The organism is Alteromonas sp. CH_MED4-4 (assembly GCF_037029575.1).
Lineage (GTDB): Bacteria > Pseudomonadota > Gammaproteobacteria > Enterobacterales > Alteromonadaceae > Alteromonas > Alteromonas macleodii.
The window spans coordinates 55,767-113,437 of the sequence record NZ_JAYMEU010000011.1; the positions used below are offsets into that span (position 1 = coordinate 55,767).

The 57,671-nt window shown below is 45.2% G+C and carries 46 protein-coding genes (1 of these 46 only partly in view); 15 read left to right on the forward strand and 31 right to left on the reverse strand.

Translation table 11 applies throughout. The features are described from left to right. The 13 genes from WA381_RS09665 to nudF form a co-directional block, all read right to left on the reverse strand. The coding region (locus WA381_RS09665; RefSeq protein ID WP_336138579.1) for a peptidoglycan-binding domain-containing protein at positions 1-1,268 on the reverse strand (1,268 nt) is incomplete at its 3' end. A gap of 48 nt (positions 1,269-1,316) precedes the next feature. Next, positions 1,317-2,963, reverse strand: coding sequence for a hypothetical protein (locus WA381_RS09670; protein ID WP_061439478.1), 1,647 nt, complete (start codon positions 2,961-2,963; stop codon positions 1,317-1,319). Positions 2,964-2,975: 12 nt separating this feature from the next. After that, positions 2,976-4,421, reverse strand: coding sequence for an ATP-binding protein (locus tag WA381_RS09675; protein ID WP_231506401.1), 1,446 nt, complete (start codon positions 4,419-4,421; stop codon positions 2,976-2,978). A gap of 5 nt (positions 4,422-4,426) precedes the next feature. Beyond that, complete coding sequence (locus WA381_RS09680; RefSeq protein ID WP_061439474.1) at positions 4,427-6,922, reverse strand: Hsp70 family protein; 2,496 nt, start codon at positions 6,920-6,922, stop codon at positions 4,427-4,429. Further along, complete coding sequence (locus tag WA381_RS09685; RefSeq protein ID WP_061439473.1) at positions 6,919-7,302, reverse strand: hypothetical protein; 384 nt, start codon at positions 7,300-7,302, stop codon at positions 6,919-6,921. Before WA381_RS09685 ends, WA381_RS09680 begins: the two co-directional genes overlap by 4 nt. Before the next feature lie 141 nt (positions 7,303-7,443). Further along, positions 7,444-8,463 (reverse strand): hypothetical protein, encoded by a 1,020-nt coding sequence (locus tag WA381_RS09690; RefSeq protein ID WP_061439472.1) that lies wholly within the window; start codon positions 8,461-8,463, stop codon positions 7,444-7,446. 21 nt (positions 8,464-8,484) lie between these two features. Next, positions 8,485-8,613 (reverse strand): DUF3387 domain-containing protein, encoded by a 129-nt coding sequence (locus WA381_RS09695; protein WP_264386956.1) that lies wholly within the window; start codon positions 8,611-8,613, stop codon positions 8,485-8,487. A gap of 13 nt (positions 8,614-8,626) precedes the next feature. After that, positions 8,627-8,812 carry a type I restriction enzyme endonuclease domain-containing protein gene (locus WA381_RS09700; RefSeq protein ID WP_061439467.1) on the reverse strand — a complete coding sequence of 62 codons (186 nt, stop codon included), beginning with the start codon at positions 8,810-8,812 and terminating at the stop codon, positions 8,627-8,629. 131 nt (positions 8,813-8,943) lie between these two features. Then, positions 8,944-10,839 carry a DNA topoisomerase IV subunit B gene (gene parE, locus WA381_RS09705; protein ID WP_061439465.1) on the reverse strand — a complete coding sequence of 632 codons (1,896 nt, stop codon included), beginning with the start codon at positions 10,837-10,839 and terminating at the stop codon, positions 8,944-8,946. 126 nt (positions 10,840-10,965) lie between these two features. After that, a complete protein-coding gene (locus WA381_RS09710) occupies positions 10,966-11,547 on the reverse strand; it encodes a YqiA/YcfP family alpha/beta fold hydrolase (protein WP_061439462.1) in 582 nt (193 codons plus the stop codon). Positions 11,548-11,666: 119 nt separating this feature from the next. Continuing rightward, positions 11,667-12,500: a metallophosphoesterase gene (locus tag WA381_RS09715; RefSeq protein ID WP_061439460.1), complete on the reverse strand. Its 834-nt coding sequence runs from the start codon at positions 12,498-12,500 to the stop codon at positions 11,667-11,669. Further along, positions 12,497-12,937 carry a DUF1249 domain-containing protein gene (locus tag WA381_RS09720; RefSeq protein WP_014975631.1) on the reverse strand — a complete coding sequence of 147 codons (441 nt, stop codon included), beginning with the start codon at positions 12,935-12,937 and terminating at the stop codon, positions 12,497-12,499. The genes WA381_RS09715 and WA381_RS09720 overlap by 4 nt, the downstream gene beginning before the upstream one ends. Further along, a complete protein-coding gene (gene nudF, locus WA381_RS09725) occupies positions 12,934-13,560 on the reverse strand; it encodes an ADP-ribose diphosphatase (protein ID WP_049587314.1) in 627 nt (208 codons plus the stop codon). The genes WA381_RS09720 and nudF overlap by 4 nt, the downstream gene beginning before the upstream one ends. Before the next feature lie 295 nt (positions 13,561-13,855). On the opposite strand from nudF, the gene tolC reads away from it, so the two are divergent. After that, on the forward strand, positions 13,856-15,229 hold the full coding sequence (gene tolC / locus WA381_RS09730; RefSeq protein ID WP_049587315.1) for an outer membrane channel protein TolC: 1,374 nt from the start codon (positions 13,856-13,858) through the stop codon (positions 15,227-15,229). Between the two features lie 139 nt (positions 15,230-15,368). On the opposite strand, the gene WA381_RS09735 is transcribed toward tolC, so the two are convergent. Beyond that, positions 15,369-15,527 (reverse strand): hypothetical protein, encoded by a 159-nt coding sequence (locus WA381_RS09735; RefSeq protein WP_014997260.1) that lies wholly within the window; start codon positions 15,525-15,527, stop codon positions 15,369-15,371. A gap of 209 nt (positions 15,528-15,736) precedes the next feature. On the opposite strand from WA381_RS09735, the gene WA381_RS09740 reads away from it, so the two are divergent. Further along, complete coding sequence (locus WA381_RS09740) at positions 15,737-16,591, forward strand: ion transporter (protein ID WP_061439458.1); 855 nt, start codon at positions 15,737-15,739, stop codon at positions 16,589-16,591. A gap of 114 nt (positions 16,592-16,705) precedes the next feature. Here the strand turns inward: WA381_RS09740 and prsT are convergent, their stop codons facing one another. Beyond that, positions 16,706-19,480: an XrtA/PEP-CTERM system TPR-repeat protein PrsT gene (gene prsT / locus WA381_RS09745; protein ID WP_061439441.1), complete on the reverse strand. Its 2,775-nt coding sequence runs from the start codon at positions 19,478-19,480 to the stop codon at positions 16,706-16,708. Between the two features lie 305 nt (positions 19,481-19,785). Between prsT and WA381_RS09750 the strand changes: the two genes are divergently transcribed. The 4 genes from WA381_RS09750 to WA381_RS09765 all read left to right on the forward strand — a co-directional run bounded on the left by WA381_RS09750 (position 19,786) and on the right by WA381_RS09765 (position 26,113). Further along, the gene (locus tag WA381_RS09750; protein WP_061439439.1) at positions 19,786-21,576 is read left to right on the forward strand and encodes a DEAD/DEAH box helicase; all 1,791 of its coding nucleotides are present in this window, start codon (positions 19,786-19,788) and stop codon (positions 21,574-21,576) included. Between the two features lie 129 nt (positions 21,577-21,705). Beyond that, positions 21,706-23,088 (forward strand): siroheme synthase CysG, encoded by a 1,383-nt coding sequence (gene cysG, locus WA381_RS09755; RefSeq protein WP_061439437.1) that lies wholly within the window; start codon positions 21,706-21,708, stop codon positions 23,086-23,088. 317 nt (positions 23,089-23,405) lie between these two features. Next, the gene (locus tag WA381_RS09760; RefSeq protein WP_061439430.1) at positions 23,406-24,974 is read left to right on the forward strand and encodes a tryptophan halogenase family protein; all 1,569 of its coding nucleotides are present in this window, start codon (positions 23,406-23,408) and stop codon (positions 24,972-24,974) included. 134 nt (positions 24,975-25,108) lie between these two features. Continuing rightward, positions 25,109-26,113, forward strand: a complete 1,005-nt coding sequence (locus WA381_RS09765) for a hypothetical protein (RefSeq protein WP_231506399.1) — start codon at positions 25,109-25,111, stop codon at positions 26,111-26,113. A 7-nt stretch (positions 26,114-26,120) separates the two neighbouring features. Here the strand turns inward: WA381_RS09765 and ccoG are convergent, their stop codons facing one another. The 3 genes from ccoG to WA381_RS09780 form a co-directional block, all read right to left on the reverse strand. Further along, positions 26,121-27,494 (reverse strand): cytochrome c oxidase accessory protein CcoG, encoded by a 1,374-nt coding sequence (gene ccoG, locus WA381_RS09770; protein ID WP_061439425.1) that lies wholly within the window; start codon positions 27,492-27,494, stop codon positions 26,121-26,123. Positions 27,495-27,728: 234 nt separating this feature from the next. Continuing rightward, positions 27,729-29,126: an aminotransferase-like domain-containing protein gene (locus WA381_RS09775; RefSeq protein WP_061439423.1), complete on the reverse strand. Its 1,398-nt coding sequence runs from the start codon at positions 29,124-29,126 to the stop codon at positions 27,729-27,731. A 93-nt stretch (positions 29,127-29,219) separates the two neighbouring features. After that, positions 29,220-30,617: a PhoH family protein gene (locus WA381_RS09780; protein WP_061439421.1), complete on the reverse strand. Its 1,398-nt coding sequence runs from the start codon at positions 30,615-30,617 to the stop codon at positions 29,220-29,222. Positions 30,618-31,139: 522 nt separating this feature from the next. On the opposite strand from WA381_RS09780, the gene WA381_RS09785 reads away from it, so the two are divergent. Next, positions 31,140-32,537 (forward strand): hypothetical protein, encoded by a 1,398-nt coding sequence (locus WA381_RS09785; RefSeq protein ID WP_061439418.1) that lies wholly within the window; start codon positions 31,140-31,142, stop codon positions 32,535-32,537. A gap of 1 nt (position 32,538) precedes the next feature. On the opposite strand, the gene WA381_RS09790 is transcribed toward WA381_RS09785, so the two are convergent. Next, positions 32,539-33,330, reverse strand: a complete 792-nt coding sequence (locus tag WA381_RS09790; RefSeq protein ID WP_061439417.1) for a DUF4019 domain-containing protein — start codon at positions 33,328-33,330, stop codon at positions 32,539-32,541. A 330-nt stretch (positions 33,331-33,660) separates the two neighbouring features. Between WA381_RS09790 and rapA the strand changes: the two genes are divergently transcribed. From rapA to WA381_RS09820, 6 genes are all read left to right on the forward strand, one after another. Beyond that, positions 33,661-36,522 (forward strand): RNA polymerase-associated protein RapA, encoded by a 2,862-nt coding sequence (rapA, locus tag WA381_RS09795; RefSeq protein WP_156085930.1) that lies wholly within the window; start codon positions 33,661-33,663, stop codon positions 36,520-36,522. Positions 36,523-36,571: 49 nt separating this feature from the next. Continuing rightward, positions 36,572-37,288, forward strand: coding sequence for a bifunctional tRNA pseudouridine(32) synthase/23S rRNA pseudouridine(746) synthase RluA (gene rluA, locus WA381_RS09800; RefSeq protein ID WP_014975619.1), 717 nt, complete (start codon positions 36,572-36,574; stop codon positions 37,286-37,288). A 150-nt stretch (positions 37,289-37,438) separates the two neighbouring features. Next, positions 37,439-38,326: a DUF3530 family protein gene (locus WA381_RS09805; RefSeq protein ID WP_061439413.1), complete on the forward strand. Its 888-nt coding sequence runs from the start codon at positions 37,439-37,441 to the stop codon at positions 38,324-38,326. Positions 38,327-38,468: 142 nt separating this feature from the next. Next, the gene (locus WA381_RS09810; protein ID WP_014948188.1) at positions 38,469-38,792 is read left to right on the forward strand and encodes a hypothetical protein; all 324 of its coding nucleotides are present in this window, start codon (positions 38,469-38,471) and stop codon (positions 38,790-38,792) included. Between the two features lie 43 nt (positions 38,793-38,835). Beyond that, complete coding sequence (locus WA381_RS09815; protein ID WP_014975617.1) at positions 38,836-40,182, forward strand: AmpG family muropeptide MFS transporter; 1,347 nt, start codon at positions 38,836-38,838, stop codon at positions 40,180-40,182. A gap of 79 nt (positions 40,183-40,261) precedes the next feature. Beyond that, on the forward strand, positions 40,262-42,451 hold the full coding sequence (locus tag WA381_RS09820) for a response regulator (protein ID WP_269351422.1): 2,190 nt from the start codon (positions 40,262-40,264) through the stop codon (positions 42,449-42,451). Here WA381_RS09820 and WA381_RS09825 read toward each other — a convergent pair. From WA381_RS09825 to rppH, 7 genes are all read right to left on the reverse strand, one after another. Further along, a complete protein-coding gene (locus WA381_RS09825) occupies positions 42,446-43,435 on the reverse strand; it encodes a sensor domain-containing diguanylate cyclase (protein ID WP_081106057.1) in 990 nt (329 codons plus the stop codon). The genes WA381_RS09820 and WA381_RS09825 overlap by 6 nt on opposite strands. Further along, entirely contained in the window at positions 43,432-44,502 is a 1,071-nt protein-coding gene (locus tag WA381_RS09830) for a response regulator (RefSeq protein ID WP_039224447.1), read from the reverse strand. The genes WA381_RS09825 and WA381_RS09830 overlap by 4 nt, the downstream gene beginning before the upstream one ends. Positions 44,503-44,511: 9 nt before the next feature. Beyond that, a complete protein-coding gene (locus WA381_RS09835) occupies positions 44,512-45,345 on the reverse strand; it encodes a thymidylate synthase (protein WP_014948183.1) in 834 nt (277 codons plus the stop codon). Between the two features lie 8 nt (positions 45,346-45,353). Continuing rightward, positions 45,354-46,166 (reverse strand): prolipoprotein diacylglyceryl transferase, encoded by an 813-nt coding sequence (lgt, locus tag WA381_RS09840; protein ID WP_014975613.1) that lies wholly within the window; start codon positions 46,164-46,166, stop codon positions 45,354-45,356. 4 nt (positions 46,167-46,170) lie between these two features. After that, positions 46,171-46,977 (reverse strand): sulfite exporter TauE/SafE family protein, encoded by an 807-nt coding sequence (locus WA381_RS09845; RefSeq protein WP_061439411.1) that lies wholly within the window; start codon positions 46,975-46,977, stop codon positions 46,171-46,173. Positions 46,978-46,980: 3 nt separating this feature from the next. Beyond that, entirely contained in the window at positions 46,981-49,272 is a 2,292-nt protein-coding gene (ptsP, locus tag WA381_RS09850; protein ID WP_039224899.1) for a phosphoenolpyruvate--protein phosphotransferase, read from the reverse strand. Positions 49,273-49,395: 123 nt separating this feature from the next. Continuing rightward, on the reverse strand, positions 49,396-49,938 hold the full coding sequence (gene rppH / locus WA381_RS09855) for an RNA pyrophosphohydrolase (RefSeq protein ID WP_014948179.1): 543 nt from the start codon (positions 49,936-49,938) through the stop codon (positions 49,396-49,398). Positions 49,939-50,051: 113 nt separating this feature from the next. On the opposite strand from rppH, the gene mutH reads away from it, so the two are divergent. Beyond that, complete coding sequence (mutH, locus tag WA381_RS09860; RefSeq protein ID WP_039224444.1) at positions 50,052-50,729, forward strand: DNA mismatch repair endonuclease MutH; 678 nt, start codon at positions 50,052-50,054, stop codon at positions 50,727-50,729. Between the two features lie 31 nt (positions 50,730-50,760). On the opposite strand, the gene WA381_RS09865 is transcribed toward mutH, so the two are convergent. Beyond that, a complete protein-coding gene (locus tag WA381_RS09865) occupies positions 50,761-51,840 on the reverse strand; it encodes a helix-turn-helix domain-containing protein (RefSeq protein ID WP_061439409.1) in 1,080 nt (359 codons plus the stop codon). A 76-nt stretch (positions 51,841-51,916) separates the two neighbouring features. Continuing rightward, the gene (locus tag WA381_RS09870) at positions 51,917-53,422 is read right to left on the reverse strand and encodes a CYTH domain-containing protein (protein WP_039224442.1); all 1,506 of its coding nucleotides are present in this window, start codon (positions 53,420-53,422) and stop codon (positions 51,917-51,919) included. Between WA381_RS09870 and WA381_RS09875 the strand changes: the two genes are divergently transcribed. Further along, entirely contained in the window at positions 53,385-54,197 is an 813-nt protein-coding gene (locus tag WA381_RS09875; protein WP_069943706.1) for a TIGR04211 family SH3 domain-containing protein, read from the forward strand. The two genes, WA381_RS09870 and WA381_RS09875, sit on opposite strands and share 38 nt — an antisense overlap. 131 nt (positions 54,198-54,328) lie before the next feature. On the opposite strand, the gene WA381_RS09880 is transcribed toward WA381_RS09875, so the two are convergent. The 3 genes in view from WA381_RS09880 to WA381_RS09890 are tightly spaced (each overlapping or abutting the next) and all read right to left on the reverse strand, a layout consistent with a single transcriptional unit that may run on beyond the window. Then, entirely contained in the window at positions 54,329-55,678 is a 1,350-nt protein-coding gene (locus WA381_RS09880) for a sensor histidine kinase (RefSeq protein ID WP_156085929.1), read from the reverse strand. Then, on the reverse strand, positions 55,672-56,412 hold the full coding sequence (locus tag WA381_RS09885) for a response regulator transcription factor (protein ID WP_156085928.1): 741 nt from the start codon (positions 56,410-56,412) through the stop codon (positions 55,672-55,674). Before WA381_RS09885 ends, WA381_RS09880 begins: the two co-directional genes overlap by 7 nt. Next, a protein-coding gene (locus tag WA381_RS09890) for an efflux RND transporter permease subunit (protein ID WP_197044386.1) crosses the window boundary here: on the reverse strand, positions 56,384-57,671 show its end. The gene runs 1,940 nt beyond the window's last position; 1,288 of the gene's 3,228 nt are visible here — the last part of the coding sequence; its start codon lies beyond the right edge, outside the window; the stop codon is at positions 56,384-56,386. The genes WA381_RS09885 and WA381_RS09890 overlap by 29 nt, the downstream gene beginning before the upstream one ends.

Consider the following 57,671-nt stretch of genomic DNA (forward strand, 5'->3'; position numbering starts at 1 on the left):
GATACCCAAGCATTCTCCGGTACTGATAGTTTTTCACATCTATTGCTCACTTTTCTATAACCATCATTACAGAACCAACTCGAGCCAGATACCCAAGCATTCTCCGGTACTGATAGTTTTTCACATCTATTGCTCACTTTTCTATAACCATCATTACAGAACCAATTCGAGCCAGATACCCAAGCATTCTCCGGTACTGATAGTTTTTCACATCTATTGCTCACTTTTCTGTAACCATCATTACAGAACCAATTCGAGCCAGATACCCAAGCATTGGCTGGGATCTTTGACGACGGGCTTTGAACAGGTTCATCAAAACCACCTGGCCGTTTTTTAACCAACTCAGATTTGACGTATTCCAATATCTCTAGTAATTCTCTGTCCGGAATACCATCAACGGTATGTTCGGCAGCTTGTTGAAACGATTTTATTGCCGCCTGTGTTGTTTTACCAAACAAGCCATCAACTCTATCAATCTCATAACCAAACCCAGCTAGCAATGTCTGTATTTGTCTTATAAGGTCGGGGTCATACTGCTGAGTAAGCTTGGGGTTAGGTCCCGAGAGCGTATGAGTTGAATTAGTAGTAACCGCTCTGAGGTCAGGAGCATTTAACTCGTTCTCATAAGTTCTCGCTTCTCGTTTCGCTTCTTCCTGAATTTCTAATTTGTGAGGTGCAACATCCCTCTCCGCTCTTGTTTGAGACCCGGACCTATACCGGTAACTACCACAACGACTATTGTAATCATTCACCAAGGAATTAAATTTATCGATCCCCGAATTAGAAGAGAAAACATTCCGCATAGCATCAATTCTAATGCCCTCTCTGATACACCAACGGATCTCTGATACGTTTAAAATATTGTTAGTACCAACAGATGGTTTAGTATAACTGAGTTGCGTTGGGACGGATGTAGGCCTTGAATCGGGAACAGGCTGTGAAGAAGATTTGGGTAAAGGCTTAGGACTCGTCGTATTTCGATTATTACTCTGCGTAACTATCCACAATAAAAGTGCAATTACCGCAACAATGATAAAGTATTTCTTATGACCACTGCGTTCATCACTGGTACTAACTTCCACTTTTTTCGTCGGCTCAACTGTGCGAGTTTGATTAGAAGCGTGGCCCGAACCAGATGCTTTATTGACTTTTTCTTCCCCAGCGCCGCTTTTTAATTTGGATTGCTCAGCTTTAATCGTGTCGCCAACATCCGAAGCCAATCCAGATAATCCTGAAAAGCCTTTTTTGGTTTCGCCATCATTATTCATACTTACTTTAATTCCATTTGTTTCCTCGAAACACCTAGTGTTAGACGATTACTGCTCAAGTAAACTACTCAGCTTATGTCCACCTCTCTTCCAAAATGCACGAATAGCAGCTTCCAATATATGGATATTGTTCTGATCTTGGTACGAAAAGCCCTCCGTAAGCTTTTTATCTCCCTTTTTGCCGATACAAAACGAACCGCCGCCATTCCAAATGACTAATTCATTCCATGTACAAAAAATTTTCTCGTCACTACCGAAGAATTTTCGTCTTATTAACTCAACACCCTCATCACAAATAGTGGCGGAGCCAAATTTGAATTGTTTCCCATTCCCAAGGTCCTCAAGAAACTCTGTTAAAAGCCTTACCCCAACCGTTTTCCACAATCTATCGATGAAGTTCGTAAAGGTTGCTCCTTTTTTAAGCTCAAGAGAATAACCATCCGCATCTGTTCCCCAAAAAATTTTGTAGGTCGTTCCAGTGGGTATGCCATTGACAGAGTGTTTTGTTGCGCCCCATCTAACTCTGGTAATTTTTTCTAGAGGCCACTTCCTGCCCTTCCACTCAATACCATCAGGAGAAATCTTTAGTTTATCTTTGAAAATAGCCCCAACATCGGCTTCATAAGTAACTTCGCGTCTCCATTCCTCCTCTTGTTTTTTAGCCTGCTCAAGATACTGCTCTCTTTGATCCGCTATTTCTTGTAACGCCTCAGCATCTTCTGCACTTTTTTCAGCTATTCTCACTACTTCAGCAAACACTTCTTGCAGCATTTCTGTCAGCTTTCTGGATAACTCAAGCATCCCATATTCATTGAACATATAGATTGCAAGCGACCTAATATCATTCGCAATACGAGCACTCGCTTCATGCTCTCTTCCAAGGCTCATCGTCAATACTTGAATGGGCTGAGCAACGTTGTCCCAATTTCGGACAACGTTAATCAACTTATCTAACAAGCCAGACAGTTCTTGCTCAGAAACTTGACTATCCAGCTTCTCTTCAATCAAGCTAACTAATGTACTAATGTTTTGCCCTTCGGTTTCTAAGAAATCCTGAGCCTCTATTTCGTATGTATCTACAACATCTTCGACTAAAACGGGGCCATGAACCTGTCCACAATCAGTAGCTATATCAACAATGTCTGTGACTGCTTTTACAAGCTCTGGTGGTGAGAATTGATCTAACGCGGCTTTAATTGTTGTCCTGTAATAATTCCGTCTTTCTTGCAACTCGGCTTCTATCGAAGATAAATCGTTAATCTCTGGGAATCCTGATACGATCCGTTCTTCGTTCAGCATTGTTTGGAGTTGTTCGCATGAAATTTGATCAAATTGATTAGCTAACTCCAGAACCCACTTAACGATATCTTCTATGCTTTCTGGCCTATAACTCGAAAGAGCAGATGCAATAAAATTGGCTTTAGCTAAACAATGAATATTGTCAACTTCAAGAATGTTCTGCGGCGAAGTCCCTAAAATAGATATCAACTCAGATGCTCTGCTTGGACGAACACCACATATCCAAGCTAATTCAGCTTTTAGACGTTTCCGAGGATTTGTCAATTCTGCACGCGCTTCCATGCATATATCGGCATCATTGACTAAACTCATGTCATCAGCCAACTCTAATATTCTTTGGCGGTCGTCGCGAAGCGAAGCACCGAGAATTTGAAAAGGGTTGCTTAGCAAGTCCATTTTTACCTCTCCTTAATTTACAAATCCAATTGTTCGCTTATTTTTGTCTTCTTTGTTAGGTAGTAGTGAGAGAGCAGTTTGGATACAACTTTGGTCAATCACGTCTTTGTTATCTTTAACTGCAAGTCGTGACGCTTCCCTTATTACAAAGGTGCAATCGGAAAGTGCTCTTCCACAAAGTCTTTGAATAAGTTCATCCATATCAATTTCTTCAGAAATGGGAAGATCCTTCATCAACGTTTGCAACAAAGATGAGACTTCAAAAGAGCTTGGCATTCCAACTTCAATGATATGGTCGAATCTACCGCGACGCCGTATTGCTGGGTCAATGACATCAATCATATTTGTCATCGCAATGACCAAAACCCGTTTACTTATAGCTTCAGGTATTCTTCTAAGAAACTCTGCGACTTCCTCAATGTGATGTTGCCCGGCACTTCCGCCTTGCCCACGTTCAGATAGAAATGACTCCATCTCATCAATCACAACTATCGAGGGTGCGTTGTCGATTGCCCTGTCGAAAAGTTCGGAAATCTTTTTACCAGTTTCGTGAATGTAAGGGCTTCCTATGCTGCCAGAATCAATTTGAAAGCTCGGCCAACCTATATATTCCACAAGCTTTTCTACCGCAAAAGTCTTACCACACCCTGGGGGGCCATGAAGAATTACAGCAGAAGGGAACTCAATCCCCATCCTCTGATATTTCTCACTGTTTTGGATTATGTCTATGATATGTTCGTTGAAGAAATTCTCTAAATTTGCTCTGCCAGGAAGAACAAATTTATCTTCATCTACCCATTGGTCAATTGAGACATTCTCGCTAGTTGTTTTCAAACGACACTCTGGTTTATTTTCTTTAACAGGACTGTCATCCGATTTTGTTTTGGCTATTAATCCAGCATCAGGAGGCACTGGCAAGCCAATGATATTTAAAACTTCAAGCAGCTCACTTGCAGACAACCAGCCCTGAAGCTTGGTTAGCCTTCTAAAGGAGGTTGCGGAGATATTAACTCCTCCAGTCAACCATGTCCCAATGAGAACATCATCTGAATCCCCAGTTGGTTTGGAGAGTGGAAGAATTCGTGAATACTGTTCCACATATATCCCACCTTCCAAAGTACCATCAGGGTATACATCCCGAGTTGCTTTGAAAGCGTGAGCAAGGGCAAAGGCATCTTCCTTGCTCTCTGGCGAAGGAATATCTGGAAAAGGAGTTAACGAATATTTCTTTGGACTGCTCAAAACATAGAATTTTGAACCTTCATAGTCATGAGACCGGAATAAGCTACTCGATATCACTCCCGACGCAAACCACTTTTCTGCTTGCTCAACATTTGCAACCAATAAATTCATAGATTCCAACGTTGAATAAATCTGCCAGCATTTTGACGAGCAAAGTAACTTATTTACGGTTAATGATTCGGTGAGTTGAGTCCCATTTTCCAACCAAGCTTTCATTAGCATTAACCTCTAAGGATGTTTGCAACATCCAGCAGATCGCTCTCTGCCCCTCCGCCAATCTGAATCATTGAAAGTTCAGCAACGATTGCTCGCAAGTCATCGATGTTATCATTTTTAAGTAGATTTAATCCTGTCTGCGCAAGCTCTTGGAAACGAGCTTTGTCGGCAAACAGATGTGGCGAGTTAGTCATAGACTTGAATTTTTCAACTACAAACCAGTCTTGTCTCCAGAGAATGTCAAAGTTTTTACCTCTCAATTCATCGAGGTGGTGCTCGAAGTCCTGATCATTCCTTTCCAACGAGCGTTGGGCAGTTTTCGCCAAACTATCAAAAGAGGTTTGTTCTGAAGGCCTCGCTGATTCGCGGAGGTATTTATCAAAGAAGTCTATCGCGTGATTGAGATCGATCTGTCGAATCTCTTTCAAATGCTCCTTGCGCACTTGCGCTAAAATCTTTCTCGCCTCTAATACAGACTCCATGGCCTCTTGCGCATTTTCTGTATCAACTTCATCAGGATCAAGAGATGTTGCTTTCTGAGCCTTATCTTTTGCTTGTTGGAGTTTAGGATCATCTATAACTTCGAATAACTCATCTATCCGTGAAGTAGTTCTTTCACCTTCCTCAACAACCATGGCAGCGGAGGTGGTATAATCGAGCTGACCTTCTTGTCTAGAATAGAAGTTTTTACCTGAGTGAAAGACCCCACCAATACTTGGTACGGATACCTCAATGATGATGTTTCCAGAATCTAAGATTTCATAATCACATTCTAGATCAGCACCAGCAGGAATTACTCCATCGTCAAAATCTGATCCAGAAATTTTTAGAACTCCCACAGGGCGATTATCTGTAACAGGATCTTCGATATCGCCCTCCCAGATTTTTAGATTCAAGGAACCTGCGACCCCAGCTTTTAATGATTCAGCGGCCTTAAATACTTTCTTTCCTTTTTTTGGAAGTGAATCACCAGCTCGGACAAGGTAATCCAATACAGATTTTCCACCTAACTTCTCTAATACTTCAATTCCAATTGAATGTGATGCTGGAATAGCATCAACAGTCGCAGCAGTTTTAGTAATTACTATTTCGTCGTTTCCGAGAGGTACAGGTCCACCAGAACTATCTGTAACCGAAATTTTGAACGTGTTTTCGCCTTGCTTAGATAATGTGACACTTACAATGGCACCGTGCTGAAGCGCCATTTTCCCAGAAGTCCACCCCGTATCTACGCTATCAATTTGAAATTCAGCTCCAGGAAGGGCTTCCCCTTTAATCTGTAACGCAATTTTAGCTTTAGTATCCGGTGTGCGGCTGATGTAGTTGAAAGATAACTTCAAATCGCCCTGTGATGAAACTTGACCTCTGTTGCTTTTCCGGGCTCTGTTGTCCGATTTCCACTCAATTGATTCAGCAAATAGACTTGCCCCCTCTGCTACGGCGGTCATCGGGTTAACATCTGTTGTTCCGGGTATTCCTAGCTCAAATGCAACTTTGTCTCTCAACGGCTTGTAGTTTGTTGGCCCCCCAACAAACACCACTCTCTCCACATCATGAGCGGATAAACCCGCTTTACTAAGAGTTTCTCGCGCAGCAGTTACAGACTCTGTAACGCGCTCTTCAATAAGTTCATCTAGAGTCTGTCGAGTGATAGGAATATCGATGTAAATCTCTTCGCCAGATAGGTCTCTTGCTCTCGTCTCTGATTCAGACAAACTTATTACTGACTCCTCACGAGATGACAACTCAATCTTTGCTTTCTCTGTTGCCCAGTTCGCGAGGCGCATTAATGACTTAAAATCAGGGTTTACAGATAGGTCATCTGGTAAATTGAAATTTTCAAAAAGCCATGGCTTCACTACATTATCAAATAGTACGCGATCGAAGTCTCTTCCACCGCACATTGCAATGCCGCCATGAGCAAGAAGGTTAACTCTTCCTCCAATGCTCTCAGCGATCGCTATGTCTAGGGTTCCGCCGCCAAGATCGTATATAAGAAAGATGCCATCGGTATTTCTAGCTTTCATTACACTCATAACCGCAGCAACTGGCTCTTGCATAAGAGCAACGTTTCCAAGTCCAGCCATTTCAGCCGCATGCATTGTTGCGTCTTTTTGCATTTGGTTAAATGCAGCAGGAACCGTTATCACAGTCCCTGTGTTTGGGTCGTTTCTTATCTCTTCAGGTAAATACCCATACAAAACTTTCAAGACCTCTGCTGAACATTCCTCCGGCGTTTTGGTCTCGCCTATTGCCTTCAACTCGATTGGTGTACTGGTTCCCATTAGTCGCTTAAAAAGCAAAGCAGAATTATTTGGGCTATGGGGAGCAGAATCATAGGCGCGCTTGCCAACATATTTGTTCCCTCTTTTGTCAATATAGATTGCAGAGGGCGTTACATCATTTTGTTCAGGACTCTTCCAAACACGCGTACTTTCGCCATCATACGTGCAAATTGCGCTGTTTGTGGTTCCTAAATCAATACCAACAAAATTCTTCATGATTCAATCTTCCTTAACGTAACTGTACCTGTCTTTATAAGGCCTTGTTCACCCATAATGATTGGTTCAAGCATTTGCTCGACAACTAACACATCATCGGGCTCAAACTCTTCAATATTAAGTGGCGTTACGGCCATCCCTGGGTCGAATTGCTGCCCCTCAACATTAACTAGTTTTAAGCCAGACTCAGCTAAAGATTCTTCTATTTTTTTTATGAACCAGCGCATTTGACCAAGATAGCGGCCTTGTTCGCCAGCATCGACTTTATGTAGTAGGCGGTTAAAAACTTTACTAAAGCGCCATGACTCAATTGCCATAGATAGGAGTGTAGATTCAAGTTTAACGGAGGATTGGGTATTGGTTTGTGGCTCAGATTCCATTCAATATTTTCCTTCAATTTGAAAGTGAAAATAAACTTATAAAACAATAACATTAAATATATGATACGCAAATTCAATCATAGTGATTTTGCGATAACAAAATCAGTGGACCATCCCTGAACCTTTACCACTTATTCATTGTTACTGTCCTTTCAATAAGTAAAATACATAAGCCGCAGCTAATGAGCTACTTGCGGCAATAAACCAAGAAAGAAGGCTGGGCCAAATTCGTTTAACAAAACTTGGTTTTGACTCTGTAAGGTAGATTGACGTATTAGGGATATATTTTGCATGCATGTGCATTAAAATTCCCAACAAGGTAAAGGCGCATATAACGAATATTCCTCTACTCTTCCAATCTGATATTTCGGGTAAGCTGATAAGTAAAACCGCGAATAAAACGCTATTAATATTCAGCCCATGCTTTCTGTACGTTGTAACTAAGGCGTTTTGTTTTGGTTTTAAAAATTGATATACGGATTCCGCCTTACCCAATACCCAGGATTCATTGATACCAGAGACTCTTATCTCACTAAATCCATGAACACCAAGCTCGATAACGACGACCCTGTTGATGCCATAAGCTTCAGGCTCTTGTATAACCAGCTTTATGTATTGAAGATGCTCTATATCATCCAACTGGTTAAAGAAGTCATCTGCATATTTCGTTAACTCTACACCTCGGGAATGATAGGTAACTATGACTCGACCGGCTGTGAAGTCCTTAGAGATATAATTCACAAGCTGTAGAAGGTCTGACTTAAATAGCCTAACCGAACCAATCGGAACGGTTTTATTGTGTATTTGTTCGGGATTTTTTGTCTTGTCCACTTTTTCTATGTTGTGGGGATACATCTCGAATGTTCCGCCAGTGCCAATGGAAGATTCCCATGAACCGTGCAGCCTGCCTTCTTCGTCTAAACGGCCTTGAACAGTTACCGTCCCCTGCACAACTCCCTCAATATCTTGTTCAGGCTCACATGTCATTTCTATACTGTCTGAAACGGTACCTACACAAGTGTATAAGGAAACGCCGTATACAGAATCCATAATACGAAGGCGCCCCTTTATACTCGCATCTTTCTGGCTAATCTCTAGAAAAACATTCCCTGTATTTGTACCGTAAATACGGCCAGCCCATTTATCTGCTAGTTCATCCATTACTTTATTCCCTTTAGCGCCTTAACTCCAACTGTTCGACAGCACTTCTGCTTGCTGCAATACCAACTCAACGGCTTCAATCGCCTTATCTGGTGGGTGCTTGTATCGTTGTAATGTGCGGCGAACTAGGATTCTCAATTTTGCCCGCACGCTCTCTCTGACTTCAATCAACTGTTGTCGATGCGCTTAACTCATGCGTGATTTCAATGGCGATTTTCTTCAATGTGTCGTCGCCTAGCTCTCTTACAGCGCTTTCGTTGTTGGCTAGTGCCTCGTAGAACGCGACCTCATCAGGGTTTAGCCCTAATGATTCATCACGCGCCATTTCATCCTGAAACTGTTTCGCCATGACAATCAACTCTTCGATTACCTGTGCGGTTTCAATTCCTCAGTTATTGTATTTGCGCAATGTTTCCTTCAACCGGTCGCTGTACTTTTTCTCCTGCACCACATTGTTTTGCGTCTTGGCGCTAATGCCAGTTACAGTACCACTTCAGCCATATTACCTTTGCTTTCGAGCCATATTTTACGGTCGCCAGAACGCTTCTTAGCAAGCAGCATGTCCATCAGCTCCATCATTTCTTCAGCGTCTTCAATGGTCAGCTGAACAAGTCGACGGGTATTCGGATCCATGGTTGTTTCGCGAAGCTGTAGCGGGTTCATTTCACCCAAGCCTTTAAAGCGCTGTACGTTGACTTTACCGCGTTTCTTCTCAGCTTCAATTCGGTCAAGGATGCCCTGCTTCTCGCCTTCATCTAGCGCGTAGTACACCTCTTTGCCTACATCTATTCTAAATAGCGGCGGCATAGCAACATACACATGGCCTTGCTCTATCAAGGTTCTGAAGTGACGAACAAAGAGCGCACATAATAAGGTAGCAATGTGTAGCCCATCAGAGTCAGCATCGGCAAGAATACAAATTTTACCGTAGCGTAAACCAGACAGGTCGGTTGAATCTGGGTCGATACCCAGCGCAACTGAAATATCGTGAATTTCCTGTGATGCCAGCACTTGAGAAGAGTCGACTTCCCAGCTATTCAGGATTTTACCGCGCAGCGGCATAATTGCCTGAAACTCTCGGTCTCGCGCTTGCTTGGCCGAGCCACCCGCCGAGTCCCCCTCTACTAAAAACAGTTCAGAGTACGAAATATCTTGTGATGAGCAGTCGGTCAGTTTGCCTGGTAGTGCCGGCCCTTGAGTGACCTTTTTACGCGCAACCTTTTTGGTTTGACGAAGGCGGCGCTGTGCATTGTTGATACACATTTCAGCAAGCGCTTCAGCAATTTCAGTGTGTTGGTTTAACCAAAGGCTGAATGCGTCTTTCACTACACCTGATACAAACGCACTGGCCTGACGTGAAGACAGGCGCTCTTTAGTCTGCCCGGCAAACTGTGGGTCCTGCATCTTAGTCGACAGGATATAAGCACAGCGGTCCCAAATATCATCAGGCGATAACTTAACGCCACGGGGCATTAAGTTTCTAAATTCGCAGAATTCGCGCATTGACTCCAGTAAGCCTTGGCGCAACCCATTGACGTGTGTACCGCCTTGCGCTGTAGGAATAAGGTTAACGTAGCTTTCCGTTACCAAATCTCCACCTTCAGGCAACCACATTACAGCCCAATCGGCGGCTTCTGTATTGCCGCTGAATGTACCCACAAACGGCGTGTCAGACGGTAAGGTTTCAAACTCTTCTACCGCTTGGTAGAGGTAGTCTTTAAGGCCATCTTCGTAATACCACTCTTGGCTTTCTTTGGTAATCTTGTTGTCGAAACGAATGCGCAGACCCGGGCTTAACACCGCTTTAGCGCGCAAGTTGTGCACAAGTCGGCTGGCTGAGAATTTTGCCGAGTCGAAATATTGCGGGTCAGGCCAGAAGTGAACACGGGTTCCTGTATTGCGTTTACCGCAGGTATCGATAACCTGTAAGTCTTCGACTTTGTCGCCGTTTTCAAAGGCGATTTGATATACGTTACTGTCTCGTCGAATAGTCACTTCTACGCGGGTTGAAAGCGCGTTAACTACCGAGATCCCTACCCCGTGAAGACCACCAGAAAAGGCATAGTTTTTGTTTGAAAACTTACCACCTGCGTGAAGTTTACATAGAATAAGCTCTACGCCTGATATTCCCTCTTCAGGGTGAATATCTACCGGCATACCACGACCATCGTCGATAACTTCTAACGATTGGTCTTCATGCAAAATAACTTTGATATTAGAGGCATGCCCAGCAAGCGCTTCATCCACACTGTTATCGATGACTTCCTGACCCAAATGATTCGGGCGGGTAGTGTCGGTATACATACCAGGGCGGCGTTTTACGGGGTCGAGGCCGTTTAAAACCTCGATAGCATCTGAATTGTATTGATTTGACATAGTTATGGTTGTTATTTAAGCCAGCGACAAAGAAAGAGATACGCAGCACTAAGGTTAGCTATATAGTATAGCGCCGCACAGCAATATGTTTGATGTTAGCAGGGCTAGTAAAGACTGGCAATGCGCTTATTTCAGCAAAAACTCGGCAATAGCAGGCAAGTGATTTTCGTAGCCTACAAAGCTGTGATCGCCACCCTCTTCAATAACCAGGTGACTTTGCGCGTACTTTTCTTCAGCCAAACGGTAATCCAACGTTTCATCTTCTGTCTGAAGCAACACTTTGTAACTGTTTGGTTCTTTGATTGACGCTGCCTCTAACGCTTGAATTACCCCTATATCGCTTTCAACTATTTCAAACTTTTCCTTGCTGTAAGGATTTTCATGAGTGCCGATTAAGCCTTGCAACAGCTCGTAGGGGCGAACTGCAGGGTTAATTAACACCGCTTTGCCTCCAAATTTTTCAAGCAAAAACGTAGAGAGATAGCCCCCCATTGAACTACCTATAAGCTTCAGCCCGTTTTCAAGCAGAGCTGGAGTGTTCTCAATAAGTGAAATTAGCTGGCCTTCTACTTTACTGGGGAAATTAGACAGCTCTGGAATATGTAGGGTAACGTTTGCGTGATGCTGCTCAAAATACGCTTTTGTGGCTTGCGCCTTAATGGATTTCGGCGAACTTAAAAAGCCGTGAAGATATAAAATGTGCTGCATGTTTTTCTCTATTCTGTGTTCTCTGTTTCTATATTTAATATGGACTCGATGAGAGTTCAAAACTGTTCTTAACGCCAAATACTTCCAAAACAGCCACGCTTAAGCAAAGAGCGCGAAAGCTAAACCCGAACAACCTTAACGCCCACCGAGCCACCATCCATTAAGCTCATCACCTGATACCCTGGCGCTTCATTGCTAACACCGAATTCGGGACGCATTTCCCATTGCCAACAGGTAGATGGGCTTGCGTAAGAAAGCGTTTTGTTCACTCCTATTTGCTGGCGCAATGGCGAATGCACATGGCCGTGAATGACAGCTTTCACTTGTGGATGTTCGTCTATTAACGCGGCTATCTGTTGCCCGTTAGCTAACGAGTGCTTATCCATCCAACTGTTTGAAGGCAATATGTGGTGATGAAGTGCAACGAGATGATTGGCCTGTGGTGACCTAATTAGCGCTTGTTCTAGCGCCTGTATATCGCTTTCTTTTACTTCCCCGGCTGCCGTTTGCTTATTGGTTATAGCGCGGGTATCCAGGCCGTGTATTTGCCAATTGGGAAAGCTTATCGGGTCATTGCTCTTTAAATAACGGCTGCTAAGATATTTTTCAAAGTACGGATTATTATCGTGGTTACCCGCCAGCACAAACCATTCTATATTTGCTGGCTCAATATATTGCTCCATCAATGCGATAAAATGCTCGTAGCTCTCAGGTGAATTATCGCCACTAATATCCCCAGTCACTAGCACAATTACTTGGTGCTTTGCTCTCTGTTCTGGCTCGCTGGCAGCTTTTTGAGCAACGTAATTTTTAATATCAACGCTATCAACAACATATTCCCGAACGCTACTGAGCACGCGTGCTAGCGATTTATAGGGCGCTATACCCGCATATCCCGTTTTATTTTTATCTTTCAGTAAGTGGCAATCACTGAGTTGTATAAGTGTAATCACGCTTCAGAGGTAACATTTGAGGAGTGTTGCAAACAGAAGTTTAGCCACTCAGCTAAAAAGATGTTCACCATATGCTTTTCGTTGCGCTGGCGCATCTTTAAGTTCGGATACTCGTAAGAGGGTTCGAGCGCTCCCGTATTTTGGCTATTGATAACCTCCGCCATGCGAGCGTCGTGATATAGGCGCACCGTCATACTAGGCGTTAAGTAAGACGGCATGTCTTTAGTGGTTTGCTTAATACTTAATGTACTGGTGTAGCGAGCAGACTCCACAATGCGTATTTCATAAGACAGGCCCACTCCTACCGAAAATTCATAGCTCAAATCTTCCGTATCGCAATCAGGCAAAATTCTTAGAACATGGGAGTAGTTCAGTTCGCAAAGCGCCTGCATGGAAGGAAGATGAGGTACATATTTTCGTTGGTTGCGTTGAGTCACGATGTCTGCCACTGCTCCAGAAGTTGTGTTTTGTGCATAAAGAACCATTGTAGCGCAATTACCGCTGCGGCGTTGTCAATATGGCCATTCTCCAACCATTCAAGGGCTGTGTTCTCTTTAATGCGATGCACTTTAATATCTTCAGACTCACTTTCCAGGCCGTGCACACCATGCGCTTGGCTAGCGTCGGTCTTTGCAATAAAAATATGTAATCTTTCTGTGGTCCCGCCCGGACTAGACAAATAGCTCAATGCTTTCGTTAATTTATCTAACGTGATACCCGCCTCTTCCATAGACTCTCTATGGCATACCGCTTCAGGTGTTTCACCTTCATCAATCATGCCAGCAATAATTTCTATCAACCAAGGGCTTGAAGATGTGGCTAATGCCCCAATTCTTACTTGCTCGATTAGCACAAACTCTTGAAGAACTGGATCGTAAGGCAAAACGCCTACTGCATGACCGCGTTCAAATATTTCTCGCGTGACGGTATCACTCCACTCTCCATTAAAACACTTGTGCTTAAATTGATACTGATTCATGGTAAAGAAACCACGATACACTGGCTTAATGTCAGTGATTTCGACGTCATTTGAGGTAAATGAAAGGAATTCCTTGCTCATTTGCTGACACTTATGGTTCAAATAGATTTATCATACATAGTACATTTACACACCAACCATGTATATGCGTTAAAAATGCATAACGGGGTGTGAGCGAATAACAGAAAATCATATTACAAGTCGTCTATTACTATAATAATTGCGTGGGTAGATCACATATTCTGTTACAGTTAATCAAATACTGTTACGAGTTTGGACTTTCGGTTTGTGGTTGAATTTTCATACACTTGGTTTTATTAAGTCGTCCCTTAGAGCGAATGACGACGCAACTTGAACACAACAGGAAGACGTAAGCATGAAACGAACACTTCTGTCGCTGGTTATCGGAGTTTCGATGACAACGGGTGCGCTGGCCGATGACCTTATGCAGGTATATCAACAAGCACTGGCGAACGACCCATTGGTAAACCAAGCGAAAGCGCAACGTGATGCAGCGTTTGAAGGGATTAGTATTAGCCGCGCAAACCTTCTACCACAGATATCTGGCTCGGTAGGCTATACAACTTCTACAGCTGAACGTGCACAAACGTTAGGTGCTAATGCTGATGACCTTCAAATTGTGGTATTTGAAACAGACGTAGACACTATCGATTATGGTTTGCAGGTACAAATGTCACTTTACGACCACGCAAACTGGCTAGGGCTGGATCGCGCTGAAAAAGTGGCCGAGCAAAGCGACGCCCAGCTTGCCGCTAGCATGCAAGACGTTATTGTGCGTACGGTTACTGCTTATTTTGACGTACTACGTGCACGTGACAATGTTGAATTTGTGGGCGCTGAAAAACGTGCCATTGAGCGCCAGTTAGAACAAACTCGCCAGCGTTTTGAAGTGGGTTTAACGGCTATTACTGACGTACACGAAGCTCAGGCCAATTACGACAGCACGGTGGCGCAGGAAATCCAAGCAAAGAACCAGCTTGAATTTGCTCTTGAAGCGCTTCGCGTAATTACAGGTAAATATCACGATCGTTTGTTTGGGCTAAACACAGAGAATTTTGCCGCAACTATGCCTGTGCCAGCGGCTGTCGATGAGTGGCTAGAAACTGCGCAGGATAAAAACTTAGCACTTCTGGTTGACAGACTTGCTATGGATATCGCGAAAGAAGATATTTCAATTGCGCGCTCGGGTCACTTACCTACCCTTGGTTTAACAGCTAACGCATCGCGAAGCAAAGACGATATTTCAAACCCGTTCTTACAGTTTGAAACACCTTATCTTGATAGTCAGTCAGTTGCGGTTCAATTGAATGTGCCTATCTATCAAGGCTCTCGCGTTTCATCGCAAACCGACCAAGCTAAGTTTAACTATGTTGCAGCAAGCCAAGCAGCTGAACAGACTTATCGTCAAACTGTGCAGTCTATTCGCAGCTCGTTTAACAATGTAAAAGCGTCAATCTCAACGATTCGTGCTTTAGAGCAGTCAGTGGTCTCAGCAGACAGCGCCCTTAAAGCAACAGAAGCAGGTTTTGATGTAGGTACACGTACCATTGTTGACGTGCTAGACAGCACACGTAACCTGTTCGATGCACGTCGTAACCTTGCGGGCGCACGCTATGACTTTATTCAGTCAGTGGTTACGCTTAAGCAAGCGGCAGGTACATTGACAGGTGAAGATGTGGCTATGATCAACCGTGGTCTTAAGCCAGCAGAAACCAACACCAATGATTAGCATTGGATAGTTGAGCGTTTAGTACATGCTCAATAGTGAAAGAAAGGGTAGCCAGTGCTGCCCTTTTTTATGCCTGAGATAATATGACACCTGAAGAAATGCGATGCTGAGTCGCGAAAAAGGGCTATGTTAATGATGATTAAGTTGGCGATGTAGGTGTATATTTCTTAAGTGCGCTTAGCAGTTGGCGATATTCCATACGCAAGGCTTCTGCATTTTGCTTTGTGGGCGCGAAGTTAGACAAGCGTTCCGCTACACGATGCAATTTCTCTTGCAACAACCGTAATTCATCATCCATGATTATGCCCTTTATTTTTAAGCCTGTGTATTCGGCTTGATAAACGTTTAGGTAACGTGCGACGAGACAGGTTTAAAACGCCCGTTGTGCCCCTACATTTGTATGCAATAAGTGCGCGTACGCTGCACTTCTGATTATTTAGTATACAGCCAATGGCGCTTACCACAAGCCCTTTGGCTATTCGGTTTTTCTTTGAGTGATAAATAGAAATGCAAGCCTCTGAACTTCAAAATAAATTTGAGCGCATTCGAGCCAATAAATGGTTCGAAGCCTTTGTAATAAGCGTTATTGTTATTTCAGCACTACTCGTAGGTGCCAAGACCTATGAACTGCCAGCTGGCATGTCGTCAGTAACACTATTTTTAGATTGGTTTATCAGTGCCTTCTTTCTAACAGAAATCACCATTCGTTTTTTGGCTGAAAAACGTAAACGCTACTTTTTCAAGAGCTTTTGGAACTGGTTTGACACACTGATTGTGGTTATTAGTCTCATTCCGGCAGACGATACCGAACTGGCACTTATCGCCCGTTTGGTGCGTGTGTTCCGCGTATTGCGTATGATTTCGATCATTCCCGAGCTCAGGATCTTATTAGTTTCTTTGGTTAAAGCACTGCCCCAATTAGCATATGTCATGCTGTTGATGTTTATCATTTTCTACATTTACGCAGCTATAGGCAGTACTTTATTCGAAACCATCAATCCCGTGCTGTGGGGCGATATCACTATCTCGATGCTAACGCTCTTTAGAATTATGACATTCGAAGATTGGACCGATGTAATGTACGAGACTCAGGAGGTTTACTCGCTAAGCTGGATTTTCTACCTTACCTTTATTTTCTTTACAGCGTTCGCGTTCTTGAACATGGTGATTGGGATCGTGGTGAACGTGATGGAAAGAGAAAACGAAAAAGCACGAGCAGAAAAAGAAGCCGCCTTACTTGAAGAGCAAATTGCCCAAGGGAACGTAGAGCCAACCCTTCAAGATGTAATGAAAGAACTACGAGAGCTGAAGGCACAGCTTGCCGCTAATAATCAAAATAGCACGGTAAACAAAACCAGCTAAGTGCGTTCTGTCCGAATAGCGCAATTGAAAAAGGCCACAGTGATGTGGCCTTTTTAGTTTCTCAAAAATGGTGATGCCTAGATTTAGGCTAAAGCAAGATACGCCCGGGCGAGTCTAAAGCCCGTATTGCTGCTTAAGTGACTCCGCTCTTTGCTTGGCTGCCTCTGACTTAAACTCTCGGCTTGCCAGCTTGCGCGAGGCGAGCGCCTTTTTATCGAGTTCAAGTAATACACTCACATAATTTAAATATACGTCGTCGTTCGCAATAGGACGTGCAGCGACTTCCTCGTACAGTTTAAGCGCTGCGGCTTTGTCGCCTTTAGCAATGTATATTTGCGCTAGCGTGTCCGCGGCGTCTGCGTTCTCACGCTGCAGTGATACGGCCTTTTTAGCGAGCTCTTCTGCTCGGGTAAGTTTTTTATCTTCCAGCGCCAAAAACGCCAGGTTATTTAATACGACAAAATTATCTGGCGTTTTAGCTAGCACCTGTTCATAAGTTTTAATGGCTGCTGCTCGGTCTTTGCCAATTTGACGCTCGGCTAACAGCATTGCACTTGGGATGTCGTTGCTGTGCGCCTGAACGTGTTTTTCAAGAAACGTAAATGCCTGAGCTTTTTTACCCGACATCTCAAGCGCCGCTATCAACAACAAAGCGTTATCTGAGTTAGGCGTAGCGTCATAGGCGGCTTTGGCGTGCTCTACAGCTTGCTCAGGCGCTTTATCGATAAGATGCAAGCGCGCTATTACGCCTCTAACGAAAGGCAGAGCCTTAACATCATCGGCCGTGCTATTAATGATTTCCCATGCAGGTTTAGCCTGCCCAAGTCGACTGTGAAAGTAAGCTTTCAATAAGGTTAACTGTGCATCTGGACGTTTAGCCAACACCTTATTGGTTAACGTCAGCCCCTGATCAAATTGCTTTTGAGAGTCGACAATCAACAACTTACCCAATACCGCATTTTTATCTTGCGGGTAAAACGATAGCCAACGATCAAAAAACGCTGTCGCGTCTTCTACGTTGTTGGTGGCAATAAGCGCTTGACCCTTTAAGTTCCAAAACGCTTGTGGCGACGCTTCATTACCTTCTACATCTGACAAAAGCGAAACCGTTTTATCAAGCTGACTGTTCAACGAGTACATTCTTGCAAGAAGAAGTCTTAAATTCAGATTTGTTTTATTGGTGTTGAACTGTGTTTGAGTATGCTTGATAACGTCCTCTGCGTTCCCCTTTTCCTTTGCGAGGGCAAACCATAGCGCTAGCGCCTGTACATCGGCGGGGTTCTTATCAATAAAGGCGCGAACAAAGGAAATCGCGTTATCGTTTTTACCTTCGGCTACCAGTAATTTAGCGCGAGAGTAAAACACCTCATTCTTTGCACCTTCTAGCTCACTGGCTTTATCTAGATATTGGGCGGCCTCTTGGTAGGCTCCCTCTGCCGTCGCAATATTCCCTAGGTAAATAAGCGGAGCTGCAGTTTCAGGTGACTGTTCATGCCACTCTTTCGCCGCGCTTTTTGCTTTTTCCAGCTGATTCGTCGCTATGTAGGCACGCAGTAAGGTTGCTTGTGAGGTGACGGACTCAGGTGCTTGTTCAACCGCTTGTTCGAGGTTTACTAAACCATCGATGTCATTTAATGAAAGCTGTAAAACCCCTAAACGCGATAAGTCTTCGGCTGTAGTGCTAACCCCTTCTGATTTTTCTACCATTTGCTGAGCACCAATGACGTTGCCTTCTCTTAGCAACTGATAGCTGGCTTTCGAAAACAGGGCCGCATCAACACCCTGCTCACCTTCGACTCTTGCTAACACTTCAAGCGCCTCATCGTTTTCACCTAGTTGAAGCATGCTGTCGGCTAGCATTCGAAGGCCAGGGTGATTATCAGGCAAGCTAGACGCCACCATAGTTAAGTGGCGCTGGGCCGCCTCGAAGTCTTGAATTTGATACGCACTAAAACCCGCAACCAAACGCACAACCTGATCGCTCCTACCGTTTTGAACGGCAATTTCCAAGTGTTCAAGGGCTTTCGCGTAATTTTCGTTGGCTGACTCAATAATGCCTTTAAAAGTATTTAGCAGCGGATGGTTTTCGTTCAGCACCAACAAGTCATCGACAATAGGCTGAGCGTTATCAAGATCTCTTATCTCAATAAGAAGCGCGGCATACGCAAATTTACTGGTAACGTCATCAGGAAACTGGCTAACATAAACGCCATATACTTCTGCAGCTTTTTCTGGTTCGCCATTTTGCAGATAAATTTTGGCAAGCTGTTGTAGCACGTCTTTATTGGTGGGGGCTTGTTCTCGCAGCTTCTCGGTGGCGGCTAGCGCTCCATCCATGTCGTTGTCTAAAACAAAGGCATAACTGTCAATAAGGCCTTTGTAGACTGAGCTCGTATCTAGGGTTGATAAATCAGCCAGTAGCGTTTGAGCTTCTTCGTTTTTACCTAGCTGCATTAAAGCCTGTAGCTTATAAAAACCCACCTCGGCTGATTCAACTGCTGACATCCCTTCTGCGCGATAATCTACTTCGGCCAGCGCATTTTCTGCCCCTGACTGTTGGTAAGCGACCGACAATAAAGGAATGACTTGGCTAACAGGATGCCCAAGTTCCATTGCCTTGTTGAGTTCTTTTTCAGCAGCTGAAAAATTACTTTGCTGCAAGTACAGCTTGCCAAGTTCGAAGCGCGGTGCTGCGGCATCGGGCGCTTTTTGAATGGCATTTTTATATTCAACAATGGCGGCGTCGATTTGTTGAGAAGAGGCGTAGTTCCTTGCATCTGCCAAATGGCTTTCCATTGTTTTTTCACTACATCCAGATAAAAGCGCGCTGGTCAGCATTACCGCTAACGTTGTGCGTTTAAGTAATGTATTGGGTTTCATTTTTGTCATTGTAATTCCTTGCCCTACCTCAACTTTTTATTGTCACATCGCTACACATTGAAAATAGCGCATGGTGTATTGTCTATTATTTCATCTAAACTGTGCAATTTCGTGGCAACCTTGCCATTATTCGAATATAATATGGTTTTTTGCAACACTGCTGGCAAGCATATCGCGAAATACGCTACGAATACGCTTCATAAACTCGCCCGAAAGGCCAGTTCATCGCTGTATAGCGTCTTGCGATAATAAACCGAAAAAGTACGGTTTAATCGTATGCCGCACCCTCCTTACTTAATGCACCAGGATCCTTAATGACCACAACTGTCGACATGACATTTAAAGACCTCAATTTACCAGAACCTATCTTACAAGCCCTTGAAAAAGTTGGCTACGAGAAACCGTCTCCTATTCAAGCTGAGAGTATTCCTCTTCTACTTGAAGGTCACGATCTACTCGGTCAGGCACAGACAGGGACAGGAAAGACCGCTGCGTTTGCCCTACCAATGTTGGCAAATATCGATCCTGAGCAACGTAAGCCGCAATTACTGGTATTGGCCCCAACCCGTGAACTAGCTATTCAGGTTGCAGAGGCGTTTCAGGTTTATGCGAGCTTTAGTCAAAAAATTAAAGTACTTCCAGTATACGGCGGTCAGTCGTACGACAACCAAATTCGCCAGCTTAAGCGCGGCGTTCAGGTGGTTGTTGGTACACCAGGCCGTATCATCGACCACATTAAGCGCAAAACACTAGACTTAAGCGAACTTAAGTTCTTAGTGCTAGACGAAGCTGACGAAATGCTTCGTATGGGCTTTATCGATGACGTTGAACTTATTCTTAGCCACGCACCAGAAGAGCGCCAAACCGCACTGTTCTCGGCAACTATGCCTGGCCCAATTAAGAAGATTACTCAGCGATATTTGAAAAACCCTAAGCACGTTAAAATTGCGTCTAAGGTAAGTACAGCTAGCACCATTCGCCAGCGTTATTGCCAAATTGCACCACACCACAAGCTTGAAGCGCTAACGCGTATCATGGAAGTGGAAGTGTTCGACGGTATGATCATTTTCGTACGTACGAAAACCGCTACGGTTGAACTAGCAGATAAACTCTCTGCTCGTGGTTACGATGTAGAACCACTAAACGGTGATATTCCTCAGGCAGCTCGTGAGCGCACCGTTGAAAAACTTAAACAGGGTAAAATTGATATCCTTGTCGCTACCGACGTTGTAGCCCGTGGTCTTGACGTTGAGCGTGTAAGCCACGTTATTAACTACGATATTCCTTACGATAGCGAATCTTACGTACACCGTATCGGCCGTACGGGTCGTGCTGGTCGTCAAGGTGATGCGATCCTATTTATCTCTCATCGCGAAAAGCGCTTGTTATTCTCTATCGAGAAAACCACTAAGCAGCCTATTGAAGCAATGCCAATTCCTTCAATTAGCGAAATTAACGAAACCCGTTTAAGCCGCTTCAAACAATCGGTTGCCGAAGCAACCCAAGACGATAGCATTGAATCATTAATGCCTATTGTTGAGATGATTAAAGAAGAAAACGAAGCGTCTCCTGAAGTATTGATGGCGGCACTGCTTAAAATTGCACAAGGCGACGAACCGTTAATTCTTAAAGAATCAGATCGTCCAGATATTAACAGCAAGCCTCAGCGCGATAGCCGCGAGAGAAACTCTCGTGACCGTGATGGTCGTGAGAGAAAGCCAAGAGTACCTCGTGGAAACCGCAAGCCTGAAGAAGGCATGCAGCGCTTCCGCATTGAAGTAGGTCACGTACATGGTGCGAAGCCTGGAAATATCGTTGGGGCTATTGCTAATGAAGCAAACATAAATTCGAAGCACATTGGCGCTATCGAAATTTATGACAACTTCAGCACGGTAGACCTTCCTGAAGGCATGCCTAAGGAGACGCGCGATACGCTACAGGGCACCCGTGTTGCTGGTCAGCGTTTGAATATTCGCGAATGGTCAGATACACCGCCGGCTAAAGGTCGTGGCGATCGTGGTAACCGTGGTGACAGAGCGCCTCGCGGCAATCGTGAAGACCGCCCTAATCGCGGAGATCGCGAAAACCGTAAGCGTAAGAACTAAATAGCAATACATTCAGCCTTTATATAACTAATAGCAATATAAAGGCTGTTTTCGTTGTTTTCTAATTAAAAAGAATTGGCGCAAAATAGTGTCAGTTCTTTTTTTGTATTTGAAGCTAAGAAAACCTTTATGGATTACTTTCCGTTATTCCTAGACGCCAGAAAACTCAATGTTCTAATTGTTGGGGCTGGTGAAGTAGCTGCCCGTAAGCTAGAGCTTATTATGAAGACACCTGCGACCATCACCGTGGTGGCGCCTTGGGTTTGCGATACGGTGAAGCAATTGGCGCAAAATGACAAAGTGACACTTATTGAACGCGAGTTTGAAAATAGTGATCTCACCCATAAAGATATGGTCTTCATTGCCACCGACAAAGGCGATGTTAATCAACATATTCACGACTTAGCGCGCGCTAACAAAGTGTTGGTGAACGTGGTGGACAATACGCCGCTTTGCCAATTCATCACCCCCTCTATTGTTGACCGCTCTCCTATCGTTATTGCTATGAGTAGTGGTGGTGTAGCGCCTGTTTTGCTTCGTTATTTACGTCAAAAGTTAGAGACTGTACTGCCTGCTAACTTAAGTCGACTTGGCGCATTTTCTGAAAAATTCCGCGAAAAAGTAAAACAAACGCTTAATGGCGTTACCGCTCGCCGATACTTTTGGGAAGACGTGCTCGATGGTGACATTGCTGAAATGGTAGAAAAGGGCCAAGACAGCAAAGCCGATGATGCATTCGAATTAGCACTGCAAGCCGCGGCTCAGGACAAAAAAGTAGAAGGGCAAGTGTATTTGGTGGGAGCAGGTCCTGGCGACCCCGATCTTCTTACCTTTCGCGCCTTGCGCTTAATGCAAAAGGCCGACGTGGTAGTCTATGATCGCTTAGTATCGCCGCAAATTCTTGAGCTTGTACGCCGTGACGCTGAGAAAATCTACGTGGGTAAGGCCAAAAGCAATCACACGCTTCCTCAAGGCGACATTAACCAACTAATGGTTGATGAAGCTAAAAAAGGCAATCGTGTGGTGCGTTTAAAAGGCGGCGACCCATTCATATTTGGACGTGGTGGAGAAGAAATTCAAACACTTATTCAGCACGGCATCGACTTTCAGGTAGTTCCCGGCATTACCGCCGCAAGCGGGGCGTCTAGCTATGCTGGCATTCCACTTACTCATCGCGATCACGCCCAGTCTGTGGTATTTGCCACCGGTCACCTAAAAAATGGCACTATCGACCTCAACTGGCCTGCCCTTGCACAGAAGAATCAAACCGCTGTGTTTTATATGGGTTTGACAGGCTTGCCGATTATCTGCGAAAAGCTCATTGAACACGGTCTTGATGCCAATACGCCTATCGCTTTAGTTCAATCGGCGACTACCGAAAAGCAGGCGGTACTAACAGGCACGCTAAGCAATATTGTGGCTAAGCAAGAAGAGGCGCAATTACAGCCTCCTACACTTATTATCGTCGGTTCAGTTGTTAGTTTACGTGACGAACTAAACTGGTACCAATAATCCCTTCCTACCCCTTTGTGTAAATAAAGGGGCTCTGTACCAGCTTTCCGCTTAAGAACGTCGGCTTTTACTTCCCTCCTCTTCAACATTGCTCTGCCGCAATTTCCCAACCGACTACCAACATCTGCCCCAATAATTTCCCTGTGTATTATTGGCAGTAAACAATGCTGCCTGTACTCGTAGTTAATTGCGCTATTTCCTGACTACCGACTAATTATGTAAACGTTTCCACTTACATTTAAGCCCCATTTAATATACATTTAAGAAAAACCAAATCGTTAACATTTTGTTTCCATAAAGTAGGCTTTGGGAAAAATATGCATCAAGCGAATAGCCCCCTTCGTCGTATTGTTGTTGTAGGTGGTGGTGCCGCTGGCTGGTTAACCGCTTCAATCATCGCTGTAACGCACAAGCACGATGACAATATTAGTGTCACTTTAGTTGAGTCACCAGATGTCAGTATATTGGGTGTAGGCGAAGGGACGTGGCCTACTATGCGCAGTACGCTTCTTAAAATTGGTATCAGTGAAGAAACCTTTTTAGCCCAGTGCAATGCGTCTTTTAAGCAGGGTACCAGTTTTCACAATTGGCGCTCAGACACCATTGAACATCAGTACTACCACCCTTTCAGCCTGCCATTTAGGTACTTTGAAAGCGACGTTGCGGCATGGTGGCAAAGCTACGCAGCAGAGCAAGATTTTGCACATGCCGTATGTTCCCAGGCCGCATTATGCGACCACCATCTCGCCCCCAAGCAGCGTCAAACGCCTGCGTATGCTGGCATTGCAAACTATGGTTATCACCTTGACGCAAACAAGTTTGCAGCCTTACTTCAAAAGCACGCGACAACGGTTTTAGGTGTTCAACATATTGTGGATCATGTGGATGATGTGGTTGGCTCATCTTCAGAACCTATTGCTGCAATAGTGGGTCGTGAACACGGTAATATTACTGGTGATCTATTCATAGATTGTACAGGCTTTGCGGCAAGGTTAATTGGTCAGCACTATGGTGTTCCCTTAACATCATGCTCCAACGTACTGGCCAACGATAGTGCTATCGCAATCCAAGCTCCCTACGTTGACAGCTCAGTTGATATTGCCTCTACCACACACTCAACAGCTCAAGACAGTGGCTGGGTTTGGGATATTGGTTTGCCTTCGAGAAAAGGTGTGGGATACGTGTATAGCTCGGCGCATTGCAGTGAAGATGAAGCAAGAGCAACACTGGAGACCTACTTAAAGCACGACAAGAAAACCGCTGATGTGGATGTTAGCAAAGCGAGAAAGATCACATTCTCACCGGGCTACCGTAAAACGCTTTGGGTAGAGAATTGTGTCGCCATCGGCACATCTGCTGGCTTCCTAGAACCTTTGGAAGCGTCGGCGCTTGTCATGATTGAATTATCTGCCACCCACATAGCAAAACAACTGCCTAGAACATATAAAGAATGCCAAGCGGCTGGTCGACAGTTTAATCAGGCTTTCGAAAAAAAATGGGAAAGAATAGTCGACTTCCTAAAGCTTCATTATGTGTTGAGTGAACGTGAAGCTTCTGCGTACTGGCGTGATATGCGAAACCAAGAGAGCTGTTCCACCCAGTTACAAGATTGGTTAACCCTGTGGAAAAGCCGCAGCCCTATTTCATCTGATTTTGAACTTCGTGAGGAATTGTTCCCCGCGGCCAGCTATTTGTTTGTTCTATACGGCATGGGATTCAGGTCGCAGTACAATGATGTCTATCAAGCCAATTTGCACACTCCTGAACAGCGGCATGCCTACGCAAAACATGTACAAAGTATTCAGCAACAACTCAGTGGTTTACCCACTAATCGACAGTTTTTGAATCAAGTAGCACAATCCCAAGGTCTCTCAATGCACTATTGACGACCTCTGCTAGGGTAATGGGCTGGCACGACCCAAGGCAAAGGCTTCAAAATAGCCTTTGCCTTGTTTTTTTCATTTTCACGCGCATACTCACAAAATGAGTGATCAATTATTAAGTTAACCCAACGATAACAATGAAGCTTCATACTTCCTCGAAAAAAAAGAACATTTGGCGCTTTATTAGCAAGGTAACGAGATACCTTGGTCTTGCTACGATCCTTGTGGTTTTCCATGTTCAGCATGCGCTCTCTGAACAACTCGAGTTCAAAAGAAAGAAGACTGATACCGGCATGCAGTTCTATTACGAATGGATTGACGGTGCGAAGCAGCGACATAACCTCAGGTTTGAAATTCCCTTTGAGTCAATTGAAGATTTGCCGCTCAGGCAGACAAATTACAAGCCCAAAATAGCACAGCGACACGTGACTGTTGCATTGACCAAAGCAGCAAAGGCTATCGACCCCAAGGACGCAAAAATAACAATCAAGCCCTTGAGAGAAGCCATTAATATTAAAGTGTCGGGGACTGACGAAGAGAAAATAGAAGACGTTCAAGCGCATTTACGTGACGTACAGCAAAACGCTTACGATAGCTACTTGCGTGAACATTACTTCACGCGCTTTACGACCATATTTAACCAAAGTGCCATAAAGCCAGATCACCTGCGTTACATCTCTGAGTCAGTAAAACCTTTGGTGTCCGTTTCTCAAGCGTTTTACGAGAAAGTCGCGTCTGAGTCAGATTCTAGAGCCTATTTTTCTTTAATTCTCAGTTGGCTGCAAAGCATCCCTTACGACACGTTAGAAGATAGAGTAGTGAGTAATGGCTCTGGGTATGCGCCGCCCATAAGTGTGCTTATGCAGAACCTAGGGGACTGTGACAGTAAAGCAGTGTTAGCGTCTTCAATGGTAAGAGCTTTTTTACCCACTACAAAGATGATTGTACTTTACCTGCCCAACCACGCCTTGCTTGGAATTGCATTAACCCCCATGGCAGATGACCGAACCATTGAGCACGATGGCGACGTTTACGTGCTCTATGATCCTACGGGTCCGGCACTCATTCCCTTCGGGCAAGTATCCGAAGATACAGAGCGCAACATTGTGACCGGGCGCTACCAAGTGGAAGTAGTAGAGTAAGTTTCATCTACATTTGCCTGTTATTCCCTGAATAGAACATCACTTCATTGCCAATCACACTGTTGGTAGATTTATCGATAATAACAAAGCTAACAGATTGCATGGTATTAGCCATTGGCGACAATGCTTCAACTGAAAACGGCACATTTCGCTTTTCGCCTGGTGCTACGTTTATAGTCGGTACGTTAATAAGCTGCATATCTGATGGCGTTTCTATAGCAATTTCATAGGTTTTGGCCACGCGGGATTTATTTAAAACGGTTAACGTATAAGTGTTTTCAATGTGTCCCGCGTTGTTCTCCCTGTAAAGCGCGTTGCGGTCACGGCTAATTGAAGCCTCGAAGTCCTGCCTGTCGATAGCCCACTCGCCCATTGCGAGCAGTATGGCAATGATTGCGGCGCCGTAAAGATAGTTAGTGAATTTACGCCCAGAATTCCTGCCAGCTCGCGAAAAATTGATAAGTTTGAGTGGATAGCCAAATTTGGCCATGACCTTGTCGCATGCGTCAATACACAGACCACAGTTAATGCACTCGTACTGAATTCCTTCACGAATATCTATGCCTGCTGGGCAGACTTGAACGCATAAATTACAATCCACACAATCGCCCAAGTCTTTGTGCTGTGAAAAACGCTTCCTTGGTCCGCGGCTTTCTCCTCTGGTTTCGTTGTAAGTAACCAATGACGTACTGTTATCAAACATCGCAGCTTGAAAGCGAGAATAGGGGCACATATGCGTGCACATTTTCTCTCGAAGCCAACCGGCATTGGCATAAGTGCAAACGGTAAAGAACATAGTCCAGCCTGAAATTAACGCAGGCGCAGAGAAAGTGAAAAACTCCGTATATAGACGAGATGCCGGATAGAAATAAGACATAAAAACCAGCGCAGTAATAAGGCTTAATGCCAACCATGCACTGTGTTTTGCCCCCTTTATGACTACTTTTGTTAGTGAGCTAGGCTGCTTATCTAAAGCCTTGCTTTGATTGTGCGTACCTTCAATACGGCGCTCTACCCAATTGAAAGCGAGAGTCCATACGGTTTGAGGGCAAGTAAAGCCACACCATACTCGCCCGTAATGACGGGTTACTAAAAACAAAACAAAAGCCGCAAGAATAAACAGAAAGGCAAAAATCATGAGGTCTTGTGGATACAACACCCATGTAAAAAGCGTGAGGGTTTGACGCCCCACATCAAACAAAACCGCCTGCTGTCCTTGGTATTGAATAAAGGGGAGCGCAACAAACAACGTCACTAATACTACATTCAAGTATCGACGTATTTTTTGAAAGTGCCCGGTTTCCTCACGGATATAGATTTTTTTGTTTTCTACGGGTGTACAAGCAATGATGTCTTCCTGCCGAATTTTAACTGCCGTCATTAGCTTTCTCCGAAAATTTTGCGCTAATGGTAGGGATTTAGGGCCGTTAAAATAGAAACAGATTAGGGCTTTCTTTATAGATCAGTTGCAATAGATTTTAAGGCGCAGATATTTAAGGCGTAGGCTTTGAAGTCACAGATTTTTAAGGTGTATGTTTTTCTTGTTTCAAACCTGCGCCCTATACAGAATGTGCAAAAACTACGGTTTGCGTTACGCAGATTGATAACACGTTATTTATGAAAGACTTTTTATAAATAACGAAAGCTTAAGCAGTTGATTGCGCTTCGCTTCATTCAGAGCAAACGACGCGTTTAAACGAAAACAATGGTTAAATTCATTGGTTAAGCTAAACAGTTTTCCAGGCGCAATGGTGATGTGTAAACGCAACGCTTCTTTATAAATAGCCATTGCATCAACATGCCCCCGGCATTCCACCCACAAAAAATAGCCGCCGCTATGTGTATGAATAGTCGCAACGTCTGATAGAAGGTCGGTAAGCAGCGCCGTTATCGTCTTCTTACGAGCGATGAGTTTTTTTCGCAGCTGCTTTAAATGAGACTCGTAATTTTTTGTGGATAAATAGTCTACAAGCGCAAGCTGTATCGGCGCACTGGTTGCCAATGTACTCATAAGCTGCTGTTTTTGTATTTCAAGGGCACGCTTACCTGCGGCGACCCACCCTATTCTGTAACCTGCCACTAAAGACTTGGAGAACGATGAACACAACATGCTATCTCCCTCTTTCATAAAATGCTTAATTGGCAGAGGTGGACGCTTATCAGCATAAAGCTCGGCATACACATCATCTTCAATAAGGGCAACATTATACTTATCGAGTAACGCGGCCACCTGCTGTTTTTGAACGTCACTCAATGAGTATCCAACTGGATTTTGAAAGTTGCTCATAAGCCAGCAGGCTTTCACATTATGATTTTTAAATGCGCGCTCAAGTGCAGCTACATCCAGGCCAGTGTTGGGTGATACCGTTACAGTAATCGCTTTTAGACCTAAACGTTGAAGCGCCTGAAGCGTTCCATAGAACACCGGCGACTCAACAACCACCCAGTCTCCTGGTGTGGTGCATGCCTGCAAACTCAAGTTCAGCGCCTCTAGCGCACCAGCGGTAATAATGATTTCATCAGGCGATATATTCACGCCTTTGACGGCATAGCGCTTAGCGATGATTTTTCTAAGGTCCAGGTTACCTGGAGGCAAGTTATCCATGGCGCTGGTCAAGGAAATTTGCTGGGCGGCAGCTGCAATAGACTTATTTAAATGTTGCCTTGGATAAAGGCTTGGGTCGGGGTAAGCAAATCCTAAACTGAACATGTGGGGGTCGCGAGAGGCCTGCAGCACTTCATATACAAAGTCGTTAATACTGACGGCTTCTGTGGCCTGTACACGTTCTTTTGAGGCATTGCTCGCTTTAGCTGTTACCAGAAAGCCCGAACGTTCTTGGGAGCTTACTATGCCTTGGCTTTCTAACATCTGATAGGCGTGCAGCACTGTCATTAGGCTGAAGCCTGTTTGTGCTGCCTGTTTGCGAAGCGATGGGAGCTTTTCATTTTCTACCCACACGCCGCGCTCAATCTGCTCTTTAAGTTGGTGAGCTAAAACTTCGTATTTAGCCACGTTATACTCCGATAGTTCCCACCAGCGGAGTATAACAGTGAGGACAGTATTCTGTTATAAAAACAATACTGCCAATTTACGCATTATCTTAGGTTATAGATTTTCTTCAGCAAAACTCGCAAGACGACTTCTTACCACGCCGTCTAGGTTTATAGTGGCACTGCCCGAGAAGTCTTTAAATTTCTCAACCAAGTAAGTAAGACCCGATGTCACTGCGCTCAGATAGTTACTGTCTATCTGCGCCAAGTTACCGCCCACTATCAGCTTCGTTCCTTCACCACAACGTGTGATGATGGTTTTAAGCTGTGACGCGGTTAAGTTCTGCGACTCATCCAAAATCACAATCGCATTTTGAATACTTCGGCCTCGCATAAAGTTTACCGACTTATACTGAATGTTGGCTTTTTCCATGATGTAATTCATAGACCCTTTGGTATTTTCGTCGTGCTTGTGGAGTACTTCCAAAGAATCGGTAATTGCTGCCAACCAAGGCAACATTTTTTCTTCTTCCGTTCCCGGCAAGAAGCCAATGGACTCAGCAATTTCCGGCGTGCTTCGCGTGACAATGATTTTGTCATACATGTTACGCTCTACCACCATTTCAAGGGCTGCAGCTAACGCAAGGAGCGTTTTACCACTACCGGCAGGGCCTGTGAGAATAACCATATCAATGTGTGGGTCTAGCAGCGCATGAAGCGCCATGGCCTGCCCTATATTTTTGGGTGTGATGCCCCAGGCATGACGACCCATCAAGCGTTCGTAACCTAAATCCAACACCTCTAAATGATCGTCGGTGATCTCTTCTACTAAACCTGCAAACTGTTTAGTTTCGTCGAGCAAAAACTCGTTTACATACGCTTCTAACAACATAGACTTGGGGATAGTGTGAATAGTGTCGCGCCCTTCGCTGCGGCTATCCACGCTTTTTACGCTGTCCCAAAAATTACCTTCAAAGGTATGAAACCCGCGAGATAGATATTTGATGTCAGTAATTAGCTGGTCGGTGCGGTAGTCTTCAACATGAGCGAGGCCTGCCCCTTTCGCTTTAAGGCGCATGTTTAAGTCTTTGGTAACCAACACCACTTTTTGCGGCGCGAACGTCTTTTGCAAGTGCAGCGCTACGTTAATAATGCGGTTGTCATTCTCGTTGCTGGTAAACACTTGCTGAGCCTCAACCATGTTGAGGTCGGCGAATATAGATAGACTCCCTGTAGGTGCCGTTTGACCCGCGCCCAACCCTTCCATCGATACACCCGCTAGCATATCTTCTGGCGTTGCGTCATGGAGTAAATCCTCCATTGCCCGAATGGATACCCGTGCATCACGCGCCACGTCTTTTTTGCTGTCTTTGATGTAGTCGAGCTCTTCCAATACGGTCATTGGAATAACAACGTCATGTTCTTTAAAGGAGAGAAAAGCGTGAGGTTCGTGCAGCAGAATATTGGTATCGAGGACGTAAATCTTAGTATCGGTAGAATTTTTTCTTGGCATCCTTCACTCCGGTAAATAAAGCCAGGTTAGACGTATTGTTCATTTATGAACGCACGCGCTAACAAGCTACAGTTACGGTTGTAGGAGAATGCCGCTCGAAACAGGACTTCTTCCCCTACTCGCGTCGACTGAGAAGCAGTACTACTCTTTCTGCCTCAAAGGTTCGTTTGTTAAATTAGCGAACCCTTAATTCCACCATAATCCAGTTTTTGAGATTTAGCACTGTTTTTTCTTTTTTATTTTTCGTTAGAACAAGTGAGAAGCGACGAACAGTCCTTTCACGTTATATGAGATAGCACAGCGCTCCCATTCTGCATTAAACAAGAAACTGGCATACTTGGTTCGTAACAAATGCTCACACTTTAACTACAGTTAGCGCAGTTTTAGCTGCGTTTTTGATACCCAAATAGGCTAAGGTGTATTTGTTGAAGCGGTGAATTAAACACGGGTGCTAACCCAATGCCACAACACCTCAATAAAGTGGATGCGTTTAAATTAATAACACTCAGGGAAAGATCAGCTATGAATTGGCTTAACATCACAAAAATAAAAACGGCCATAAGCATGACGTTATCGCTACTAGCGTACTTTAACGCCGAAATTGCATGGGCGAATAGCCAAGCGCACAATGATTCTTCCCCTGCTAACATTCTAATCAAGGTTGAGAAAAGCACGACTGACACGTCTGAAAAATGGGTAGCCACCTACACATTGACTACGCCAGCCAAAACGCTGGCTTTTGTTAGAAACCCAGATACATCAAGAACAACACGTTGGTTCGCGCAAGACAACGACATAGAAATCGTCTTTGATAACGTCAAACACCAAGAACTTGTACGTTCGAAGTCAGGCAGGTCCCTCTCTACCGTGTCATTTTTACTGACGCCCACCTATAAACACTTGGGTAAAGATTACGCACCATTTTCTCCTTTTTCTGATGGTGGAAATGCCTTTCACTCTGGGCGACTGTTTGCTTGTGCTAATACCTGTACTGAAGAAGATAATAAATGGCACCTGACACTCAATGTTCCCAGTGATGAACACATAGTGTTGAATGGCAAAGTAATGAAAAGCAGCGTGTCGTGGACAGATAACAATGATGGAATAGTCGTGTATGTGGGTAAGCAACAGCCAATTATTACCGATGATGTGGTTGCCCTAATTGATCCCGGGCTTCCTGAAAGCATTAAAGCTTCGCTAGAAGAAGATATACCCAACATGATGGCGTTTTTCTCCCATTCTCTTAATCCGCTTAAGGGCGAAAAGCCCATGTTATTTGCCTCTTACGCAAACGTAGACGATCACTCTACACAAGGTGGAACACTACCTAACCAGATATTTATGCATTGGAACAGACAAGACTTAAATGAGCAGGCGAATAACAGCAGCTTTGTTAACCAAACACTTTGGTTCTTTGCTCACGAAGTCGCCCATTTATATCAGCCTGGCAGTACCGAAGGTGTATCAGAGAACGAGGATCAGTCTTGGCTGCACGAGGGCAACGCCGACTACTTTGCGGCCATCGCCATGAACTTCCTCTACGAAGACGCCAATAGCTACGTTGAAAGCCGAATGACCCGCGCTTTCGAGAGCTGTACTGAAGGGCTGGCGCAGACTACGCTGGCTCGTGCTTATAAAAACGGGCACTTCAATCTTTATTATTCATGCGGGATGATAATGCACCGCGCCATCGATAGCGTGGTGCAACAAAAAACGTTAGGTGAGGAGTCGCTGTTCACTGTATGGAAGCGACTTCAAAAAGCAGTGAATAGTGGCATGCCGCCTGGCACAGCGACGTTCTTAACCTTGTTAGAGCCCTACAATGCACCTGAACTTATCAAAGCCATCAACAATGCAACGAGCGATGATGCTTTCAAAGCCATTCAAGGAATTGAAACTTTGTACCAGTTACCTGAGTAGGCTACTTAATGAAGTAGCCTATTGCTTTATATTCGCCATCAACTTCCACCATAGAAAGGGTCTCTACTTTCATTGTGGTCTGGGAATCAAAGTCAGTGGTGAACGACAAAATAAGGTAGTTTCCTTTAGGCAATCCCGGCAGTGAAGTTGGCGCTTGTGCTAACGCGATTTCCCTCGACTTGGCTGCCCCCAATGGCTCCCTGACTAGCTGCATCGCCTCGGTCCATTTAGCTATTGAAATACCGCTTCTAAAAATAGCCCCACTCTCTTTCCAGCTTTGTTCATATTCACCGCTGTCGATAAGTTCCAGCCAACTTGTTGCATCTTCAAGGACTTCGCTACTAACATTAACTGGCTTGCCAGCTTCAATTACTTGGTTGCTACCATTGTTCGCATTGACCGTTTGCGCATAATAAATAGCAGCAAACAAACTGATGGCGAGCGCCAGCGTGATCCAAAGAACATGTTGGGGATTCAACGACGTTGGCCGGTCACCCTGCAGCTTAATTGAATGATGAGCTGCGGCATTCTCGCCCGCAGTAGAAGTTTGCGAGGTTGGCTGCCCTTTAGCATGACTTGTAGTGGCGTGGGTTTCACCCATTAAAAGCGCATCGGGCGTCGTTTCGAAAACTGAAGCAAGAGCGCCTATTGAATCGTGTGAAGCAGATTGTGTTTTCTCAATTCGCTGAATAGTACGCAAACTCAATCCAGACACATCTGCCAGATGCTGCTGACTCCATGCCCTAGCATTGCGAAGTTGTATAAGCTTTTGACTGTCTACTTTCATATCCATCTCGCGCTTCCTCCTGTTAGCTGCGATTCACATACGTTAAGAACGTAACGCGGTTAACAGTAAGAAATATCCATGGTCAGTGATACGACAGTTTTACGCCAACCCTGTGACAAAGCAAGCCTGATAGGCACGTCAACGTTCTTATTCTTTTGCTACCAGCATTCTCGGTGTGAAGCAAAGAAGGCCTACTAGTGCTAATCGTCTTGTTAACGCAGAAGCATAGGTACTCAATCCCCCCACCTGCAACCCCAAATCAAATGAGCTAGTATTAATGACTTATCACAACGCAATGCGTACAATACCGCCCCCCGAAAAACAGGTTGGTGATTTATGAGTTCAGATAGTCAATTTTCAGTTGGTCAGCGTTGGTTAAGCAACACAGAAATAGAGCTGGGGTTAGGTGTCGTTATTGGTAGCGACTTCCGTTCTGTCGAAGTGTTGTATCCAGCAACAGGCGAAGCGCGAAAGTATACTAAGCAAGATGCGCCGCTTACGCGACTAATTTTTGAAATTGGCGAAACGGTCAAAAGCCAAGACGGCTGGGAAATGACCATTACTGAAAAAGAAGAAAGCCAAGGCCTTTTCATCTATCACGGGCTTCGCGAAGACACCAAAGCGCAAGCGCGATTACCTGAAACCATGCTAGACAGCCACATTCGCTTGAACCAACCTGAAAAGCGCCTGTTCAGTCAGCAATTAGACAACCCTAAATGGTTCGATTTGCGCGAGCGTGCTTTAGATCATCAATATGATTACTTACGTTCAAACACCATTGGTCTTGCAGGTGCGCGCATATCGCTTATTCCGCACCAACTCCACATTGCGTCAGAGGTAGGCGGCAGACACGCACCTCGCGTATTACTTGCCGATGAAGTAGGTCTTGGTAAAACCATTGAAGCCGCGTTGATTATTCACCAGCAGCTTAAAACAGGCCGTGCAGAGCGCGTGCTTATTTTAGTTCCAGACTCGCTCATGCACCAATGGTTAGTTGAAATGCTTCGCCGCGTTAACCTTCCTTTTGCCATTTACGATGAAAGTCGCTGCGAAGCCATAGAAAAGAGCGAAGGCTTAGAAGATGACGATCCGTCTGACGCGAGCGCTGTGAATCCATTTGAAAACGACCAGCTGGTACTTTGCAGTATCGACTTCCTAAGCAAGAGCGAAAAACGCCAGCAGCAAATTCAAGCTGCAGGATGGGATTTAATGGTTGTCGATGAAGCCCATCACCTTGCGTGGTCAAGTGAGGCTCCCTCTGCCGAATACCTTTGTGTGGAAGCGTTGGCAAACCAAACACCTGGTGTATTACTGCTTACCGCAACGCCTGATCAACTTGGTCACGAAAGCCACTTTGCCCGCTTGCGCCTGCTCGACCCGGCTCGCTTCCATAGCTACGATGCATTCTTAGATGAAGAATCGAAATACAGCCAACTGGCCGATGCAGTAGCGCCATTACTTTCAGACGCCGAGCCTAACGACAAACAACGCAGCAAACTCGCAGAATTCGCGCCTGACGTAATGGAACATGCGGGTGATTTAAGTGCGCCGGAAAATCGCCATGCGCTGCTGCACCAACTTATCGATTGTCACGGCACAGGTCGTATGCTGTTTAGAAACCGCCGCGCCAATATCGAAGGCTTTCCGATGCGTAAATTAAGCGCTTACGAACTGGCTTTGCCTGAGGTTTATTCAGATGCCGTGAGCGGCGGCGACTTAACCTATTCACTGTATCCTGAACGTATGGCAAGCGTGGTTAACAGCTGGACCAAGCAAGACCCGCGCGTTGAATGGCTGCTTGATTTCATGCAAAGCGTTAAGCCAGAAAAGATTCTGCTTATTTGCGCAAGCGCCCGCACAGCGCAAGAGTTAGGTGAGGTTATTCGCACGCAAACCGGTATTCGCCACAGTGTATTCCACGAAGGCATGAGCATTGTGGAGCGCGACAAGGCGGCCCATTATTTTGCTGATGAGGAAGACGGCGCACAAGTTCTACTGTGTAGTGAAATTGGTAGCGAAGGTCGTAACTTCCAGTTCGCTCATCATTTGGTGCTGTTCGATTTGCCTATCACGCCAGATCTGCTTGAACAACGTATTGGTCGTCTTGACCGTATTGGCCAAACCCAAACCGTACAAATTCACGTGCCGTATTTAGCGAAAACCGCGCAGCACGTATTACTAGATTGGTATCACGAAGGGCTGAATGCCTTTGAAAAGACCTGCCCCACGGGCTCTGGTGTATTCGACGACGTTAAGCCTCTGCTTATTGGTGCGTGCTTACACCCTGACGATATGAGCGCGCGTGACGAGCTAGTGAACATGAGTGTTACGCTTAATAGCCAGCTCGTGGCGCAGCTTGAAGCCGGTCGCGATCGCCTTCTTGAGCTTAATGCCTCGGGTGAAGGCCGCGTAGAACAACTGCTTGAAGACATTATTACCCTTGATAGCGAACAAGATTTGTCGCGCTTTATGGGTCGCGTTTTCGATGCTATCGGTGTTCAGCAGGATGAAAAAGGCAATGACTGCTTTATTCTTATGCCAACCGAGTCGATGGTGAGCCAGCTTCCGGGCCTTGACCCAGAAGGCATGACGGTTACTTACAAGCGCCGTGTAGCCACCACGCTAGAAAACGTACAGTTTTTAAGTTGGGATCATCCACTTGTGCATACCGCCATGGACGTAGTACTCACCGACGTACACGGAAAGAGCAGCATGGGCTTCATTGCCGAGCCGTCTTTGCCAAAAGGCGCTTATTGGGTTGAGGCGTTGTTTGTGCTGCAGGCGCAAGCGCCTAAAGCGCTTCAGTTGGGCCGCTTCTTACCTCAAACGCCCGTGCAAGTGTGTTTAGATGCGCAAGGAAACCCGTCTGAATTGAGCTTCGACGTTAAGCGTAAAATTGGACGTAAGATCTCGGCTCAGCTTCTAAAAGCCTTGCAACAGCCGCTTGAGCTTGCCATTGAAAAGGCGCGTAAGCTTGCCCATCAGCAAGCTAACCAAAAGCAACACGACGCACTTAACAGCATGCACAGCACGCTTAACGAAGAAATACAGCGCTTGCGCGATCTTCAAAAGCGTAACCCAGCAGTACGTGACAGCGAAATTGAGTTTATTGAAACGCAAATGAACGCCCTTGATAAAGTTATTCAGGATGCAGATGTTCAGCTGGACGCCATTCGTATTGTGGTAAATAACCCGTAACCTCGAAAGGTTAAACATTCAAAAGCGACTGTGAAGTAACGAGTACATAATGGCGAACCCAAGTTTTGTTTATAACCCACCGATGACACCTTATCTTGATATTTTGTATCAAGATGAGGACATGGTGGTTGCGCATAAACCTAGCGGGCTATTGAGCGTTCCGGGCAAAGCATTGGAGCACCGCGACTCGCTAATTAGCCGGGTTAACCGAGTGTATCCCACCGCCACAGTAGTGCATCGCTTAGACATGGCGACTTCGGGTATTTTGGTGCTGGCGCTTAATAAAGACAGCCATCGCCATATCTCGAAACAGTTTGAATTACGTCAAACTAAAAAGCGCTACTTCGCTCGGGTTCATGGACATGTAGAACAAGACAGCGGAGAGGTTAACCTTCCCCTTATTTGCGACTGGCCAAACAGGCCAAAGCAAATGGTAGACTTCGAGCGCGGTAAAAAAGCCGTAACGCACTTTGACGTCATTGAGCGCACACTGGATGAAAAAGAGCGACCCTATTCTCTCGTTGCCCTTTATCCCATTACCGGTCGCTCTCACCAACTGCGAGTACATATGCTTGCTTTGGGTCACCCTATTTTGGGAGATAGACTCTATGCCCATGAAGAAGCGTTATCCATGGCGCCTCGTTTACAGCTTCATGCTGAAAGCTTGAGTCTTTCGCACCCGACACTTGGGCATTGGCTGCACTTTAATGTCGCCATCCCTTTTAGTCCATTTTGCCCAAAGCCGCTTTCAGAAAGTATTGAGTAGCGTTTTAACGCTACTCAACTTTATCAATAGACTCCATTTTAGTTTTAACGCACACTGCCGATAACCTTCGTATAACGCTTGATGCACGAATTAATTTGATGCTGTCCAAGCTGAATAGATCCAGATTAAGGTAAAGGCAAACCACATTTTATGAAAAGGCCCGCTCTCCTTTTAACATTTGCTGTTATTGTTTCGCTATTGCCTATGACAGCTCACTGTGACTTTTTCACAGATGTTAGTCACGCCTATCTACCTGGAGAAGTGAAACCTTTGATGATTGGAGAAGTGGAATCCCCAATTATTGAAATTGAAGCGCAAACACCGTTACCTTTGGGTGTGGCTATCATACTCACTGAGCCTTTTCCCTCTAGCCTTACTCTCGCGCAGGGAAATAGCCTTGCCAACATGCTTGCTGAAAAAGGCTGGAATGTAGTGATAAGTCCGTTTAATTTGCCGGTCAATGTCACTTCCCAGCAGAACCTACCTGCTGAATTTACAAACACCGACATGTCAGACTCTGAAACTACGTCTATGTCAGCCCCAAATATCCACCCCAGAAGTAATCAACTTACGCAGTATCTCAATTTTGAATCAGCAACTTCAGCGCTGAGTTTACAACTCAATGCATTGAATAATTATCTACAAGACAATTCGGGCTACCGTATGGTCATTGCACAAGGCATGCTGGCCACAACTTACTTGTCCGTCGTAGAGCAACAGCCTCAACTTCATCCAGACACTTTCGTAGCCATTTCACCTTTTTGGCCAGAAGAATCAACGAATACATTAGTTATAGATAATATAGCACAGTCCAGCTTTCCAATATTGGATCTGTCACTAAGTGGATTTAACGATTGGGCGAACAGCACCACGCAAAAGCGAAAGACTAGCGCAAAAAACGCACTAAAAATGCACTATCGGCAAATAATTATCCCCAGCAATTTGTTAGCCTTTAGTATAAAGGAATTTCAGAAACCCCCTCATATTCAAATAGTTGCAAATAGTACTATTGGTTGGACTCGCCACCTAGGCTGGTAATTCCATAATTTACCGATTACGCTAAATTAGTATCCAAAACAATTACCTAAATTTAATGGTGTAAATAGCAAGCCTCTGTCCTAAGCAGTAACATTGTTATGAACTATAATACTTTTAGCAAACATAGACGGTTGAGTTACTTGTGAGTGTTCAAGATTTCGTAGATAACAAAGCAAAGCAGCTGTGTTTCTATTTGAGAGCATTTTGGCAAGGAGAGCTTCCTATCGAGGAAATCGAGCTATTCTTTTGGGATAGTATGGAAGAATGGGGGCAAATTGATTACACCTTAACGCAGCCCTATACTCAAAAAGAACGGGTTTTTTGGCATTTACTTCACCAAGTGCATTATTGGAATGAAGACAAGCTAATTAACGACCAGTTTCTTGTAGATGAACTAAATAACTGCGTGAATTTCCTTGAAGGTTTGGGTCATTGCCCACTCGACTGCGTCGGCATTCGTCCATAGAAAAACTTTCACTTCAACGCGTTATTGCTTCTCACTGTGGTTCATGGCTCAATATGCTTTTGTATTCTTGCCTAAGGCCGCAGTTTTGCTCAACGCTTTAAAAACGTTTAACGACAAACGATACCTCAGTATATTTCTTTTCGGCATTTCCAGTGGCTTCCCTTGGATCATGATTGGTTCAGTGCTATCTGCTTGGCTCAAAGATGAAGGTTTGTCTCGCTCGGCCATCGGCTTATTCGGCATTATTTTCGCGACATACTCTTTTAATTTTCTCTGGTCTCCGCTTGTCGACAAAATCAAGCCCCCACTATTAGGTCAACGACGAGGTTGGATTTTCGCTATGCAAGGCTCTGTAGTTTTGCTGTGTTTAGTGATGTCTCAACTCACTGCAGACCAAGATTTGTTTTACGTTGCATTAATCGGTTTGCTTATTGCTATTGCCTCAGCCACGCAAGATATCGCCATCGATGGTTTTCGCATTGACTGTATTGCCCAAGACGACAAAGACGGCATGTCAGCTGCGTCTTCAGTAGCCACCGCTGGCTGGTGGACAGGTTATGGCGGGCTTGGTGCTATCCCGTTCTTCTTGGCTGACATGACATCTTGGACTTGGCCAAACATTTATCTTTTACTCGGTGCTCTCATGGCTTTATTAATGTGCGCCACGTGTTTAGCGAACGAGCCACAAATTGACCGCGAAGCCTTACTTGAAAAGATAACAGCCAAAGATACAAAGCAGTCTCCCGTTTTTCACTGGATACAAACTACTCTTGTCACGCCATTCGCCGAATTTTTCAATCGAAACGGCGTTAAATTAGCGGCGTCGTTTTTACTGTTCATCTTTCTATTTAAAATCGGTGAAGCCTTTCTAGGCCGCATGAGTATCGTGTTTTATAAAGAAATTGGCTTTTCTAATAGCGATATCGCTACTTACTCAAAATTGCTCAACTGGTGGGTAACCATTGTGTTTTCACTGTTAGGTGGGTTGGTTAACATTCGCTACGGTATTTACCGCGGATTAATGATTGCGGGTGTGGCCATGGCCGCGTCTAACTTACTATTTGCACTGATCGCGCAAACAGGCCCTTCCACATCTCTTTTAGCCATAACCGTTATTGTCGATGGCTTTACAGGGGCTTGGAGCACCGTTGCTATGGTCGCGTTTATCTCACTATTGTGTAATCGGGCGTTTAGTGCAACCCAATACGCACTCATGGCCTCCCTGAGTGTTGCGGGCAGAACCTTGGTCGCTTCTAGCAGCGGCTTTGTTGTAGATAGTCTTGAAGGCAATTGGAGCCTGTTCTTTATTCTCACAGCAGTCATGGTAATTCCCAGCCTTTGCTTTTTGTATTCAATTAGGCACCACATAAAGCGCGTTGAGTCACCGTAATTTTTTTCTACTTCCTTGCAAGTTAGCGTTAGTTGCCTACATTTAAGGTAGGTATCTCTACCGCATATTACTTGCAAGGATGAACGTGAGCTCAAACCAGGCTGGCCAGTCGCAGCGCAAATCATCAATTTCGCGGACATTCACTTTTTCAAAAGTGAGTGTTACAGCACTGTTGATCGCTATGGTTGTTATTGCGGTTTTAATCGCGCTGATGAGCAAGCAACAAGCACTCATAACAGCCTTAAAGCAGCAGAGTTATTTAGAGGACAATATTCTTGCCACTGAGTCTAGTATCAATCAATTTACGTTTCGGATGGAGAACAGCGCGTTTTCTGGACCCGCGAATTACACTATTTTAAAGCGCGAGCTACAGGTCACCGTTCAAGGTATATCTGAATACCTTCGCAGTAATGCAGGCCAAGCAATCTCGCCCACAGTCTTATCCGAAAGAGATTTTGCAATAGCAAAAGAAGGATTGAATAGCGCGTCTGCACGGCAGGTCGCGCAAACCACACTAGATTTACTTCATACTCTTATTGAGTTGCCGATAGCCGACGCAACTCAACGTATTCAACAGCAATTTAGCCTGCTGCCTATGCTCAATGCCATGCAGGCGGAAGAAAACGCGTTGTTACTGCGTATTCAGGCGTTGCGCAATAAGATGCTTCTCACTACTATTTTGGGCGCAGTCGTCATTGTACTTTGGTATTTTATTGCATGGCTTTTTTACAAAAGTAACGCAAACAAGTCGCCTAAAAAGTTTGGTAAATCGAAGTTGAGACTTGCCATGGTGGATGACGATAGAGATTTGCAAAACAAAGAGTTTTTGCAGCTGATTAGCCATGAATTCAGAGCGCCAATAAGTGCAATTATCAGTGCTCTTGAACTTATTCCTAACATGGAAGAACAGCGTACCAGACTAATTCAGCAGGCTGAACAATCCAGCTATCGACTTCTTAATCTTACCAACAACCTTACTGATGTATTAACCAATAACACTGAAGACGACCTGCACTTTTCAGATGTCGACCTAATCAGCTTGCTCGACGAATGTATCTCGCCGTTTTCTGTGCGCGTAAAAGACAAAAAAATCGAATTTAATATGCACTGTAGTCACAGTGTGCCCCATTACGCTGAAACGGATCCTGTCGCCCTTTCTAAAGTGGTAGTTAACATTCTTGATAACGCCGTTAAATTTACATCTAATGGACTTATCGACGTCACCGTTACAACCTTGGTGAAAAACCAAGGGATTTTTCTCGTTATTATAATTAGTGATACTGGAATAGGAATTGATGAGGCGACGCAAAAGCGCATGTTTGAACGCTTCTATCGCGGCGAACATTCAACTGGCCAACGCTTCCCGGGTGCAGGGATTGGCTTGTCTGTAGCTAAACGCAGCGTTGATAAGCTGGGCGGTGCACTACAGGTAACCAGTACAGTTGGAGTTGGTACAGAGTTTAAAATTTTACTGCCTCTGAAACCTATTGAAGACCTTCCCGCTACCAATTCAGCGCCGTCTAATGCGACCTTCGCCGTGGTTGACGATTTAGAGATATCTAGGCTGCATTTACAATCAATTATTACCAAAGAGGGCTTTAGCGCACGCACGTTTTCATCTGGTGCGAACTTGCTCAATCTGCACGAAGAAATACTCCAGTTTTCAGGCATTATTGCAGATTTGTATATGCCGGGCATGAATGGTCTTGAACTAGTGAGGACGCTTAAGGCGATTTTTGGTGAACGGGTACCGCCCGTTATTGTGTTATCAGCAACACCAGATATTGCCAACATTATTGCAAACAGTGAACTACCCATCTATCAAAGTTTTGTTAAACCCATCGATAGAAACCGCTTTGTAGATGCGCTCCATCACCTTACAGCAAGTAACGCAAGAGTTGTTGACACAACGAAAAAGGCCAATGTGTTGCTGGTAGAAGACGAGCCCATTAATGCAGAAATGGTGGAGTATATGCTTCAATGTATGGGCCACGAAGTTACTGTGAGTTACACCGGTGACGACGCTATTATTAGAGTGAGTGAAAATGCGTTTGACTGTGTGCTGTTGGATATCAACTTACCAGATATGAATGGTTTGGAAGTCGCTAAAATAATGAAAGAAGGTCACCCTGACCTTCCAATCATCGCACTTACGGCCAATGCCCACAGAAGCGATAAAGAAGCGTCGCTGCAGGCAGGTATTCGATACCACTTAGTGAAGCCTGTCACCTTTCAAGAGCTCAAAAACACCCTACGCCTAGCACTATAACGCGCCAGGCGCTGCATAAATGCGATATTGATTTCGGCCGTTTTCTTTTGCTTCATAAAGCGCCTGATCGGCACACTCAAGCCATGCCATCGCTCCTTTAAAGTCAGGAGAGAATTGTGCAAGGCCTAAACTAACAGTGAAACTTATTGACTCACCTTCGTGTTCTACCACTAAACGCTGTGCTAATTGTCGGATACGTTCGGCCACTATCTTGGCATCTTCAACCGAAGAGTCATTCAGAATAATGGCAAATTCCTCGCCGCCGTAGCGCCCTGCAAGGTCGGTTTCCCGCACACAGCGCTTAATCAGCGCTGCTAACATCTTAATCACCTTATCCCCAGCCTGATGACCATAAGTATCGTTAATGCGTTTGAAATGATCGATATCGAGCATAAGCGCAGTACTTGGCTTTTCTCTACGCACACAAAGTTTGTGCATCTCATCAAAGCGTTCCTGCCAGTAGCGACGATTATATAGCCCAGTTAGACCGTCCACGCGGCTCGCAGTTTTCAGCTCTTCGTTAAGATGCTCCATTCCACGCTTACCGAGCGCCTGCTCAGTGACATCGTAAACAAGCATACAAAACCGCTCTACATTGCCGCGCTTATCAACAATAGGGAACATGGTCACATTTTGGTACATGAACTCTGCAGCGCTGGTTACAGGGCGATTACAACCAAACTTAAACAAGAAAGGGCGCTGCTCCCAAATAATAAACACCGGGCTCTTCAAATTGAACACAGGGTCAACTTTGGTTCTCAGCCATTTTTCTTCTATTTCCGGGAAATGAGAAAAAAGACTGTCTCCAATGATTGCTTCCGCTTTCTTTGCACCATGGTTTTCAAGAAACTTGTTCCACACTTGAACGTTGAAGTTGCGGTCTAGCACTGCAATGCCCACTTCAATGGAATCGAGAAGCTCTGCGGGTACTTGAGAAGAATTAACTAAAGCACCGGTGGAAAGTGCGTCTGTAGATGCATTCATAGACTTTCCTTGTCTTGTGTCACAGCGTCATCATCGAGCAGCCGAGAATAGATATGGTTCATGGCATCACCAGGAAATAGCAACAGCAGGTCAAAGGAAATATCTCTGGCCTTAATGGCATAACCTATTTCGATAGCCATTAGCTTGCCCCAACGCTGCACGTTATCACTTAAAAGCGTTGATAGTCCTTGGTGCTGCCCCAGTAACACCGGATGCGTGTGGCTAAAGGCGACATTTAACTGCTCTGACAAACCGTTTAAACAGGCCCCGATAAGAATATTGGAAACATCCATTAGTGCTTCTAGCGCTAGTTTGTCGGAGGAAGCCGACGGCGGATACTTTAATAGTTCAACGATGTTTTGAGAGTTTGTGTCGTTAAAAATAACCAGCGCTTCGCCGCTTATACCTTCACTAATAAAGCCTTTTGAAACTGCCGACACGCTGTCGTTACGATTAATTTCCGCAACCGCCATAGACAGTTCGTTGCTTTCAATTAAGTTGACGTTTGGGATAGGCAAATCAATAAATTCACCTAGCAGTTGAGCAAGATTCTCACCCGCACGCCCCATGGCAATATTGACCATTTCACGGCATGCGTCTAATTGATCTTCTTTACTCATCTGGCGCTTGGCTAAAACGGCATTTGAGTCGCTATCGTCTTGCGCTTTTTGTAAGCTCGCGCCTGAAGAATGCGTCTCGCCACTGTAAATCCCGTAAGAGGCTAGGATGTGGCTGAGTTTTTCGTTATCAATTGGCTTTCTTATGAAATCCAGGGCACCAAGAGCGAGCATTTTTTCTCGCGCTTGCGCTTGTACATCACCGGAAACGACAACTACCAAGCAAGGAAGATCCTGTTGGCGAATGGCTTCCATGGTTTGATAACCGTCCATTACCGGCATGTTTAAGTCGAGAAACACCACATCGCCTTTGCCTTCGCGAACAAGCGCGAGGGCTTGCTCACCATTCTCGGCAAACGAAATATCCACGTCCCACCCATCAGGTAAACTGCGCGCCATCTGGCGCCTTGCGAAACCTGAGTCGTCGCATATTAATATAGGAGTACTCATGGTAACTCCTTATATGGCAACAGGGGCTTTAATATGTGGGTGTGACTGGTAATTTTTAAGCGTAAAGTCGTCGAAGGAAAACCCGAAGATATCTTTCACCTCAGGATTAATTTCCATAGTTGGGCGCTCGAAAGGCTCACGACTTAGCTGCAACTCTACCTGTTCAAGATGGTTTGAATACAGATGCGCATCGCCTAGCGTATGAATAAAATCGCCGGGCTCTAAATCACACACTTGCGCCATCATCATGGTCAGTAAAGCATAACTTGCAATATTGAAAGGAACGCCCAAGAAAATATCGCCGCTTCGCTGGTAAAGCTGGCAGCTAAGCTTACCGTCTAATACATAAAATTGGAAAAGTGTATGGCAAGGTGGCAGTGCTTGCTTGCCCATCGCTGCATTTTCTTTAGGAGAATAATTGGTATCAGGGAGCACTGCAGGGTTCCAGCCGCTAACGATAAGTCGACGAGAATCTGGATTGTTTTTGATTTGCTCAACCACTTCGGCAATCTGGTCTACCGAAGTGCCATCACCGCGATCCCAACTGCGCCACTGGTGTCCATAAACCGGACCAAGCTCGCCTTCTTCGGTAGCCCACTCGTCCCAAATACTCACACCGTGCTCTTTCAAATAAGCGATGTTTGTCTCGCCTTTAAGAAACCAAAGTAGTTCGTGAATAATGGATTTAAGGTGACACTTCTTTGTTGTCACCAAGGGGAAACCTTCCTGTAGATTAAAACGCATCTGATAGCCGAATACACTTAACGTACCTGTACCAGTTCGATCTTCCTTTTTCACACCCGTATCACGTACATGGCGCATTAGAGCGAGATATTCTTTCATCGTTATTCTTATATTTTTTGCTGTTCAACATGGTCTTTTCCGCGCATGTAAGCACGGACTATTAATCCTATTCCTAAAGCTATCATAGGTAAACAAAGAAGTTGCCCTTGGCTTAGTCCCATTTGATATAAGCCAATATGTGCGTCGGGTTCTCTGAAGTATTCAACGATAAATCGGAAGGTGCCGTAACCAAGTAAGAACAAGCCGCTGACCGCCCCTACTGGACGCTTTTTGGCAGAAAATAGCCATAGGATAATAAAGAGTAGTACGCCTTCAAGCGCAAATTCGTACAATTGGGACGGGTGCCGAGGAACATGACCCGCGTTGGGGAAAATGACCGCCCAAGGCACATCGGTGCTACGCCCCCAAAGTTCAGCGTTTAAGAAGTTTCCTATGCGTCCTGCACCTAAGCCAATGGGTACTAACGGGGCAACAAAGTCCCCTAGTCGAAGGAAGGTCGTGTTCATACACTTGGCGCGCCAGAATAAGGCTGTTAGCACCCCTAAAAGCCCGCCGTGGAAGGACATTCCACCAGCCCAAATTTTGAATAAGTACAAGGGATCGTCGAGAAACATACCAAACTGGTAGAAAAGCACATAGCCTATTCGACCGCCTAATATTACGCCAACGAAGCTCCAGAAAAGCAGGTCGCTTAACTGCTCACGGCTCCAGTTGGTTTGTGAAAGACGCTTTTGTGCCAATAGGTAAGCGGCGATAAAGCCCACCAAATACATAAGGCCGTACCAGCGGACACTTAACGGACCGACACTGAAGATAACGGGGTCGATACTGGGAAATACCAGATAACTGCTCTGTTCCATTACTTTATTCAATTCCTAAAATCATTCTAATGCTCACCAACACGAGTAAGCACGCCAACATCGCTTTTAATACACGAACATTTACTCGCTGCCCAAGCTTTGCACCTATGTTTGCTGTAAACATAGAGGTGGCAACAATACCAGCTGTTGCAGGTAAATACACATAACCTAAACTATGTTCTGGTACATCTATCGCATTGTAACCGGCCACGATAAAACTCGTGGTACCAAAAACGGCAATAATGAGTCCGCAAAAGGCTGCACAGCCAATTGCCGCCCGTACATTAACACGAAACCATACCAGCGCAGGTACCAATAATGCACCGCCACCAATCCCCATAAGTGCACTTAGTAAGCCAGCTCCACCACCAACAGTCGCAAGCGTACCTTTTGATGCGTCATTTTCTGAGGCTTTTTGCTTACCAAATATCATCTGCATCGCAATCAAAATAACCAGCACCGCAAACACATCTTTAAGCAGTTCACCCGAAATATGGCTTGCTATCTGTGCTCCGGCAAATGCGCCAAAAGCAATACCTAAGCCTGTGTAAAGCACAACATGCCTTTGAATATTACCCAGCTTGTAATGCGCGAAGGCCGACGACATTCCTGTGAAGATGATGGTAGATAATGAGGTAGCGATAGCGACTGGCATTACGGTTTCAGTGGTCATTCCCATGAAATGTATAAGCAAATACGACAACACAGGAACGATGATAAGCCCACCGCCAATGCCCAGCATACCCGCCAAAACACCTACCACAGAACCTAAAATAAGGCAGCTGAGAACTATTACAACTAATGGATCCATTCCTTAAGCACCTGCTCGGATAAGGCCTCCCAGGCCCTTGGTTTCAAGATATTGATTCAAGTGCACAAAGACTTCTTCTTGGCTAACAGAGGTGAGCGCCAATGACAGTAATTGCTTACATTCATCCAGCGTGACTTTTCTAATAAGCCAGTTTATTTTTCTTAAGTTAAAGCCGTTCATACTTAGGCGGCGATAACCCATTCCCATTAGCAGTAATGCTCCAGCTGGCTCACCTGCAATTTCACCACAGATAGTCACGGGCACTTGATTTTGATTGGCTTTTTGAACCACGTCGTAAAGCGCCCCTAATACCGCAGGATGATAGCTATTGTAGAGCCCTGCCACCCGCGTATTGTTTCTATCCACCGCGAGCAGATATTGGGTCAGGTCGTTACTGCCTACCGAAAAGAAATCCACGTGCTTTGCTAATTGAGGTAGCTGATAAAGTACCGACGGTACCTCTAGCATAATACCTAACTTAGGCTTGGTTAACGTTTGTCCTGACTCTGCAATCTCATCACAAATTTCATAATATGCCTGATTAATTAGTCGCTTAGACTCCTGCACTTCAGATACGGTGGAGATCATAGGCAGCATAATTTGCAAATTGCTTAGGCCTACACTTGCACGCAGCATGGCGCGAACCTGAACCAAGAAAATTTCTGGATGGTCAAGGGTTAGGCGGATGCCTCGCCACCCCAAAAATGGGTTTTCTTCATTAATTGGGAAGTACGGTAGTGGCTTATCGCCTCCTACGTCGAGAGTACGCATAGTGATAGGCAATGAAGGCGCGGCCTCTAGCACTTGGCGGTACAGCTTTACTTGCTCTTGTTCTGAAGGAAAACGCTCGCGTAACATAAAGGGGATCTCGGTGCGATAAAGCCCTACACCCGCGCCAATTTGTTCAGCGTTTAGTTCGACTTCAGCTGAAAGGCCAGCGTTGATATAAAGAGACATTCTACAGCCATCAACACTTTCGCAAGGTTTATCAGCCTCGGCGTCAATTTTCTCTGCGATGGCCGACTCTTCTTCAATGAGCTGTATAAATTCAGACTTGATGTTACGTTCAGGCGATACAATGACCTCGCCTGAATACCCATCAAGCAAAATCTCTTTGTCTTCGAGTAGTGCTGGCGTGACGTTTTGACAGCCCATCACTGCAGGCACGCCCATGGCTCTAGCCAATATTGCCGCGTGAGAGTTATTTGAACCGCGAATAGAAATAATGCCTTTTAGCTTACCTCTTGGAAATTCGGCAAGCATAGGCGCTGAGACTTCATCAGCTACGAGAATACTGGCTTCGGTTATCGTTTTTTCAGTAACCTTTTTGCCATTCGCTTCATACAAAATGTTGGCAAGAATACGGTCGGATAAATCGACAATATCAATGGCACGCTCTTGCATGTAAGGGTCGTCCATTGCCTGAAAGCGCGCGGCATAGCTTTCTACAACCATTTTCAATGAAGACGCCGCATCCCAACCTTGGCGAATTTTTTCTTCTACTTCCCGCCCAAGGCTGTTGGCATCTAGCAGATGATGATACAGCTGAAAAATGGATTTAACATCGTCGGGAATGCCGTCATCTAACCGCTTCGATAACGCATCGACATGACCTCGCGTAACTTCAACCCCTTTGCGATAGAGTTGAATTTGATCTTGAGGAGATTGCGTGCGCTTTACGACCCAGTTTTTAAGGTTAATAGATTTGTCTGGAGACACTCCCTTGCCAATAGCAAGGCCTGGAGAACCCGCAATACCACGCACATTTTTTTGCCGCGCAGTATTGTCGTTCGAATTTGACAGCGTCAAAGCCCCGCGAATATCAGCATTGGTTATTTCTAACGCGAGCTGCGCAGCAAGGGTGACTAAAAATGCTTCTTCGTCTTCACTGAAGCGGCGCATTTGTGATTGCTGAAGGGTAATAACACCAAGCACACGCCGTTGGTTGATAATAGGCGTACCTAAAAAGGCGTTATAGTTTTCTTCCTGAACTTCGGGGTAATGTTTGAATCGAGGATGGCTATGAGCATTAACGATATTAAGAGGCTCTTCCCGCTGACCTACCAGCCCGATAAGCCCTTCTGAGAAGCCAATGCGTACCTGCTCGACTGCATCGGGATGTAGTCCGTCAGTGGCTTTAAGGATAAATTCTTGGGTGTCGTAATCGGCAAGGTAAATAGAGCATGAATCGACATCTAGGGTCTGTTTAACCCGCGAGGCTAGCCTAAACAACGCCGTATCGAGAGCAGGAATTTGATTCATTTCCTGCACGATACGCTTTAACGTGGTTAACATTGTTCCTTGCTGGCTCTGAGGGCTCACCGGTTTTTCCTTTTTTACTCGCAGTTTACTCGCTGCTTACTCCGCACACCGCAATATTGCACACCTCTTTCTTGCGTACCTGAACTTCGCATACGCTTATCCACGCCTGCGTTTCTTGCCACGTTTATGTGGCGCTGCGTTTTGGCGCTGTTGAGGCCGATGCTGCGCAGACATAACTACAGGCGAGAACTCTTTCATTACTCGTCTGTATACATCGCGCTTAAACGATACAACGTTTCTTATTGGATACCAGTAACTTACCCACCTCCAGTCATCAAATTCAGGATGACCTGTTTTAAGTACATTAACGTCTCGCTCGTTACAATCGAGCTGCAACAAGAACCATTTTTGTTTTTGCCCTATACAAACAGGGTTACTGCCTTGTCGAATTAATCGCTTAGGCAGCTTATATCTAAGCCAGTTACGGGTAACACTTAAAATAGTGACATCTTTCGGTGTCAGCCCTACTTCTTCGTGAAGCTCGCGGTACATAGCTTGTTCAGCAGATTCCCCTTCATCAATTCCGCCTTGAGGGAACTGCCATGAATGTTGACCATAACGTCTTGCCCAAAATACTTGACCCATTTTGTTGCAAATCACTATGCCCACATTCGCACGGAATCCATCGGCATCTATCACATAGACTCCCGGGCACACTATACTGTTATATGTTTTCATTCTTCCACAAACTATGCTCCAATCATAGTCTTAATATTCGTACCCGCTTTTCAAACAGGAAATTAACCATATTTATGCAGCCACCAGCGTCTCCCCCGTCATCTCCAGATAGCCTTTTAGCTCGTTGTCATGCGATAGCGGGCTTGACGCTTGGAGAGCTTGCGGACATGGCAAATGTAGCCATACCGGCCAATTTACAACGTCACAAGGGGTGGCCAGGCATGCTGATAGAGAAGTGGCTGGGCGCGAGTGCAGGTTCGAAGCCTCAGCAGGACTTTCCTGAACTTGGCATCGAACTTAAAACCATTCCCATCGACGCCCATTTTTCGCCTTTAGAAACCACCTACGTCTGTTTTGCCCCGCTTTTGATGACGCCCGGCATTACATGGGAAACGTCTAACGTGCGAAACAAACTGCAGCAGGTATTATGGCTACCAATTGAAGGTGACAGAGCTATTCCGCTGGCCCATAGGCGGGTAGCAACAGGCTTCTACTGGCGACCGAATGAACACGAAGATGCGGTATTGAGACACGATTGGGAGGAACTGGTCGAGCAAATTGCAACTGGACAGGTTGAGTCGATCACCTCTCGTCAAGGCGAGGCCTTACACATTCGTCCTAAGGCGGCAAACGGGAAAGTGCTCACTGACGCGTTGGGGCCTGAAGGTCAGCGTATTAAAACCCGTCCTCGCGGCTTTTATTTACGTAAAACCTTCACCCATCAAATATTGATAAATGCATTTGGTGGCTAACGCGAACTCAACGCCTAGCATAATACTCTTGTTATCTTAGCGGCGTGGAGTTTAGGTGTTTAACGAAATATTCACTCAAAAACTTTTCTGAATTTATCCCCATGCGTTTTGCCACGGCTTCAAGTTTAGCGTCGCTGCGCAGCAGTACATTCTTGGCGTACTCTAAGCGGTAGTGGAAAATGAAACGTCTAAAGTTTTTCTTTTCAGTAAGTTGCAAGGCCAATGCGAGCGAGGTGGGGTCGATATCTGCCCCTTTACAAAACTCACTGAGGGTAAGGAAGCGAACCTTGTACGCCTTTGATTCTATGGTGTAGCGTTCTGCTTTAGAAATAATACTGCTAATTTCATAAGGCGTTGCCTTGCCTTCATCTAAGCGTTCGTAATCGAGTGGCGACGGGGACGTCCGTCGTATAAAGGTTAGTGAAAACAGTACAATTAGAATTGCCGTTCCAATCATCAGATGATGAAACCCTTCCCAAAAAGGAACAGGGAAGAAGCCGAATGTTGCGGCCGTCACAAGTAGAATACTCATAAACGCAACGCCAACCAAGCTTCCCATTACTCCGGCAAGCCTAGGCATTTTCAGGTTTTTTATATCCACCGCCTGCTCTGGTAAGTGCCTATGGTACATTTGAATATGCTCGGTAATAAGAATACCTATGAGCAACACGCTAAACCCCGTTAACAGTGATGCAATATAGGCAGGCCACAATAGCAGAGGCTGACCATGAGGAGACGATGAGAGCCATTGCTGCTTATCGTCTACGGGTATCAGGAGAATGGCGCACTGAAAAACGCCGGTCACTACTACCGGCCACCACAGTCGCTTTCTTGCCGTAGGATAAGCTAACAGCATGGGTTTTATTGCGCGGTAACAACACGTAATCGCGATAACAGCAAATACTTCTGATAACCCGTAGATACTAGCCAGCCCTGTGGCATTTGCCATACGGAGCCACTCATCCAGCATAAATACAGGCCAGCACAAAAACGCTGCCGTTAGCCAGCGTCCACTGCGTAAATTGACTTTTTGAACGAACAGACGCACAAAGCCAATGGCATAAATGCCAAGCAGTGCGTAAAGGAAATAGTCATTTATGGCTGAGGTCATCAGCGCCCTCCATCCTTGAGATTCGAGTTGCCTTTACCGTGCATGTTTACAGTAACCACATATGCATAGAAAACAATTACCAGTAAACGTCACGTTGCATAGCCACTGTGCGAGTTCGTTCCATAATTCGAATAAGCGTGCTGAGTTTCTCTGCTGTCCATTTACGCACTTCGTCATGGGAGTCTACTTCGGCGTCGTCTATCGACTGCTTTAACATAAGCAGCGCATTCAGCTCATCAATACCAGTGAGCAAATCTAACCACGGTGCGCGAAAATTACCCCGCTCTTCTACAAACAAGTCACCGAGCAGAAATCCACTCCATAATGTCTGCCTAAGCATTACTTCTACAGCGCTGTAATTGGCAGGCCCCATGGTTTTATTTAGCGGCATACTTTGCTGTACAGTTTGCCAACCTTGCGACAGCCAGCCTTTTGCATGATCAAGCACGGGATGATCAAAACCCGTTGCGACTTTTTGCCACGGCTTATTCTGAATAAGACTTATGGCGTGTAGCTTAATGTCTGTGGCATCGTTGTCGAAAAACAGCTTTTCGGGCTCATGAGCCTGCATTAAACCTGTTTGTCGTCCTTGCAAATAGCTTACTACTGCAGGATGTTTGCTGAGAGTTTTGTTAAACATGCTCTTTTTAGAGAGCAAGTAACGCAAACTTTGTAAGTCGTCTTGCCAACCCCACTTTTGCGCATGGGTGACCAGTTTTTTATGCAGGGCTAGTAGCTCAGGGCACTGCAGAACCGGCAAGTAAAGCGATACACTTTGAAGTAACAAGCGTACACTCTTGGCGACTTCCGCGAGCATTTTTATTGAACCACTTTCGCAAAACACATGCTCGTGGTGCTGCCAATGCGCCAATGCAGTTTGAACCGCGTGGCTAAATGCTTCTTCCGTGGTGGTTGTGTCTTCAAGCGCAAGGAAATCTGGCAGGTGTCGAACTTTAGCGTTAAAACCGTGAAGTAATTGATATCCCTGCGCCGCTTTTGATACATCACTAAGGCGTACCGGCATGTTGTCGTTTATTAGCACAGCTAACGTAAACAAACTGTTGATATCACCTGACATCAACTCAAGCTCTATTTCGTTGATTGGGGAACTGGCTTTTTCTGTACTTGCTTCACCACAGTCCAGCACAATCTCAACCACACTTTCACCCACACTAACCACATAGGCATTGCGAGTAAAGTGAGTGCTAAACTGTTTAGATAGACGCGTGTTTTTTGCCGCCACGTCCCAATCTTGGGGCCAAGCGCTGGCTTCAAATAGCGTGAGGTCGGGCCTTGAATTATCAAGGCTCACATTGTATTCCATGCGTTTGTGCAGACCACCGCTGACCACGCCGTTAGTCTTTAGCGTCTGTTCGTATTCACCATTGTTACCTCGAACACGAAAGCCCATTTTATTGTTTTGAAAATCGAGCTTATCGGTATCGTAATAGTCGTTTTCAAGGCGCATTTCACGATGAGAGTTAACCTGAATACTGTTTTTTTCGAAAAGAGGAAGTACACGTTGAGTAAACGCATGGTGGGCGTTGTCACCCGTTACAAATTTTAATTCTATTTCTGACATGGTTGCGCTAGGCACAGCTTATGATGCTGACACCTTACCTTTGTCGCTTACTTTTCGCAATGCTGGCGCCATGAAACAAGATGCTTTAATTAGACAAAAGTGGAACAAACTTGCCTTTATCGCGGTCAACCAATACCATCTTCACGTTTTAAATTCTAAAATTGGACTTCATATGATTCGAAAGTGGTTAGCAGCAGCCCTTATTGCATGCTCTTTTCAAGCATTTTCGCTACAAGATACCGCTGATTTAGAAGCGTCTTCTTCGCATTACATAAGAGATGACTTGTTTATCTTTATGCATACTGGACCTGGTCGTAACTACCGCATTCTAGGTTCAATTGAGGCGGGCACACCTATTACTGTGCTCTCCCGCGACAATGATGCTGAATTTACCCAAATTACCGACAACGAAGGACGTAAAGGCTGGGTTGAAAGTAAGTTTGTGTCTAATACCATGTCGCAAGCCGAGCAATTGCCAATCATAAGTGAGAAGCTAGCTGAGAGCCAAAGTGGACTTCAAGCTGCACAATCAGAAAATGCCAAACTTCGTCAGCAGCTTAACGATGCTCGCCAAAAGGTGTCTAAACTTACCACCACAAACGACGAGCAAGCGTCTCAAATTATTCGTTTAACGGCTAAGGTTGAAAGCGCTAATAAAGACGAGCTTGTTACCTGGTTTACTCGCGGTGGCATAGTGGCAGGCGTGGGGATATTGCTTGGTGTAATGCTCACTTACCTTCCTAAACGCAAGCGTAGAAACAGCGAATGGATGTAGTGTAGGTTTTAAAGCTGGACGCTAAAAAACGAAAACGCCGATGTTAGCATCGGCGTTTTCTATTGGGCTCGTTTCGGTAAATGGATTAGGAGTGACAACGTGCAAACACTTTGATGAGTTATATGCGCCTATTATCGTACTGTAAGCACCACTCTATACCCTCTTGTCATACGAGAAACATCACCTTGTTCATCGTGTGACCCTCGGGCTGTTATCCTCTCATGTGCATAACCCCATTTAAGCTTCGCACAAAGCTTATCAATGAGTTTTAACCCTATTCCAAATCCGCCATCTAATTCACTGATAGTCGGCGCAGATAAAGTCGCTTGGCCTTTTTCGTTAAGCGCCTCTTCTTCAAGGCCGTCCTCTTCGTTGAGCACGGTGAGCGTTGCATCTGAAAGACTTATTGTGACTCTTCCTTGCTGCGTGTGCTGATAAGCGTTTCGAATCACATTTCCTATCACAATTTCGCTCGCCGTTTTGGCCAGCGTTAACTCACAATCGCTCAATTGCAGCTGCACACTCACGTCTTTTCCCGACAGCAAATACATTAAATCTTGGCTTAGAGCCTCAACCATTGCTTTAAGGTTAACCTTTTCTTTGGGTAAAGCTGCTTCTTCATTTCTTCCTAACCAAAGTAGAGTTTCGGTCAAATCTGCCATGGTTTTTGAGGCATGATCCACCCGCGCAAGCGCGTTATTGCCTTTAGTATTTTCACTATCGATCACTCTGTGCAGTAATGCCGCGCTACTTCTAATAACGGCAATCGGCGTTCTAAGCTCGTGACTCGCGTGGTTAACAAATTCTCGTTCTCGATTTAGGGTATTGCGCACGTTTTGCAAGCTGCCATGTGTCATCCCTGCTAGCGCGTTAAGTTCCTTATAACGAAACTCTGGGATAGGCTTATCGAGCTCTTGTTCATCCAAAGACGCCGCCCACCTCTGCAATGACTCTATGGGGCGAGACACGCTGCGCATAAGAAAAAGCAAGGCGACAAAAAACGAAACCAGTGCAACTACGCCCACAATGGCGCTGTAAATAACATGGTTTATTCTAAAGTGTTTTTTGCCGTCAGAAGGTGGCGCGACAAACACTTGGGTAACGTATCGCGATTCTCCATTTTCTAACGGAACTAACACGGCAAAGTGAGCCGAAATAGGACGGGAAAACCAATCAGGTTTGTTGATATCTTTCATAAGTGAAAACGGTATAAAGCTCTCTTTGGAAAAGCTCTGCTTCACTTCGTCAGGCAAACTCTCGTAGTTCGCAAAAACATGTAAATCGAGAATTTGAGCATGCTTGTTGTCATCAAGCTTTGCGCTTTCTGCCGCCCGTATCATGGTATTTCTCAGCATGCCGTCCATACCATCGAAAAAGCTATCGCTGCTTTGTATTGAAAAGAGCACAATAACTACGGCGGCCAAACTTAATAGCGACCACAAGACGTAGCGTCTTAAGCTGATGCGAAGGCCATTTACCACTGATCGTTTCCTTTATTTGTACTTTTTGGTTCCGCGCTTGTACTTTGCACTGAATTGGACTGCTCTGGTTTTAACGTCACACAAAAGCCTGTGCCGGCTACTGCTTTTACCTCTATGCTGGCATTCGCTTGCACCAGTGATTTACGCAAATTATGAAGATGCACTTTAAGCGCATTGCTCTCTGGCGCTTCTTCTCCCCAAACCGCATCGAGAAGACGCTCCCGTGGCATAACTTTTCCTTGTTGCTGTAACAATGCCTTTAGCAGCGTAAATGCTGTGGGGCTTAACTTAATAGGCACGTTCTCAACACTTACTACGTCGCTTCCCATTGCTAAACTTACGTTGCCAAAGCGCAGCTTTTTCACTTGTGATGAACGCCTGTGCGCCAGTGCAAAAACCCGAGCAACCAGTTCGGGCATGTCAAACGGTTTCACTAAATAGTCATCGGCGCCTTTTTGAAACCCTTCTAGCTTGTTTTCCAACTGGTCACGGGCGGTTAGCATAATAATAGGCGTATCGTTGCCGTCTTCCCGCACCCTCTCACATACGCTTAAGCCATCAAGTCGCGGTAAATTAATGTCCAGCACCACAACATCAAACGGATGCTTTTGGATAAGAGACAGCGCGGCTACACCGTTTGCAGCGTGGTCACATACCATGTCTTCAAGCTCTAAATAGTCGATAATATTGCCCGCCAGGCCCATATCATCTTCCACTAGTAACACGCGGATCATTAGCCGTACTCTCCGTTAAAGGTTTAACCAAATGCTTTGCCATTAGACGGCTTACATCGTCATAAATTAACAGTAATGCGGGTATTAATAAAAGTGTGATGACGGTGGCAAACAATATACCGTAACCCAGCGACGCGGCTGCCGGAATTAAGAACTGCGCTTGTACCGACGTTTCGCCCAATATGGGATATAAGCCTACAAAGGTGGTAATTGAGGTCAACAACACAGCTCGCAAGCGACTGGTACAAGCTTCAATAACTGCCGTTTCCACCGGCACACCTTCTTCTCGCAAAGCGTTGAATCGTGAAACCAACAACAAGCTGTCGTTAACCACTACGCCGCTAAGCGCCAGTATGCCGTTCAGCGAGAGCAGACTTATCATTAATCCATTCGACCAGTGGCCGATAATGGCTCCGACTATACCAAAGGGGATGGCGGTCATAATAATAAGCGGCTGTACGTAGGATTTAAGCGGAATCGCCAACAACGCAAAAATAGACAACAAGGCTAATATAAACACGCTCTGCATGGAGCTTTGCGTTTCAGCTTGCTGCTCAGCCTCACCGGCAAAATAAAGCGATAAGTCCTGATACTGACGCGATAGCTGAGGAACAAACTCGTTGTTTAAGTAATTCACCAGTTCGGTTGAGGTGATAACATCGCTATCCACCGACGCGCTAACCGTTAGGGCGCGTAGGCCGTCTATACGTACCACCTGTTTTTCTTGTACATCTTGAATAACGTTAGCCACTACAGAAAGCGGTACTACGGTGCCGTCGTCCAGACGCACTTGCGTGTTCATTACATCAGACGGATTCATTCTGTCTTGTTCAGGATAACGCACCCGCACTTTTACTTCGTTTTTATCGCGCAAATAGCGCTGAACAATTTCGCCACCAAATGCTTTTAACAGTTGCTGCGATAGGCTTTGCGTATTCAACCCCAACGCTCGTCCTTCGGGGGTAAGTTCAAAGCGCATCATGGCTTCGCCGGGTGTTAGCGAACTCTCAACTGCATATACACCATCGATATTGTTAAGTACTTCAATAAAGGCATCGTTAGCCGCCGTCAGGGTATCGTCGTTAATGCTTTTAATTTCAACGTTAAACCCGTCGACCATCTCTCGGCGTGAGCGTATTTTTAGACTTTTTACGCCTTCTAAATTGCCAGTTAACGTATTCCAGCGTGCCGACAATTCATCAAGAGAATAAGAGGAGTCTTCATCAAGTGAAATGGTGATTGTGCCGCTTTGATCACCA

Bases quoted from the DNA above. Each gene is read 5' to 3' on its own strand.
- WA381_RS09790 (WP_061439417.1), bottom strand. From the start codon at position 33,330: ATGGATATGAAAGTAGACAGTCAAAAGCTTATACAACTTCGCAATGCT.
- lgt (WP_014975613.1), bottom strand. From the start codon at position 46,166: ATGGAACAGAGCAGTTATCTGGTATTTCCCAGTATCGACCCCGTTATC.
- tolC (WP_049587315.1), top strand. From the start codon at position 13,856: ATGAAACGAACACTTCTGTCGCTGGTTATCGGAGTTTCGATGACAACG.
- WA381_RS09675 (WP_231506401.1), bottom strand. From the start codon at position 4,421: ATGAAAGCTTGGTTGGAAAATGGGACTCAACTCACCGAATCATTAACC.
- WA381_RS09835 (WP_014948183.1), bottom strand. From the start codon at position 45,345: ATGAAAGAATATCTCGCTCTAATGCGCCATGTACGTGATACGGGTGTG.
- ptsP (WP_039224899.1), bottom strand. From the start codon at position 49,272: ATGTTAACCACGTTAAAGCGTATCGTGCAGGAAATGAATCAAATTCCT.
- nudF (WP_049587314.1), bottom strand. From the start codon at position 13,560: ATGAGCAAGGAATTCCTTTCATTTACCTCAAATGACGTCGAAATCACT.
- WA381_RS09785 (WP_061439418.1), top strand. From the start codon at position 31,140: ATGAATTGGCTTAACATCACAAAAATAAAAACGGCCATAAGCATGACG.
- parE (WP_061439465.1), bottom strand. From the start codon at position 10,839: ATGTCAAATCAATACAATTCAGATGCTATCGAGGTTTTAAACGGCCTC.
- WA381_RS09885 (WP_156085928.1), bottom strand. From the start codon at position 56,412: ATGATCCGCGTGTTACTAGTGGAAGATGATATGGGCCTGGCGGGCAAT.
- WA381_RS09815 (WP_014975617.1), top strand. From the start codon at position 38,836: ATGGCTCAATATGCTTTTGTATTCTTGCCTAAGGCCGCAGTTTTGCTC.
- rapA (WP_156085930.1), top strand. From the start codon at position 33,661: ATGAGTTCAGATAGTCAATTTTCAGTTGGTCAGCGTTGGTTAAGCAAC.
- WA381_RS09830 (WP_039224447.1), bottom strand. From the start codon at position 44,502: ATGAGTACTCCTATATTAATATGCGACGACTCAGGTTTCGCAAGGCGC.
- mutH (WP_039224444.1), top strand. From the start codon at position 50,052: ATGCAGCCACCAGCGTCTCCCCCGTCATCTCCAGATAGCCTTTTAGCT.
- WA381_RS09865 (WP_061439409.1), bottom strand. From the start codon at position 51,840: ATGACCTCAGCCATAAATGACTATTTCCTTTACGCACTGCTTGGCATT.
- WA381_RS09670 (WP_061439478.1), bottom strand. From the start codon at position 2,963: ATGGACTTGCTAAGCAACCCTTTTCAAATTCTCGGTGCTTCGCTTCGC.
- WA381_RS09685 (WP_061439473.1), bottom strand. From the start codon at position 7,302: ATGGAATCTGAGCCACAAACCAATACCCAATCCTCCGTTAAACTTGAA.
- WA381_RS09680 (WP_061439474.1), bottom strand. From the start codon at position 6,922: ATGAAGAATTTTGTTGGTATTGATTTAGGAACCACAAACAGCGCAATT.
- WA381_RS09760 (WP_061439430.1), top strand. From the start codon at position 23,406: ATGCATCAAGCGAATAGCCCCCTTCGTCGTATTGTTGTTGTAGGTGGT.
- WA381_RS09780 (WP_061439421.1), bottom strand. From the start codon at position 30,617: ATGCCAAGAAAAAATTCTACCGATACTAAGATTTACGTCCTCGATACC.
- rluA (WP_014975619.1), top strand. From the start codon at position 36,572: ATGGCGAACCCAAGTTTTGTTTATAACCCACCGATGACACCTTATCTT.
- ccoG (WP_061439425.1), bottom strand. From the start codon at position 27,494: ATGACGGCAGTTAAAATTCGGCAGGAAGACATCATTGCTTGTACACCC.
- WA381_RS09735 (WP_014997260.1), bottom strand. From the start codon at position 15,527: ATGGATGATGAATTACGGTTGTTGCAAGAGAAATTGCATCGTGTAGCG.
- WA381_RS09700 (WP_061439467.1), bottom strand. From the start codon at position 8,812: ATGGCGAAACAGTTTCAGGATGAAATGGCGCGTGATGAATCATTAGGG.
- WA381_RS09710 (WP_061439462.1), bottom strand. From the start codon at position 11,547: ATGCAGCACATTTTATATCTTCACGGCTTTTTAAGTTCGCCGAAATCC.
- WA381_RS09690 (WP_061439472.1), bottom strand. From the start codon at position 8,463: ATGGATGAACTAGCAGATAAATGGGCTGGCCGTATTTACGGTACAAAT.
- WA381_RS09805 (WP_061439413.1), top strand. From the start codon at position 37,439: ATGAAAAGGCCCGCTCTCCTTTTAACATTTGCTGTTATTGTTTCGCTA.
- WA381_RS09765 (WP_231506399.1), top strand. From the start codon at position 25,109: ATGAAGCTTCATACTTCCTCGAAAAAAAAGAACATTTGGCGCTTTATT.
- WA381_RS09870 (WP_039224442.1), bottom strand. From the start codon at position 53,422: ATGTCAGAAATAGAATTAAAATTTGTAACGGGTGACAACGCCCACCAT.
- cysG (WP_061439437.1), top strand. From the start codon at position 21,706: ATGGATTACTTTCCGTTATTCCTAGACGCCAGAAAACTCAATGTTCTA.
- WA381_RS09845 (WP_061439411.1), bottom strand. From the start codon at position 46,977: ATGGATCCATTAGTTGTAATAGTTCTCAGCTGCCTTATTTTAGGTTCT.
- WA381_RS09740 (WP_061439458.1), top strand. From the start codon at position 15,737: ATGCAAGCCTCTGAACTTCAAAATAAATTTGAGCGCATTCGAGCCAAT.
- WA381_RS09825 (WP_081106057.1), bottom strand. From the start codon at position 43,435: ATGAATGCATCTACAGACGCACTTTCCACCGGTGCTTTAGTTAATTCT.
- WA381_RS09750 (WP_061439439.1), top strand. From the start codon at position 19,786: ATGACCACAACTGTCGACATGACATTTAAAGACCTCAATTTACCAGAA.
- prsT (WP_061439441.1), bottom strand. From the start codon at position 19,480: ATGACAAAAATGAAACCCAATACATTACTTAAACGCACAACGTTAGCG.
- WA381_RS09820 (WP_269351422.1), top strand. From the start codon at position 40,262: ATGAACGTGAGCTCAAACCAGGCTGGCCAGTCGCAGCGCAAATCATCA.